This is a genomic window from Cellulomonas telluris (assembly GCF_004886325.1).
GTDB classification, from domain to species: Bacteria; Actinomycetota; Actinomycetes; order Actinomycetales; family Cellulomonadaceae; genus Cellulomonas; species Cellulomonas telluris.
Window position 1 is genome coordinate 1,028,339 of record NZ_QXFN01000001.1, and the last position, 55,331, is coordinate 1,083,669.

The window sequence follows — 55,331 nt, forward strand, 5'->3', positions numbered from 1 at the left end:
GAGGAGTCCGCGTTCTCCTCGGTCAGGTCCTCGAACGCGGTCAGGAGGTCCGTCAGGAAGCGCGAGACCGCGACGTGGGGGCGGACGGCGTCACCGTCCTCCTCGGTCAACCTGTAGTACGTCGCGAGAGCGGCGTCGTCCGACGGCGTCGGCCTCTCGTGCCAGAAGGCCAGCTCGAAGCTCACGATGCATCCCCTTCACTGCGCACCCACCGGGGCGCCGCCGTGTGCGGACCTCCTGGACGCGCCAGGGTGCCGGTTGCCGCCGCCCGAGCGCCGACGGGCGGGAGCAGGGGTCAGGCACCGGGCAGGAGCCAGGAACCCCTGACGTGCCCGTCGCCGTCAGGAACGACTGCCAGCCACTCCCAGGCTTCGGACTCGTTCACCGCGAACGGCCACCCGTGGCCCCGTAGGTCAGGGGGATTCTCGATGCCGAATGCGAACTCCTCGTGCACGAGCGGGTCGAACCCTCCGAGACGTCGGAGAGCGGTGAACCCACCGTCGAGGCACATGCGTCCCGGGTCGAGCTGAGGATCGAGCAGGACGCTGATCAGCGAGCGCGGCTCGACTGCAGGCCTCCGCCGCAGGAGGGTGTCGCCGCTGACGTCGTACCAGCGAGCTCCGAACTTCCCGTGAGCCCATCGCTCCCTCAGCAGCTTCACCTGTGCCGGAGCTGATGCGACGGCCGACCAGAACGCGTCATCGGCAGCCGCCGTGACGGGATCTCCCTCCGGACTGCCGGCCGGCGGTGCCTCTCGCACGCGGATGCGCAGGTGGGGCCAACCATCGAGATCCGGTGGAGACACCGTCGGGTCCAGCGTCAGGACGACCGCTCCGTCCCACGAGCACTCGACCCTCATCCCGGTCGCTCCGAGCGCGCAGAAGGGTCCGTGCCCCTCGCACATGCGGCGCACCAGCTCCACTGCGCGCCTCAGGGGGACCGACGAGCCGTTGCGGAGCTCCGCGGCATCGCCCGCGAGCGGTTCCGCGACGAAGAGCTCGGTTACCTCGAAGGTGTGCACGTGCGCACGCCGCGCCAGCTCGTGGAGGAACTGGGTCAGGCTCCGTAGGTACGGCGCCGGACGGGCCCCCTCGCGTCCGTCGAGCGTCGTCTCGGGGACGCTCGGGGACACGCTGACCTCGATCACTCTCCCACCGCCACCACGCCGCGCGGCCCATCCGGTTCATCGACCTCGACAGGGCTGTACAGCGAGGGCGCGTTGTCGATGCCCGACCAGTAGATCCAGAGGTGGCCGCTCCGGGGGCAGCGGAACATGAGCGTGGACCTCATGTACAGCTCGTCTGCGTCGACCGTGCCCGTGCTGGTGTCGAAGTCGCCGTCGGAGATGAGGTTCCACTGATAGGGGTGGGGGATCTCGCCGCTCGTCGACACCACGGATCCGCACACGCACAGGAATTTCGCCACTCGGGGATGACCGCCGCTTCTGTCGTTCCGGACCCGGGTCCGATGGTCGTCGACCTCACGTCGGATGTCGACGGGCTCGACCTCACAGCGGGAACTCGTTCCGCCAGGGGGACTCGAGGCCGGAGGGGTCACCGCCCAGGGCCACGACGATCGCGTCCACGTCGTCCACCCGGTCCACGAACGTCACGGACTCCGTCCGGACGTCGTCCTCCGCGAAGCACGCCCCCGAGTCGACGAGCTCGCGCGCTACGGCGACCGCGGCGACCCGGATCCGCCCGTCGGGCACCGGGAGGACCCAGATCCACGTCGCGCGCTCGGTGTCCGGGGTGGGCAACCGCTGGGTCACCGGTCGTCCGAGCCGGAGCAGGCGGTTGCGCACGCTCGTCTTCATCAGGAGCTCCCGTCGTGCCGGCCGCGTGACCGGCCTGGTGGTTCCGCTGGCGGGGTCTCCTCGCGGCCTCGGCGCGTGTCGCCCCGCCGTCCGTCGGCGCCGGCGCTGCCGGACGCGTCGGCACCGGGTCCGACGAGCTGCGTCAGCGCTGCCACGTGTCGAGGACCGTGGAGCGCGAGCCGCGACCTCATCCATCGGCGGCCGGACTCGCTCGTCGCGGACCACCTCCACCGCAGCGCGTGACGCGCCGCGCGCCCTCGCCTGAACGCACTCGCCCGAAGCACGTTCGCGAAGCCGTGGGTGACGTCGGCGAGCAGGTGCACCCGCGCGAGCGCGTCGACGTCTGCGGGCACGTGCGGGTCCAGCACCTCGTCCTCGACGTACAGCTCACCCGTCTCGGCCATGCGTCGGATCTCGATCAGGGAGCGTTCGGTGAGCACGGCGAGAAGATCCGCAGCGCCGGGACGCCCCCGACCGATGTCGCCGCTCGACGGTGCTGCCTCCACCGCCTCCCGCCTCTGCTCCACCGCGTCTCTCCTCTCGGTCGGTCCAGGAAGCCGCCCTGCTGCAGGTCGATCCGCCCGTGTGCGGCGGCCAGCCGCTTCACGCTCGCGCCCGACGGGCCCCCATGACCGCGTGCCCGACCGTGCGGTGGGACGTGCTATCTCTGCCGCTTCGCGAGAAGCGCGAGGATTCGGTCGAGCTCGGCCTCGTCGACCGGCTGGGCGTCTCCGGGGTCCCACCCGTGGACGAGCACACCGGTGGCCGTGCGTGTGACGGTCGAGCGTCGTCGTGCGTCCAGCCCCCCGTCGTCCGTGCCGCGGTCGGCGCCCTCGCGAGCCGGCAGGAACCACGTGGTCGGGCGAGGTGTGCGAGCCCCGACCACACTGCCGAGTGCGAGCGGTGACGGGAACGACACCTCGACGCCGACGGCACCATAGGGCGCCTCGATCACCTCGCACAACGAGACGAGCAACCGCTCCGCCCATCGCCACCGCCTCATCCCGTCACGTCTCTGCGCGGGGGTACGGAGCTCCAGCGGGAAGGAGAGTCCTCCGGCGTGCAGCGCCAGCTCGATCGGGTGCTCCTCACCCCAGGCGGACGTCGGCGCCGAGCCCAGCGGGACGACTCCCAGAGACCGGTGCCGGAAGGCGATCCTGAGCACCTGGTGATCCGTGAGGACCTGCTCCGGGCCGCCGGAGAGCGTCAGCACCTCCCGACCCGCGACGTCGCTCACGGACGTGTACGGCGTCCGGTCGGGTGCGACGAGGACCCGGCCCGTGAACCGGCACCCGACCGCCTCGACCGCGCTCCAGCACCTCACCATCGCCGCTCGCCAGGCGATGCCGGGGTGCGCGAAGACCGACAGGTGCGGTGGAGCCGGATGGGGGTCAGACCTGTGCGTCATGACTGCGGGCCGCTCCGACGACGGTGTCGTTCTGGGGGTCGTAGACGATGAGGCCGTGCTCCGACGCCATGCGTGCCAGTCGGGGCGCCACCTCTGTCGAGCGCGATCCCGAGATCGTGACGATGACGCACTCATCCGTCGCGTACACGGGGGAGGCCCAGGGCGAGGAGTCCGCGGTCGCGTCGTCCAGGTCGCCGAACGACTCGAGCACCGCCGCCCGGAACCGCTCGACCGCGAGATCGGCTCCGACGACGCCCGTCTCCCCCTCGGTCAGCCGGTCGTAGATGTGGAAGGCGGCATCGGGGGAGGGCGGAGGGTCCTGTCGCCAGAACGCCAGATCGAAGCTCACGAGAACTCCACCTCCACGACGAATCGAGCCTCCGCGACGCAGAGCGGGCCACTCGTCCAAGCCCTCACGAACCATCCGCATCGGGCCAGGATCCCTGGTGCGCGCCGTCTTCGGTGGAGCTTCCGGCGCTTCTGTCGAGGATCCGGCGTGCCCGGCGTGCCACGCGCACGTCGCTGTCAGCGGTCATGGACGACGCCACGGCGGCCACACGGTTCCGCTCCGGGTCGAGCGCGTCGACCAGGTCGAGGGCGCTCGACCGCACGGTCGGCGCCTCGTCGCCCAGCAGACCGTAGAAGAGCCACAGGCCGCAGCGGAGCTCGTCACGACACAGGTCTCCGAGTCGCGCGCTTCCCCCTGCGGCGATCTCGTCGCCGTCAGCCTCGCCGTAGCCGATCTCGACGAGCAGGTCCATGACGCGTTCGCGGACGAAGTCCGGCAGTGGACGCGTCAGCGCCGACACGAGCGGACCGACGACCCCCAGCGCGGACTCGAAGAGCTGGCCCTGCACCACGACGTGGTTGTCCAACCTCCAGTACGCCGCCTCGGCGGCCGGCGGCGTTGCCGCCGTCAGGAGGTCCGACAGCGCCGCCGGCACGGGCGCGGCCGTTCCCGTGAGGCTCCTGAGCGTCCGCCACGGCACCAGCGTGATGAGAGTGGCCTCGACGTTCATGGCGTCCCGCTTCTGCTCCGAGCGCCGTCGCGGCGGGGACGGCGCTTGTTCGAACGCACCGGTTCCCGATCGGGCACGAGCGGCGCATGTGAGTGGTGACTACTCGTACACCCTCGCGGCGAGGGCCATCTGGCCGATCAGGCGCCACGTCGGCTCGCTGGGCGCGTGGCTGCCGCGTGAGGCGAAGTAGCCGTCCATGTCGTCCAACCATGCGGCCATCGACTCCAGGAACGCCTCGAGCGAGTCGTTGGCCCACGACCCCGGATCGTCGACCCTGGACACGGCGAGCGCGCGCAGGAGGTGCGCGAGATCCGCTCGTGTGCGGATGTCAGGCTCATCAGTTGCTTCGGTCGTCATCGGTGTCCTCGGATTCGGACGGCAGCCCCGTCGCGGGGTGCGGTGCAGCTCGTAGGGAGAACTCCGCGCCGTCGACTCTTACATCAGGTCCCACGGTGGTGCGCCCGTACGCCGCGGGTCTCGCTCACCGCTTCGTCATCATGGCGATCCCGCCCGTCGCCAGCATGAACAGGTCCACCATCGCTGAGCGGACAGCGGGGTCGTCGTCGATCCGGTCGAGGAGCACCAGTGCGCCGGGTTCGACGTCCAACGTCGCCACCCCGCCCGCAGCGCCGTGGTTCTCGGTCGCGAACAGCAGCAGGCATCGGACGACCTCATCGCCGCCCGCTGCCCGTTGCCGTTGGAAGGTCTGCAGCAGGACCCAGTCGCTGATGACTTGCGATCGCATGGCGTCGACGGACGTCCAGCGCGTCGACCAGCCCCGGTCTTCGGTCGACTGCTGAAGGCGCACCAACGCGTCGAGGTCGATGCGGCAGATGCGGAAGTCGGCGTCCGTAGTCCCGATCAGGCTCATGACTCGACCAGGGTGACGGGGTCCGCACCATCTGCCCACCACTCGACGTACGCGTCCGACGCGCTCACCCGTCACCTCTCCGAGATCATGCGCACGACGTGCCGGGTCAGTACTCGCTGAACTCGAAGAGGTTCCCGAAGTTGTCGTCGACGACGCCGTCGAGTCCACGCACAGCGTGGTGGAGGATGGTTCGTAGGCACTCCTCTGAGGTGTGTTCGACGACGATTGCCGAGAGGTCCCTGAACCTCCTGCGCAATGTTGCGATCTCGCTTTCCTCGAACTCGGCGAGCACGTCGTTGCTGGCGTCGACACCAAGGATGCAGTCCCCGGTGATGAGCGTGTCGAAGAACTCCCGCTCGACGTACTCGCCCATGCTGCGCAGTCGAGCACGGACCTGGCTGATGGTTCGGTCTTCCCCGAGCAGCACGACTGTGCGCTTCATCGTCTCCCTCAGGGTCTCAGCACCTCGAGCAGGAGGGCCGTGTCTCTCATGACCGGCGTGCTGCCGGCCGATCATCCCGCGGCACGCGGCCCTTGCGCCGTCGTCGCGATCGCTGCGGAGGGGGGGTGGGTGCCGTTCCCAGGACATGGTCTGCGCTCTCGTGATTCGTCTCGTACTCGCGTCGTGCTGCGACTGCGGCATCACCTCGGCTGAACGTGATCCCCAGAACCGCGAAGTCCCGCGCGATCTCCCTGTCGACGAGGAGCAGGCTTCCGCGCACCGGAACCCTCGAGTCGTCCAGCACGACGACGGTCACTGCGTCTCCCGTCTGCACGAGCGCACCTGCGGCCTTGATCCGGTAGACCAGTACCTCGGTCCCGTCCTCCAGGTGAACGAGAGTCGCCCAAGGTCGAAGTTTCTCGACCGTGCCGGTGTACTCGCCGTGCAGCACCGCGGTCATGTGCCCTCGACCTCGGCACGACGAACCGGCACCATCGGCGGCCGGGTCGTGCTCCTCGATGGCCGGCTGTCGACCTCGGTCACGGCGACTGCTCGCAGCCGTCGGACACGGCACTCATGTCTGCCACCACAGCAGCGGTGTGACGCCATCGGTGTCGTCGACGTTGCCGTAGTACCACTCAGCGTCCGGGTGGCGTCGCAACGAAGTCCTCAAGAACCCGCTCGACGGCCGGAAATCCAGCGCTGACGGGCACGGTGTACACCGTGAGCTCCGCTGTCTGACCGTCGCGTACCCCGCCCAGTCTGCGCATCTGCGGGAGGAGGTCCTCCGCGTGCTCCGGGGGTGCGAAGACCTGGACTGCCAGGTTTCCGCCCCGGACCACGGGCCGCGCTCGACGCGCCTGGTCGACCTCGATCACGTCACCGGACGCCATTCCTTGAGCGAGGCCTGGTGACGCGAGGAGGCGCCACGTGTCGTTCCCGGCGGGTTCCACGAGGACCTCCTCGTCGACCCGCTCCCCGGACGACTTGTCGGCCGCCCAGATCCTCAGCGTCGTCGGTGTCATCAGTCGGTCCTTCCGCAGGGTGCCCCGCAGCTTCCTCGCCCGACACAAGACATGCCCGGACTCGGCCTCGTCCTCCGGGACTTGGCTTGCGCGCAGCGCCCTCGGGGCACGGTGGTCGCCTGCACCGCCGACCTGCGCGCGCATCACTCGGGCCCGCCGTACGGCGAGGTGCCGGCGGCTCGCCGGGTCCTGCGGTACCAGTTCGGCGGGTGCGGCTCCTGCTCGAGAGGCCATCCCCTCGAGCGGAGCCCCGCTGCAGGTACGTCCTGCACCCAGGACCCACCGAGCATCGCCGCCTCCGTTCCCGCTCGGGCCACCACCACGTCGACCTGCGGTACGTCGACCTGCCGGCCTCGTGCGAGAGGGAGCCAGTCGTAGGCTGCCGTGTCGTTCGACGCATCGAGGATGAACGCGCGCGTGGACTCCGGCGAGTCCGTGACCATCGACGCCATCACGTTGACGACGACGTCGAACTGAAATGGTGACAAGGCGTCGAGGTTCGCCGTCGTGCGGTGCAGCCCGCCGCCGTGCGTGACGATGGGCACACGCTCCACGACGAGGTCCTCGCTGTCGCTGAACCACAGCTGGAAAGCCACCGGTCTGCGCGAGCTACGCAGGAGCTCCTGGAACGCCTCCACCGACGTCGGGGTGCGATTCCCCTCGTCGTCGAGGACGTCGACGAGGCCAGGACGGGTGGTCGAGGACGTGCGCAAGCCCGCGGCCAGGAGCCGACCGACCACCATCTCCGGGTCGGCGCCCTCTTCCCACCACTCGACGTACGCGTCCGACGCGCTCACCGGTCACCCCGCCGGAGATCTGAAGACGTTCTCATCGCCGAACCATTTCTTCGCAAGATTCACGGCCGTAGCGGAGTGTGACTCCTTTCCCCCGTCCACCCGTGCGCTAGCCGTTCAATTGCTCGGTGATCGCGCGAGCCGCGTCCAGCGACTGAACCAACCCACGGCGACGCGCGACTGATTCAGCCAGCGTCACCGCTCGCTCGAGGATGTCCAGGACAACGGCGTCAGCGTCGGCCGTCGCCGGACCCCGCACTGCCGCCTTGATCACAAGTGTGCGAGCCTTCCGCGAGACCGCACCGAGCTGCACGCCGTCGAAGTCCACAGGCGTGATGCCGGCGCCGACGACATAGACGACCTGCACACCCCATGGTGTGAGCTCGCGGCCGCCCAAGGCTTCGATCTGCGCCCACAACCGGCTTACTGCCGCATCCCACTCCCTGGCCCGGGCGCTCGTGTCGACAACGGAACGAACGAGCAGGACAGCAGCGCCCTCGTCCGTCATCTGGCATACCTTCCCGCGTGCGGCTCAAAGTTCCTTCAACGGACCCGGGTCGCGCTGACCCTCCTTCTTGCCGGCCTTCTCAGCCAGAGCGGAGGAAGGACCACGGGCAGGGGGGGCGCAGGGCCGCCGCGAAATCAGGGCAGAGTGCTAGCCCACGCCATTCCCTCGCCGCTTGCACGCTCTCGAAGCAGCTCCCATCCGTCAGCCGCCGATGACTCAACGGTCGCAAGATCCGCCGCGAGCCCCGCCAGGGCTGTCTGCACCAGTGGGCTTGCGAGCAGCGCGTCCTCGATCCCCGGCGAACTCATGTCCGACTCGCCCGAGGCGTCTTGCGCCGCCAGGTCCGCGGCCTCGTACACCTGGCGGGCCGCCCAGACGGCCTCCTGCGGGTCGTCCGACAGCCAGGTCCGCACGGCGTACGCGACAGCCGCAACGGCGTTCTGTCCATAGCCCATCTCGAAGACCCAGTCGCCCTCGTCCGTGGGCACCATGTCCTCGGCGACCTCCTGCCGATCGGGAAGGTCCGAGACGGTGCCGCCGCCCGCGACGAGCCATGCAGCATCCAAGACCGATCGCAGGGCCTCCGAGTCTCCTTCGCCCGTCGTCGCGACGTACCGCTCGAAGAGTGGCCAGAGCCGCTCGGCGCACGCCGCGGCAAATGCGGTCCTCTGCGCACGATCCACCGCTGCGAGGCGGGCTGTCATCTCCGACTCGTCGTAAGCCACCACGTCGGCTCCTTCCGTCAGGGCCACCGGAATTCTAGATTGCGGAACACCGTGCGGGCATCCCGCCTACCGCTCCCTACTCGCATCGGTTCGGGTTTCACCCCAGCGCCCCTCAGTCGCGGTGATTCATCTTCTCCATGGGAGATCAGGGATGCGGCACCGTGGCTCGCGGCGGCCTCAGATGATGGGTCATCCTTCTTCCACGCGGGTTTCGATCGTGCGGCCACGCGCCACCAGCTTGTTTCCCTCATACAGATCGATGTTAATGAGTCGGCGAGCCGCAGCCTCGTAGAGGCTGCCGAAGATCAATTCGATGCGGACGTTCTGCTCCTCGCCGAGCGCGATCTCCTTGCGTGCGTCGCGCGTGTGGACGATGCAGGACGTCTTGACTTCACCGAGATCCAACTGAGATCGAACACCGTCGGCTGGTGCCCGCAGCCGCCCTCCCTCCTCAGTGCGCAGGAAGCGCATCTTCGCGTCGAGGACCACAGGGGCAGGCGTCTCAGAAGACATGGTTGACTGCCCTCAGCGCGTTGTGGAAAATATCGCTTTGCGTGCCTGGCTGCACCGTGTACACGCCTCCGCGGAAGACCGAGACATCGATGTCGCGGGAGAAGTCCAACGACTTGGGTGCGTCCTTCGACACGGTAACCCGAAGAATGGCGACCCTAGAGGTGTCCCAGTCCGCATACCGGAGCGCGTCGTCGAGCGTCGTCGCGAACTGCCGTCCCTCGAGGCCTTTCGCGCCTGGTTCGAAGCGTCCGCTCGACATCACCGAATCGTACTCGCGAACGCCAATCGAAGGTGGCCAGAACATCATCCAGGAAGCGCGACACTGCGACGTGCGGGTGAACAGCCCCGTCGCCCTCCTCTGTCAACCTGTAGTACGTCGCCAGCGCGGCATCGTCCGAAGGTGTCGGCTCCTCATGCCAGAACGCCAATTCGAAGCCCATACAGCGTGGCCCCGTTCTGGTGGCTGCGCCGTCGGGCTCCAGCTGACCTCATCAGGCCCATTCGTCGGCGGCTCCGTCCCCGGCGGGTCCCGCGAAAGGTGCTGATCATCCCGCGGCGTCCCGAGCAAAGGTGGCGATGTCGTCCAGCGCGTTCTCCGCGTTCTCCCGGGCATCCGGGTCCCGTAGCAGGCTGCGCAACGCAGGAACGAGCCGCGTCTGATCGATTGCATGATGGATTCTCGCGAGATGCCCGGCCGCCAGTGCGGCTACCGACCGAACGGAGCCCTCCGAGTCGTGCATCAGCGTCATCAGTTGATCTTCGACCCAGGCACGGTCCGGGTCGCGGAGCGCTACCGCGACGATCGCCTCGCGAAGGTTCGCGATGTCCCGCTCGACCAGTGAGCGTGCGAGGTCTGCGCGCCCGAGATCTCGCGGCTCCCGATAGGTGAGCCCGTTCATCGCATCCTGCCCTTCCTGCTCACCAAACCTGCCTGGTAGAGGGCGTTCTGCATCTGCTGGTTGAGTTCATGCCACTGTCGCACGTGCCCATGGAACTCTCCCTTGCCTGGGTGTGTCTCGTCGAAGATCACGAACTCCCCGTTCTCCTTGTCGACGCCGACGCGGCGCGTCGTGTTCGGCCCGATGCTCACCGACCGGTCGAGTACGCCCTGCCCGTCGGTAGGACCGGGTGCGGCGGTGCCCCGCTGCGTAGTCCCATGCTTGGGACTGGGGACGAAGCGGGCGCTCGGCGGGGAGGCGGGGCAGGCGTTCACGTCCTGCGCGCCGGCGATGGCGTCGCGTGCGCTCCTGCCGCGTCGCGGGTCGTCGTTGTGGGTGATGACGTCGGTGCCGTCGGTGGTGGTGACGGTGTAGGTGTGGTCGGTGTCGACGGTGAGGTTGTGGACCGTCGCGGTCTGCGACCGGTGGGTGGTGGCGGCGAGGGTGACGGGGGTGCCGTCGGGGTCGACGAGCTGGTCGCCGGTCTTCAGGTCGCCGGCCGGGACCCAGTCGCCGTCGGCGGTGAGGAACAGGTGCCCGTCGGTGGCGGTGATCGTGGTGTCGCCGGGCGGTCCGCCGCCGCCGGAGCCGACCAGGGTGAGGTCGACCAGGTCCTTGGCGCCGTGGCCGGTGATGGTGGCCACGACCTGACGGTGGGCGGTGGTGCCGTCGGCGGCGACCGCCAGGACGGTGTCGCCGACCCGCACGTCGGAGATCGCCTTACTGGTGCCGTCGGCCAGCACGACCCGGGTGGCCGGGGTGAAGGAGTTGCACTCCTTCTTCTGGTTCTCCGCCTGCTTGCGGGCCTGCTGGTTGGCCCTCTTTGCGGAGTCGACCTCCTTGGACGTGCGGGCGGCGACCTGGCGTGACTCGGTGGCCGCGTTCCTCGCCTGGGAGACCGCGGTGTTCGCCTTCTGCACCGCCGCGGTGTCCGGGACCACCTTCGCGGGGGACGCCTTCGGGATGTCGTCCAGCGCCTTGCGCGCGACCCGCAGGCGCGAGTACCCCTCGAGCCGTCAACTGCGCTCTGCGCCGGGTGTCGGCGACGTTCGTAGCCCAGTTGCGTGCCCCCCGCCGTGAACGCTCGCGAGCCGACCCGCCCCCTCACCTCCTCGGATGGTCCCGCTCGCCCTGCCCGCGGCGGGAGCGACTTGGGGTCGACGCTGCTGCCCGCCGTCGCACGGTCGCCTCGCTGGACCGGCCGTGCGCGTGCGTCACACGGAGAGGCGGAGGGCCGCGGCGCACGAAGGACTGACGAGGTCGAGGACCTCCAGACACGCGTCTCGCACGTTCCTGCTACCCCTGCTGCCGATGTGCACGAGGAGCCAGCCAGCCTCCTGTGCTTTGCCGAGGCATCGTCGCCCTAGACCGTCGTCCCGGTAGTGGGCCGCATGGACGATGTGGAACACCAGATCGAGCACGCTGACCGCAGTGCTTTCCTCCACCCCGTCTGCGAGAGCCGCAAAAAGTACTGCAAGTGTCGGTTCGGCTGCCGTGAAGATGTCGTCCTGTGCGAAGACGCGGTTCTCCATCCTCGCCCAGAGGGCATGCCGTTCGACCACAGGCGCGTCGGTGACAAAGGCGGTGAGGTCGTGCCCAAACCCCTCAGCTGTTCCCTCCATGAGTTCGTACCGGCCCCAGTCGATCGACCAGATGAGCCGTTCCGCGATGGCCATGCTTCTTCTCCCTTACCGGCCCCACGCGCCGCCCGGGTCGCCCACGGTACCCTGCGGAAAACGCGTCGGCGGGTACTTCGGCTGACACTTGATGCAGACGGGAATGTGCTGCCAGGTGATGTCGCCGCTGGCCGGGTCACGGCGCCATCCGAACGGTCTGCTGAGTTGGCCGCCCGGCTCGAGTGCATCGGCGGCGTCTTCCGCGTGCACGCCACCGGGCCGGGAGCCGACGGTCTCCACCGAGCCGTCAGCCCGCCGGACGTTGACGTACACCGCGCTACTCCTGTCCCGCGCACCTGACGCGGTGTACTGCGGATCAGGGTCCGGGACCGCGCGAGGACCTCCTGCAGCAGGCTCCGGTCCCCGCCGGGGGCAGGAGTTGATGTCCTGGGCGTCGTCGAAGCTGTCGCGGATGTCGTCGTTGTGGGTGACGACGTCGGTGCCGTCGGTGGTGGTGACGGTGTAGGTGTGGTCGGTGTCGACGGTGAGGTTGTGGACCGTCGCGGTCTGCGACCGGTGGGTGGTGGCGGCGAGGGTGACGGGGGTGCCGTCGGGGTCGACGAGCTGGTCGCCGGTCTTCAGGTCGCCGGCCGGGACCCAGTCGCCGTCGGCGGTGAGGAACAGGTGCCCGTCGGTGGCGGTGATCGTGGTGTCGCCGGGCGGTCCGCCGCCGCCGGAGCCGACCAGGGTGAGGTCGACCAGGTCCTTGGCGCCGTGGCCGGTGATGGTGGCCACGACCTGACGGTGGGCGGTGGTGCCGTCGGCGGCGACCGCCAGGACGGTGTCGCCGACCCGCACGTCGGAGATCGCCTTACTGGTGCCGTCGGCCAGCACGACCCGGGTGGCCGGGGTGAAGGAGTTGCACTCCTTCTTCTGGTTCTCCGCCTGCTTGCGGGCCTGCTGGTTGGCCCTCTTTGCGGAGTCGACCTCCTTGGACGTGCGGGCGGCGACCTGGCGTGACTCGGTGGCCGCGTTCCTCGCCTGGGAGACCGCGGTGTTCGCCTTCTGCACCGCCGCGGTGTCCGGGACCACCTTCGCGGGGGACGCCTTCGGGATCTCCGACAGCGCCCGGCGGGCGGTCTTCAGCCGGGAGTACCCCTCGACCAGGCGCTTGCCCACGCCGACCGCCTTGATGGCGACCTTCGCGGCCTTGAACATCTTGCCCCAGGGCACCGCGTTCAGGGCCGTGCTGATGCAGGCCCCGACGTCGCCCTTGGTGATGCAGTTCTTGGCGTCGGTGTACCCGATCAGGTCCATGACCAGGCCGATGATCTCGTCGCCGATCTGCGCGACGAACTTCTCCGCCTCCGCGACGGCCTTCTTCGCCGCCTCGCGCTGCGACGCGAACGGGTCGTCCGCGGTCGGCAGGGTCGCGCCGCTGGCGGCGCCGTCGTCGGGACGCATGCCGGACGGGTCGGTCAGCGCCGTGGGGCGGTTGGACGCGTAGGCGTACGGCGAGATCCCCGTCGCCTGCCCTGAACCGGCCACCGGGTCGACCGAGTCGAACCGGCCCGACGACGTGTCGTAGTTGCGCGCCCGCAGCTGGTACCGGTCCGACTGCGTCTCGTCGCGGTACCCGCCGGTGAACTGCAGCGGGTTGACCGGTGCGTCGTCCGCCAGGCGCTTCCCGCCGGAGACGAGGTCGGTGCCCCGGACCCCGCCGAACGGGTCGTAGTCGTACGCCCACTGCGCGTCGCCCGTGGGCGAGACGACGGCCGACGTGCTGCCCAGCCAGTCGCGGACGTAGGAGGAGTAGTCGTCCCCGCCCTCCGCCAGGCCGAGCGGCGAGCCGTCGGGGGCGTACAGGAACGACGTCGTCTCCGTCCCGGCCGGGCCCGTGCGCGTCTCGCCGGCGATGGTCGGCAGCGGGCCGTTGACGTCCCACGTCCACGCCGTCGACTCCAGGGCGCCCTCGGCGGCCGTCGTCGCCGACGACAGGCGCAGGCCCGCCGCGTCGTACGCGTACCGCGTCTGCTCGCCATCCACCGTCGCCGTCGCCAGCGTCCGGTCGAGGTTGTACGTGTACGCCTCGTCGCCGGCCTTCGTCTGGTTGCCCTCGGCGTCGTACGCGTACTCCCGCGTGCCGGCCTGCACGTCCGGCAGGTCGGGCAGCTGCCCGGCCACGGTCGTCGTCTCGCGCGTGAGCTGGTCGCCCGCGTCGAACGTCGCCGCCGTCGTCGCCGTGCCCGTCGCCGTGGTGACCTTCTGCGACGTGCGGTTGCCGACGAGGTCGTAGCCGTAGTCGAACCGCTGCGCCGCCGGTGCACCCGGTGCGCACGAGGCGGCGCCGTAGCAGGCGGACGTCAGGCGGTGAGCCTTGTCGTACGCGTACGACGTCGCCTCGACGACCTGCGGACCGCCGGCGGTGCGGGTCGCGGTGATCCGCGTCGGGTTGCCCACCGCGTCCCGCACCACGTCGTGCGCCGAGACGACCTCGCCCCCTGCGCGGGTCGTCGCGACGCGCGTCAGGCGGCCCGCCGCGTCGTACGTGCGGCCCTCCGTCAGCCCGGTCGCCTCGGGGAACGTGATCGACGTGAGCTGGTCGGCCACGTCCCACCCGAAGCGGTACGTCGCGGCGGACCGGTCGGCGCCCTCGGCCGTGAGCGACGTCAGGCGGTCGGCGACGTCGTACGTCGCGGACACCGTCGTGCCGTCCGGGTACGTGCGCGACGTCAGGTTGTCCTGCGCGTCGTAGCCGTACGAGAACGCCTGGACGTTCCCCGCGGTGTCGGTGCGGGTGACCTTCGACAGCCGGCCCGTCGCGTCGTACGCGTGCTCGCGGACGCCGCGCGGGTCGGCCATCGACACCAGGCGGTTCTTGGCGTCGTAGCCGAACGTGAACAGCTCGCCGCGCGTGCCGAGCTGGCGCGAGACCGGCCGGTCGAGCGTGTCGTACGCCATGCGGACCGTGCGGACCTCGCGGTTCGGGTCGATCCGCGGGTCGCCCTCGACGACGCGCGCCGTGACGAGCTCCACGAGGTTGGAGTTCGCGTCGTACACGTACTCGCGGCGGCGGCCCAGCGGGTCGGTCGAGGCGACCGTCCGCCCGGCGCGGTCGTACTCGAGCTTCGTCTCGTGGCCGCGTGGGTCGCGCCGACCCGTCACCTGACCGTTCGCGTCGTAGGTGTACCGCAGCGCCTGCTGGTCGCTCGTCGCGTCCGGGCCCTGCACGCTGACGAGGCGGTCGGCGAGGTCGTACGCGTACCGGACGACCGAGCCCGCGGCGTCCGTGGTCGACGCCAGCCGGCCGACCGGGTCGTACGCCGAGCGCGTCACGTTGCCCAGCGGGTCGCGCACCTCGGTCGGGTTGCCGGCCGGGTCGTACGCGTAGCGCGTCGTGAACGCCGCCGGGTCCGCGCCCGGCAGGTGGCCGCGCGGCTCGGTGATGGCCACCGGTCGGCCGTCGTCGTCGTACTGCCACGTGATGACGCCGCCCGCGGCCGTGACCTGGCGGGTCGGGTTGCCGAGCTGGTCGTACTCGATCTGCGCGGGGGAGTCGACGCCCGTGCCGCCGGTGCGGCGGTTCGCGCGGTCGTAGGTGAGGCCGAGCGCGTCGCCGTTCTCGTCCGTCATGCCCGTGACGTTCCCGGCGTTGTCGTACGACATCCCGGTCGTCGCGCCGAGCTCGTCGACCTGCTGCACCGGGCGGCCCAGCTCGTCGAACGTCGAGTCCACCTGGACCAGCCGGCCCTGCGCGTCGGGGCGCTCGGCCCGCACGAGGTTGCCGCGGAAGTCGTAGCGGAACGTCGTCGTGTACGCGGCGCGGCGCTTCTCGAGGTCGGCGTCGGACTCGCCCGAACGGCGGGCCGCGTTGCCGAGCGGCAGCCGCTCCGTGGCGACCCGGCCCTGCGCGTCGTACGTCCACGTGGTCCGGTTGCCCTCGCCGTCGGTCACCGACGCCGTGCGCCCGGCCTTCGTGTACGTGTACTCGGTGACGTTCCCGACCGGGTCCTTGAGCGTGACCAGGCGGCTCGTGTCGTCGTAGGTGTAGCGGGACGAGTTCGCGATCTGGTCGGTGACGACGACGACGTTGCCGAGCTCGTCGTACGTCGTCCTGACCGGCTCGTTCTTGCCCGGGTCACGGCGCTCCACGAGGCGGTCCTGCGCGTCGTAGGCGTAGCGCGTGCGGTACTGGTCCTTGTTCGCGCCGGCGACCGTGCCGCGCGGGTCGACGACCGAGACGAGCCGTCCCGTGCCGTCGTACGTGAACTCGGTGCGCCGCCCGGTCGGCGTGACCTCCGCCGTCCGGTTGCCGGCTGCGTCGTACTCGTAGCGCGTGACCTTGCCGCGCGGGTCGGTGCGGGTCGCCAGCAAGCCGCGCGCGTCGTAGGAGTACCGGTAGCCGTCGGTCTGCTCCGGGTCCTTCTGGCTCGTCATCTCGTTGTGCTGGTCGTACGCGTACGACCACGTGTTGCCGCGCCCGTCGGTGTGCGAGGTGAGGTTGTTGCCCGCGTCGAACGCGTTGCGCTCGACGTAGTCGAACGGCGCGGGCGCGTGGCGCTCCACCGGGTTGCCGTTCGCGTCGTGCAGCGCGCCCGACTGGTTGCCCTCGGGGTCGACGACGAGGGACTCGTTGAGCCGCTCGTCGTAGCGGTAGGTGACGGTGTCGCCGTTGCCGTTGCGGCTCCAGAGCAGGACGTTCTCGCGGTAGCCGTCGCGCGAGACGACGCCGTCGGCGTCGGTCGTCGTCGCGACCTCCTTCTCGGCGTCCCACGCGAAGGTGGTGACCGCGCCGGTCGCGTCGGCCTGCTGCGCGACGCGGCCGTCCGCGCCGTACGTGTTCGTGACGTCGCGCTTGCCGCGGGCGTCCGTGACGTGGTCCAGGCGGCCCTGCGCGTCGTAGTGGTACTGCCAGGTGTAGCTCCGCGCGTCCTGGACCTTCGCCAGGCGGCCGGCCTCGTAGTCGAACTGGACGCTGCGGCCGTCCGGCAGGGTGAGCTTGCTGATGGCCCGGACGTCCTGGCGGTGCTCGACCCGGACGACGCGCCCGGCGGCGTCGGTGAGCTGCGACAGCAGGCCGTTGCTCGCGTACGTCAGCGTCAGGCCGTGGCCGCGCGCGTCCTTCACCGACAGCAGACGGCCCTGGGCGTCGAACTCCAGCCGGCGCTGGTCGGGCGGGGTGAGGGCCCAGCCGCCGCCCGGTCGGTCGGTGAGGACGGCGCGTACGCCCGGGGGCCGCGTCCACGAGCCGTCCGCCGCGCGGCGGTAGACGGCCTCCGCGCCGTCCTCGGCCCGCACGCGGATCGCGTCCGCACCGGCCTCGGGTGCGATCACGCGGGCGTCGTACGTCCAGGTCCAGCCCGCGCCGAACATGCCGGTGCCCGTGTTGGCGGAGGAGTAGAAGCGGACCGCCTCGAACGGGATGCCGAACGACGTCATCGTCAGGTCGCGCTCGGTACGGTTGAACGCGCCCGTGCCGGTGTTGACGAGCGCGCCGCGCAGCTCCTGGCCGTCGACCGTGCGCCCCAGGACGGTGGAGCACGCGCAGCCGGCGGCCTGGGCCGCGGGAAGCTCGGGCGGGGTGACGGTCGTGCGGGGGTGCGCGGGGGCGGAGGGGACGGAGTCCGCGGTCGTGCCGTCCTCGGCGACGAGGCTGATCGTCACCGTGTACCGCCGAGCCGGGTCGAGGGTCCACCCGTCCGCGGCACCGAAGCTGCGGCAGAACTCGCGCGGCGCGCCGCAGCGGGACAGGTCCGTGCGGCCGAGGTCGGCGGACACCTGCTGCGCGCCGCTCTCGGCGTCCGTCACGGTCGCGCGCCATGTCGCCCAGGACGTCGGGTCGCCGTCCGCGACGTCCGCGTCGAAGTAGACGACCAGCGACGTGTCGCCGAGCAGGTACCCCGGGCGGACGACGAGGTCGCGGGCGGCGTCGGCCGCGAGGGCTGCCGGGTCCGCCGCGGGGGACGTCGCCGCGCCGAGACCGGCCGCGGCCCCGAGGGCCAGGCCCGGGCGGGCGAGGCCGGGGAGCATCGGCGCCGCGACGGGAGCCTCGTCGGCGACGGGCACGGCGGGCGGTTCGACCGGGACGTCGTCGGGGTCGCCCGTCCGCACCGCGTTGCGGGGCAGGGGGCGCTCGACGGGAGCGGCGCCGTCCCGCGCGACCGGGGGCGGCGCGTCGGCGGCGGATGCCACCGTCGGTGGTCCCCACACCACGCCCGTGACGGCGACGGCGAGGACGACGACGCGCCCGACGAGTGACGTGAGCGCACGCGAGCGCGGGCGACCGGACATGCGGACCTCCGTCCGTGCGCCGCATCGCTGCCCACGCACCGTCGCGGCCGCCCCCTGCAGCGGCCGAGCCGTGCGTCACCCAAGGGGGTCGCGGCACGGGGTGACCAGCGCAGGACCGGATCGCGAGACGGCCACGGGCGGACCTGGACGGTGCCCCGGTTCGGGCACGGACGTGCCCCGGAGGAGCGTCAGCGCAGGTGGCGCCGCGTGCCCGAGTTGCGCCGTTCTGTCCGTTCCTCGGTTCCCACGGTGGCTCCCATGAGAGAACTCTCACTCGCCCAGGTCGCGCCGCGGCACGGGACGTGCTCGGTACGGTGCCCGCATGCTGCGCACCGCGGGCGGCCTCGTGCTGCCGCCGACCCTCGCGCTGCTGCTCGCGCTCGCGGGGTGCTCCCCGGCGCCCGCGACGCCCCCGGCCGCGTCGGGAACGGCCGCCCCGGCGACGCCCGCGCCCGACGCGACGGCCGTCGTGACCGCGGCCCCGGACGGCGGGGTCGCACCCGCGCCGGCCCCGAGGACGCCCGGGGCGGAGCGCGTGCGCGCCGACGGTGCGGCCGTCCCCGGCGGGGACGGCGTCGTCGCCTGGGTGCTGCCCACGGACCCCGCGGCGGAGGTCGCGGTCGAGCCCCAGGGCGACGGGTCGGCGCGCGTCACCCTGCGTACCGCGCAGGCGGCCGTGACCGGCGCCTCGCTCGCGCCCGCCGAGGGCGTCACGGCGACCGTGCTGGAGGACGGGTCGGCCGTGCTGCGCCATGGTGACGTCGTCGTCGCTGCGGTCGGCACCCCGGACGCCGCGGAGACGCCCGCGCGGTGGCTCGAGGTCGAGGGCGTGCTCGTGCTGCGCGGGCGGCCCGCAGCCGTGGTGGAGGTGCTCGTCGGCACGTCGGCGCTCGCGTCGGCCACCTGGGGCGAGGCGGAGGGCGGACGGTCGCTGGCCGTCGCGCCCGCGGCGTGGGTGCGCGGTGGCTCGCTCGCCGCCCAGGAGGCGCTCGCCGCCCAGCTCGCCGTCGCGCAACCCGAGGCGGCGACCGCGACCATGCGGGCGCAGCTCTGGTGCCACGCGCTCGGTGCCCCGGACAAGGAGACGTGGAACCTCGAGCCGTGGCGCTCCGAGGTCGGGACGGGCACGTTGCTCGCGACCCGCTGCAACCCCATCGACGACGACGTCTGACGGGGCGCCGCCGGGTGGCGTGTCAGCCCTCCTGGGCGGACCGCCGGCTCAGCACGAGCACGGTCCCGGCCACGACGGCGGCGAGCCCCAGTGCGAGGACCGGCACCGCCGAGGTGCCGGTCGCGGACAGGGCGTCCGTGCGCGCCGGGACGTCCCAGTCGAGGGCGAACGACGCGTCGGTGTCCGCGTCCTCGTGGGCCGCCAGGACCTCGGCGGTCTCGCTCGGGGCCGGGGAGGGCGCGACCGTCGGCGTCGGCGCCGCCGCCACCTCGGCTCCGGGTGCGGGAGGTGCCGCCGGCGCGGGCGACGCCGGCTCCGGAGCGGGAGCCGGGGCCGCAGGGGCGGGTGCGGGCGCCGGGGCGTCCGCCGGCGGCGCGGGGGCCGGGACCGGTGCGGGCGCGGGGACCGGCTGGGCCGCGCGGCACACCGGCGCCTGCCCGCCCTCGCCGAAGTGCTCGTCGAAACCCGCCACCTGGACCCAGTGCACGCACGCGTCGACCGGCAGCCCGAGCCGGTCCCACGTCACCGCGGAGGCGCCCACCAGGTCGTGGTAGCGCGTGCCGGGCCCCTCCAGGTGGACGTTGCGGGCGCCGGCGCCGGCCGGGGACGTCCACAGGACGTTGAGGTGGGCGTGCTCCGTGAGGACGTGGCCCTCCGGCAGCTCGACGCCCGTGCCGGTGACGCGGTACGGCGTGGGTGCGTCGGAGCCCGCGGCGGCGCCGGTGGCGGTGAGGGTGACGGCGGCGACGGACGCGGCGAGTGCCAGCGCGGCGGTGCGGGGGTGCATCGGGGTGCCTCGGTTCGGACGCGGGCGGGCGGGGGGCCCCGCGGCCCGGCGGCGGGCGGACCAGCGGCGGATCGGGGGCGTCGCGGCGGCGTACCGGGCGACGGCGGCAGCGTAACGGGAGGGAACGCGCGAACGGGGCGAAACGTGCATGACGGTTCTCTCATGCAGAACCGCTGGTCAGCGAGGGTGAGCCCTGCGCGGCCGTGTCGGACCCGCGCGCTAGCGTCCCTCGGGTGACAGGTGCAGCCAGGACGGTGACGGCGGACGAGCGGCGGGCGCGGCTCGGCCGCCGGCACGCGCTCGCCCCGGGCCACGGCGCCGCCGACCCGCTCGGCGCGGCGCGCGCGGTCGTCGCGCTGCACAGCACGGACCCGGCCTCCACCGTGCTGTCCGCGCTCGCCCGCACCCCCGGCGCGGGCCCGGCCGACGTCGAGCGCGTGCTCTACGAGGACCGCGACCTGGTGCGCGTCCTGGCGATGCGGCGCACGATCTTCGCGGTCCCGCACGACCTCGCGGCCACGGTGCTGGCGGCGGCCGGGGACACCGTGGCGGCGCGGCAGCGCCGGCTCCTGCACCAGATGCTCGTCGCCTCCGGGATCACGGAGGAGCCCGAGGCGTGGGTCGCCCGCGCCGAGCGCGCCCTGCTCGACGCCCTGGCGGCGGCCGGCCAGGCCACCGCGCCCGAGCTCGCCGCGGCCGACCCGTTGCTCGCGGCGCGGGTCGTCCTCGACCCCCGCGAGCTCGGGGCCACGCAGAGCGTCGCGAGCCGCCTGCTCACCACGCTGTCCGCCGAGGGCCGCGTGCTGCGCGGCCGGCAGGTGGGGGGCTGGGCGGCGCCGCAGTTCCGGTGGACGACGCCCGGGCACTGGCGCGAGCTCGGGCCGGTGCCCGCGACGGCGGATGCGGCGGCCCGGCTCGCCCGCCTCTGGCTGCACGCGTACGGGCCCGCCCGGCCCGCAGACCTGCAGTGGTGGGCCGGGTGGACCGTCGCCCGCACGAAGGCCGCGCTCGCCGCGCTCGACACGGTCGCCGTCGTCCTCGAGGACGGGGCGCCGGGCGTCCTGCTCGCGGAGGACGCGGACGAGGTCCCGCCTGCGGATCCGTGGGTCGCGCTGCTGCCGGCCCTCGACCCGGCCGCGATGGGCTGGCGGCACCGCGACCCGTTCGTGGGGGAGCACCGCGAGCAGGTGTACGACCGCAACGGCAACGCCGGGCCGACCGTCTGGGTCGACGGGCGCGTCGTCGGGGGGTGGGTGCAGCGCGCGGACGGCGAGGTGGCCGTGGAGCTGTTCGAGGACGTGGGGCGTGCGGCGGCCGACGCCGTGGCGGAGCGCGCCGCCGCGCTCACGGCCCAGCTCGCCGACGTGCGCCTGACGGCACGCGCGCGCGGCTGGACGCCGGTGGAGAAGCGCCTGCGCGGCTGATCCGCGGGTGCCGTGCCCCTCGGGGTCGGGCGCACGGGACGGGCCCGTGCCGAGGACCGGCGTGTGTCACCCGTGCGCGCACGAATCGATTCGGGCGACGTCCCGGGGCCCGTCGCCCTGGCGGGCGACCCGCCCGCGGCGCACCCTCGACTCCCGACGCGGCGACCGCCGTGCGTCCCCGCGACGGAGCGGGGCGCGGCGCCGCGCGCTCACCATCGAGGAGATGCATGTCCCAGCGCACCAGGGCGTTCGCCCTGCTGGCCGCGGCCCTGCTCGCGACGACGGGGATCGGCGCGACCGCCGCGCCGTCCGCGCAGGCGGCCGCCGGCTGCAGGGTCGACTACGCCGTCACGAACCAGTGGCAGGGCGGTTTCGGCGCCAACGTCACGGTGACGAACCTCGGCGACCCGCTGAACGGCTGGACCGTCGGCTGGACCTTCGCGTCCGGCCAGCGGATCACGCAGGCGTGGAACGGGACCGCGACCCAGTCGGGCGGCACGGTGACCGTGCGCGACGCCGGCTGGAACGGCTCGGTCCGCACGGGCGGCACCGCGAGCTTCGGCTTCAACGGCTCGTGGAGCGGCTCGAACCCGGTCCCCACGCAGTTCACGGTGAACGGCGTCGCGTGCACCGGCTCGGTCACGACGACGCCCACGCCGACGCCCACCCGCACGCCCACCCCCACACCCACCCCGACGACGACGCCTCCGCCGCCCACCGGGACCACCCCGGTCGCCGTGAACGGCCAGCTCCGGGTCTGCGGCGTGAACCTGTGCAACCAGTACGGCCGGCCGATCCAGCTGCGCGGCATCAGCTCGCACGGGCTGCAGTGGTTCCCCGGCTGCTACAACGCGACGTCGTTGGACGTGCTCGCGAACGACTGGAAGGCGGACGTCTTCCGCATCGCGATGTACGTCAACGAGAACGGCTACGTCACCGACCCGCCGGGCTTCACGGCACGCGTGAACTCCCTGGTGGACGAGGCCGAGAAGCGCGGCATGTACGCCATCGTCGACTTCCACACGCTCACGCCGGGCGACCCGAACGTGAACCTCGAGAACGCGAAGACGTTCTTCCGCGACGTCGCCACGCGCAACGCGGCGAAGAAGAACGTGATCTACGAGATCGCGAACGAGCCGAACGGCGTGACGTGGGAGCAGATCCGCACCTACGCGAACCAGGTGATCCCGATCATCAAGGCCGCCGACCCCGACGCCGTCATCCTCGTCGGCACGCGCGGCTGGTCGTCCCTCGGCGTCTCCAACGGCTCGAGCTCGGCGGAGATCGTGGCGAACCCGCTGGCGTTCGACAACATCATGTACACCTTCCACTTCTACGCGGCGTCGCACCTGGACAACTACCGCGCCGAGGTGCGCAGCGCGGCGCAGCGGCTCCCGCTGTTCGTCTCCGAGTGGGGCACGACCAGCGCGACCGGCGGCGGCACGGTCGACCTGGCGAGCTCCACGGCGTGGCTCGACCTGCTCGACTCCCTGAAGATCAGCCACGTCAACTGGACGTACTCCGACGCGAACGAGAGCAGTGCCGCCTTCCGGCCGGGGACCTGCTCCGGCTCGAGCTACGGCACGTCGCAGCTGACGCAGTCCGGCCAGTTCGTCCGCAGCCGGATCATGACGCCGGACAGCTTCCCGACGAGCTGACGCCGCGCGCCGCACCTGACGCTCGCCCCGGTGGGTCCCGCACCCGCCGGGGCGGGCGTCGCGCCCACGGGGCGGGACGGCGCGGTCGGGGTCGCGGTGCGCGCCGGTAGGCTGGGGGCGTCTGCCGACCCGCGGCGCGGGACTGGTGAGCGGACCCCGGTGAGGGCGACCGCCCCCGGTGCCCGGGCCCCCACCGAGGGAACCGATGACCACCGCACCTGTGCGCCACGCCGACGCGCCCACCCCGCAGCACGCGTCCGACACGGTCGAGAACGCCGCCGCGACCCCGGACCAGGTCCAGCCGTTCGCCGAGCTCGGCCTCAAGCCCGACGAGTACCAGCGCATCCGCGACATCCTCGGCCGGCGCCCCACCGCCGCCGAGCTCGCCATGTACTCGGTCATGTGGTCGGAGCACTGCTCCTACAAGTCGTCGAAGACGCACCTGCGCCAGTTCGGCGAGAAGACGACGCCGGCGATGAAGGAGCACCTGCTCGTCGGCATCGGCGAGAACGCGGGCGTCGTCGACATCGGCGACGGCTGGGCGGTCACGTTCAAGGTCGAGTCGCACAACCACCCGTCGTACGTGGAGCCGTACCAGGGCGCCGCGACGGGTGTCGGCGGCATCGTCCGCGACATCATCTCGATGGGCGCGCGGCCGGTCGCCGTGATGGACCAGCTCCGCTTCGGCGCGGTCGACCACCCGGACACGGCGCGCGTCGTGCACGGCGTCGTGTCCGGCGTCGGCGGGTACGGCAACAGCCTCGGCCTGCCGAACATCGGCGGCGAGCTCGTCTTCGACGCCTGCTACCAGGGCAACCCGCTCGTCAACGCGCTGTGCCTCGGCGTGCTGCGCCACGAGGACATCCACCTGGCCAACGCGTCGGGCGTCGGCAACAAGGTCGTGCTGTTCGGTGCGCGCACCGGCGGCGACGGCATCGGCGGAGCGTCGATCCTCGCGTCCGAGACCTTCGACGACACCAAGCCGAGCAAGCGCCCGAGCGTGCAGGTCGGCGACCCCTTCATGGAGAAGGTGCTCATCGAGTGCTGCCTCGAGCTGTACGCGGCGAAGGTCGTCGAGGGCATCCAGGACCTCGGTGCCGCGGGGATCTCGTGCGCGACGAGCGAGCTCGCGTCCAACGGTGACGGCGGCATGCACGTCGACCTCGAGAACGTGCTGCTGCGCGACCCGACGCTGACCGCCGGCGAGATCCTCATGTCGGAGTCGCAGGAGCGGATGATGGCCGTCGTCCGGCCGGAGAAGCTCGACGAGTTCCTCGCGATCACGGCGAGGTGGGACGTCGAGACGGCCGTCATCGGCGAGGTCACCGGCACGGGCCGCCTCACGATCGACCACCACGGCCAGCGCATCGTCGACGTGGACCCCCGGACGGTGGCCCACGAGGGACCGGTCTACGACCGCCCGTACGCGCGGCCCGCGTGGCAGGACGCCCTCGTCGCCGACTCCGTGAGCACCCCGGAGGGGCAGCAGCGCTACGCGCGTCCCTCCACCCCCGAGGAGCTGCGCGAGACGGTCCTGCGGCTGCTCGGCTCGCCGAACCTCGCCTCGCCGGCGTGGGTGACGGACCAGTACGACCGGTTCGTGCAGGGCAACACCGCGCTGGCGCAGCCCGACGACGCGGGCGTGGTGCGGGTCGACGAGACGACCGGCCTCGGCGTCGCGCTCGCGACGGACGCCAACGGCCGGTTCGGCAAGCTCGACCCGTACACGGGGGCGCAGCTCGCGCTCGCGGAGGCGTACCGCAACGTCGCCACGGCGGGGGCGCGCCCGCTCGCCGTCACCGACTGCCTGAACTTCGGCAGCCCCGAGCACCCGGACTCGATGTGGCAGCTCGTCGAGGCGATCCGCGGCCTCGCCGACGCCTGCCAGACCCTCGAGGTCCCGGTCACCGGCGGCAACGTGTCGCTCTACAACGGCACGGGCGAGCCGGGCCAGGTCGACTCGTCGATCCACCCGACGCCGGTCGTCGGCGTGCTCGGCGTCCTGGACGACGTCGCGAACGCCGTGCGCTCCGGCTGGACGACGCCCGGCCAGGCCGTCTACCTGCTCGGCACGACGCGCGACGAGCTCGACGGCTCCGCGTGGGCCGACGTCGTGCACCACCACCTGGGCGGGACCCCGCCGCGCGTCGACCTCGACGCCGAGCGCCGCCTCGCCCAGGTGCTCGCGACGGCCGCGCGCGACCACCTCGTCGACGCCGCGCACGACCTCTCCGAGGGCGGCCTCGCGCAGGCCCTCGTGGAGTCGAGCCTGCGGCACGGGGTCGGCGTGCAGGTCGACCTGGACGGGCTGTGCGCCCGCGACGGGATCACCCCGTTCGTGGCGCTGTTCTCGGAGTCCACGGCGCGCGCGGTCGTCGCGGTGCCGCGCTCGGAGGAGGTCCGGTTCGCCGACCTGTGCACCGCCCGGGGCGTCCCCGCGATCCGCCTCGGCGAGACCGCGGAGACCTGCTCGCCCGGTGCGGGCACGCCCGGTGCCGGTCCGGAGCACGCGCACGAGGCGGCGGTCGAGGTCGCCGGCCTGTTCACGCTGCCGCTGTCCGAGGCCCGCGAGGTCTGGGAGGGCACGCTGCCGCGCCTGTTCGGCTGACGCCGCCGGCGTCGGCACGCGACGCGACCACCAGGGGCCGCCGGGATCTCCGGCGGCCCCTGTCGTCCTCTCGGGCTGCGTGCGGCGGGTCGCGGGGCCGGAAACGCCCCCGGCCGGGCGACGCCCGCACGGGTGACGGACCGTGGACGTCCACGCACCGCCACCGGAGGGACCACCATGAAGACCACCCGCACCGTCGCGGCCCTCGTGGCCGCGGCCGCCTGCCTCGCGCTGGCCGCCACCCCCGCTGCCGCCGCACCCAACGCGCAGGACCAGCAGTTCCTCGTGGGCGCGCACCAAGCCAACCTCGCGGAGATCGCGTCGGGCCAGGCCGCGCTCGCCGAGGCGACGACGCCGGGCGTCCGCGAGATGGGGCAGCAGCTCATCACGGACCACCAGGCGCTCGACGCGCAGGTCACCGCCGTGGCGCAGCAGCTCGGCGTCACCCTGCCCGACGCCCCGACGCCCGAGCAGCAGGCCGCACTCGCGGAGGTCCAGGCCGAGGAGGGCCAGGACTTCGACACCGCCTGGCTGTACCTGCAGATCGAGTCGCACCGCGCGACGCTCGCCCTCGGCGAGCAGGAGCTCGCCGGCGGTGCCGAGCAGGCCGTCAAGGACCTCGCCACGGCGTCCGCGCCGGTGGTCCAGCGGCACCTCGACCACGCGCTGGCGCTCGCACAGGAGCTCGGCGTCGACTCCGTCCCCGCCGGGACGGGCGGGCAGGCGGCCGCGTCCGAGCGACCGCTGGGCCTGGCCCTGTCGCTCGTGGGCGGCCTGCTCCTGGCCGGGGCGGCCGGGCTCGTCGTCCGCTCCCGCCGCACCGTCGGGGCGACCACCCGACGATGAGCACGGCACCGCGGCGCCCGGCGCGGCGGCTCGCCCTCGTGGCGACCGCCGCGCTGGGTGCCGTCTGCCTCACGGCGGGCGTGCGGCTGGCGACGGCACCGCCGCGGCTCGACGTGGCGCCGGCCTCCCTGACGGGCGTCGTCCCCGACGCGCCGGGGCGGACGGGCACCGGCACGCCCGCGTCGACGCCACCCGCACCGGCCCCGCCGGACCCGGCCCCGCCCGCGGCGGCCCCACCCGTGCCCGCCCCGCCGGCACCGACCCCGCCCCCCGCCCCGGCGCCCCCCGTGCCGCCGCTGGTCCCCGCCCCCGACCGGTTGCGGGTGCCCGACGCCGCGGTGGACGTCGCCGTCGTCCCGGTCGGCGTCGGCAGAGGCGGCGCCCTCGAGCTCCCGGAGGCGCCCGACGCCGTCGGCTGGTGGCTCGCCGGCGCCACCCCCGGTGCACCCGCCGGCTCCCTCGTGCTCGCCGGCCACGTCGACACCGTCACCGGTCCCGGCGTGATGGCCGACGTCCTGGACGCACCCCTGGGCGCGGTCGTCGAGGTCGGCGACGGGCGCGGCGGCACGGTGGCGTACCGGCTCGTCGAACGCCGCGTGCTGCCCAAGTCGGCCCCGCTGCCGGACGAGCTGTTCGCCGCCGCGGGCCCGCACCGGCTCGTCCTCGTCACGTGCGGCGGCGCGTTCGACCGGCGCACGCGGCACTACAGCGAGAACGTGGTGCTCCTCGCCGACCCGGTCGGCTGAGGCGGACCCCCGGTCGCGGCCCCCCGCCGCCGCGACCGGCGGACCCGGACGACGGCGCCTAGAGTCGGCGCGTGCCCGGCCGCCCCGTCCGTCTCGCCGCCGCCCCCGCCGACGCCGCGGAGGTCGCGGCCGGCCTCGACGCCCTGCGCGCGGAGGTGGGCGTCGACGCGGCCTGGCCGGCGCCGGCGCTCGCCGAGGCCGAGCACGCCGCCCGCGCCGGTGCGGCGCCGGACGCGGCCGACCGGCCCGAGCTCGCGCAGCGGGTCGACCGGACCGACCTCCCGCTCCTGACCGTCGACCCGGCCGGCTCGACCGACCTCGACCAGGCCGTCCACGTCGCCCGGCACGGCCGCGGCTGGCGCGTGCACTACGCCATCGCGGACGTCGCCTCGTTCGTCCGGCCCGGCGGAGCGCTCGACGCCGAGACGCGCCGCCGCGGCTCCACGCTCTACGCACCCGACGGCCGCGTCCCGCTGCACCCCGAGGTGCTGTCCGAGGCCGCCGCGAGCCTCCTGCCGGACCAGGTGCGCCCGGCGGCCCTGTGGCGGGTCGACCTCGACGCGGACGGGGAGCCGACCGACGTGCACGTGGAGCGCGCCCTCGTGCGCAGCCGCGCGCAGCTGTCCTACGACGAGGCCCAGCGCGCGCTGGACGACGGCACGGCCGACGACGTCCTCGCGGGGGTGCGCGCCGTGGGCCTGCTGCGCGAGGAGCGTGAGCGCGCCCGGGGCGGGGTGTCCCTCGACGTGCCGGAGCAGGAGGTCGTGCGCGAGGGCGACGGCTGGGCCCTGCGGTTCCGCCGGACCCTGCCGGTCGAGGGCTGGAACGCGCAGGTGTCGCTGCTCACGGGAGCCGTGGCGGCCCGGATCATGCTGGAGGCGGGCGTCGGCGTGGTGCGCACGCTGCCCCCGGCGGACCCGCACGACGTGGCCCGGCTGCGGCGGACCGCCGCCGCCCTCGACATCGCCTGGGGCGAGGACGAGCCGTACGCCGCGGTGCTCGCGCGCGTCGACTCCGCGCGGCCGGCGCACGCGGCGTTCCTGCACGAGGCGACGTCGTTGTTCCGCGGCGCCGGGTACGCGACATTCGGCGGAGCCGACGGTGCGCCCGTGCCGACCGGCGACGCCGCCGAGCACGCCGCCATGCGGCTGCCGTACGCCCACGTCACCGCCCCGCTGCGCCGCCTCGTCGACCGGTACGGGACCGAGGTGTGCCTCGCCGTCGTGGCGGGCCGCGACGTGCCGCCGTGGGTGCGCGACGCGCTGCCCGCGCTGCCGGCCGTGATGGCGGAGACCGGACGGCGGGCCGGCGCGTTCGACCGCGGGGCGCTCGACCTGGTCGAGGCCGTGGTCCTCGCACCGGCGGTCGGCCGCACGTTCCGCGGCGCCGTGGTCGACGTCGACGAGCGGGGTGACGGCAGCACCCGGGGGCAGCTGCAGGTGCGTGAGCCGGCGGTCCGCGCGCGCGTCACCGCGGACGGTCCGCTGCCGCTCGGCCGCCTGGTGGACGCCCGCCTCGTGGAGGCATCGGTGCCACACCGTCGGGTGGCCTTCTCGGTCGAGCGTCCGGTTCGTCCCGGATCGCCCCTAGCATCGCCCGCGTGAACCGTCACCGTGCACGCCGGACCGTGGTGACCGCCGTCCTGGCGTCGCTCGCGGTGCTCGCCGCCGTCGTCGGCGTCGCCTGGCCGCGCGTGCACACGGCCCTGAGCGTCGGCACCGCTCTCGAGCGCACCCAGGAGCCGCGGCCCTGGTCGGCAGCGGTGGTCCCGGCGCCGGTGCCGGCGCGCACCGACGCGGCGAGCCCCACGCCGACGCCGGCCTTCGACCTGACGCGGTACTCCACGAGCGACCCGTCCTCGCCGTGGGTGGTCGTGAACAAGCAGCACCCCCTGCCGGCGGAGCACGTGCCGCCGGACCTCGTGGACGTGGAGGGCGTGCAGCTCCGTCAGGTCGCCGCCGCGGACGTCGCGGCGATGCTCGCCGCGGCCCGGGCGGAGGGTGTCGCGCTCGAGCTGCGCAGCGGCTACCGCTCCTACTCCGACCAGGCGGCGGCCCGGGCGGCGATCGAGGCGCGTCGCGGCTTCGCGCACGCGGAGCGGTACAGCGCACGTCCGGGCCACTCGGAGCACCAGACGGGCCTGGCGGTCGACGTGGACAGCGGGTCGACCCCGTCGTGCAACCTGCAGACGTGCTTCGCGACGACCCCGGAGGGGGTGTGGGTCGCGCAGCGGGCCGCCGAGTTCGGGCTGCTCGTGCGGTACACGGAGGAGAACACGGCGGTGACCGGGTACGCGCCGGAGGGGTGGCACCTGCGCTGGGTCGGCCGCGAGCTGACGGGGTGGATGACGGCGAACGGCGTGACGTCGCTCGAGGACGCGTTCGGCGTCACCGGCGGACCGGAGTACGCGGGCGGCTAACGGCCCGGGCGGCCGGCGGCCCCCGGCGGCGGGCCGGGGACAAATGCCGTGGCCGGGGCACCGGGCCCCGGCCTAGCGTCGGCCGCATGTCCTCCGACCCGTCCCGCGACGCACCGGCCGCCCCGGCCGGTGCCTGCCGCGTCGTGCGCGCGGACCGGGGCGCGGTCCTGGTCGTCCCCGCGGACGCCCCGGAGGCGCAGGCCCACCGCGTCCCGCTCGACCGCGACGGCCTCGCGCCCACCGGCGACGGCGTCCGCGTCCCGCCGACGGTCGGGGACGTCGTCGACGTCGCACCCGGGCACGACGGAGCGCCCCCGCACGTGAGCCTGCTGCACGAGCGGCGGACGGCGCTCGTCCGCGACACGGCCGGACGGACCTCGCTCGCCCAGGTGATGGCCGCGAACATCGACGTGGTGCTGGTGGTCGAGCACCTCGACCCCGACCCGGAGCCGGGCCGTGTCGAGCGGCTGCTCACGCTCGCCTGGCGCTCCGGCGCGACCCCCGTCGTCGTGCTCACGAAGGCCGACCTGGTGCCCGACCCGGCCGGGATGGCAGCCGAGATCGCCGGTGCGGCGCTCGGCGTCGACGTGCACGTCGTGAGCGTCCCCGACGGCACGGGGCTCGACCCGCTGCGCGCGCTGCTGGCCCCGGGGGTGACGCTCGTGGCCGTCGGCCCGTCGGGCGCGGGCAAGTCGACGCTCGTCAACGCGCTCGCTGGCCGCGAGGTCATGGCGACGGGGGAGCGGCGGGCCGACGGCCGCGGTCGGCACACGACCACGCACCGCGAGCTCGTGCCGCTCGGGGGCGGCGCGCTGCTCATCGACACGCCCGGCATCCGGGGCGTCGGCCTGGTGGCCGACGAGGACGCGCTCGACGCCACGTTCGCCGACGTGGTCGAGCTCGCGGCGCGCTGCCGGTTCCGCGACTGCGCGCACGCGGCGGAGCCGGGGTGCGCGGTCCGCGCGGCCGTCGAGTCGGGGGAGCTGCCGCAGCGCCGCTACGACAGCTGGCTGCGCCTCGCGCGCGAGGCGGCGTGGCAGGCACGCCGGTCCGATGCGCGGCTGGCGGCCGAGGAGCGCGCGCGCTGGCGGCGCGAGACGCGCGCCTACCACCGCGACGTGCGTCCCCGCGCCTGAGCGTCCGGGACGCCCGTCGGCGTGCCGCTTCGTGACAAAACGATTAGGGATCCGCCGTGCGCTCGCCTCGGCAGGAGCCCGTCGGGTTTGCTCAGGGGCGATCGCACGCGCCCGCCGGTCCTCGAGGACGAGGCCGGCACCGCGTGCCGCCCCCTCACCGCGCACCGCGCGGAGCCCACCTGACGGACCAGAGGAGCGCACATGTCCCCCCGCACGACGACGGGCACGACCGTCCGCCGGAGGCTGGCCGCCGCGGTCGCCGCCGCCGCGGTCGTGACCGCGGGCGTCACCGCCCTGACCACCACCGCGGCCCAGGCCGCACCCGGCTGCCGCGTCAGCTACCAGATCAGCAGCCAGTGGCCGGGCGGCTTCGGCGCCAACGTCACGATCACCAACCTCGGCGACCCGCTCAACGGCTGGGACCTGCGCTGGAACCTCGCGTCCGGCCAGCAGATCACCCAGCTCTGGAACGGCTCGCTGACCACGTCCGGCGGCCAGGCCTCCGTCCGCAACATCGGCTGGAACGGCTCGGTCCCGACGAACGGCACGGTCGCCTTCGGCTTCAACGGCACCTGGTCGGGCAGCAACCCGGTGCCGTCGCAGTTCACGCTGAACGGCACCGTCTGCACCGGCACGGTGACGCAGCCGACGGCCACGCCGAGCCCGACGCCGACCACGCCGCGTCCCACGCAGACGGCCACCCCGACGCCCACGCCCACCCCGACGCAGACCACCCCGGCCCCGCAGCCCGCCGGCTCGCTGTACGTCGACCCGACCACGCAGGCCTACCGCGCCTGGCAGGCGGCGTCCGGCACGGACAAGGCCCTGCTCGAGAAGATCGCCCTCACGCCGCAGGCGTACTGGGTCGGCAACTGGGCCGACGCGAGCCACGCCCAGCAGGAGGTCCGCGACTACACCGGACGGGCCGTCGCGGCCGGCAGGACCCCGATGCTCGTCGTGTACGCCATCCCGGGCCGTGACTGCGGCTCGCACTCCGGCGGCGGCGTCGGGGAGTCCGAGTACGCGCGCTGGATCGACACGGTCGCCCAGGGCATCCAGGGCCGCCCGATCGTCGTCCTCGAGCCCGACGCGCTCGCCCAGCTCGGCGACTGCTCCGGCCAGGGCGACCGCGTCGGCTTCCTGCGGTACGCCGCGAAGTCCCTGACCGCGGCCGGTGCCCGCGTCTACATCGACGCCGGTCACTCGGCGTGGCTGTCGGCCTCCGAGGCGGCCCGCCGCCTGCAGCTGGTCGGGTTCTCCGACGCGGTCGGCTTCTCGCTCAACGTCTCGAACTACCGCACGACGGCCGAGACGGCGGCGTACGGCCAGGAGATCTCGCGGCTGACCGGCGGGAAGACGTTCGTCATCGACACGTCGCGCAACGGCAACGGGTCCAACGGCGAGTGGTGCAACCCGCGCGGCCGCGCGCTCGGCGAGCGTCCGACCACCAGCACGGGCATCCAGGGCGCGGACGCGCTGCTGTGGATCAAGCTGCCCGGCGAGTCCGACGGCGCCTGCAACGGCGGCCCGGCGGCCGGCCAGTGGTGGCAGGAGATCGCCCTGGAGCTCGCCCGCAACGCCAGGTGGTGAGCTGACGGGCCCGGTCCCGCAGCACCGACGAGGCCGCGGACGTCCTGCGTGACGTCCGCGGCCTCGCCGCGTCCGTGCGCGCACGGCGGCCGGGCGCGGACGCGTGTCGGCGGCCGGGTCTAGCGTCACGGTCGTGCACGAGACCCCGGAGGAGATCGCCGCGCTCGACGCCCTGATGACGGCGTCCCACGCCGGCGGCACGGCGCACCTGCGCGAGATCGTCAGCGGCGAGCGCCGCATGGACGCGGCCCAGGTGGTCGCCGCGCTCACGGGCATGAAGGTGCTCACCCTCGCCACCGTCACGGCGCGCGGGGAGCCGCGCGTGAGCGCCGTCGACGGACACTTCCTGCACGGCCGCTGGACGTTCGGCACCGACGGGCGCTCGGCGAAGGCGCGGCACCTGGCGCGACGCCCCGCGGTGAGCGTCGCGCACGTGGACGGTGAGCGCCTGGGCGTCTTCTGCCACGGCACGGCCGTGCGCCTCGACCCCCAGGACCCGACCTGGGACGAGACGATCGCGCACTGGGCGCAGCACTACGGGTCCGACCCGACGACCTGGGGCGACGACGTGCGCATGTACCGGGTCGAGCCGACGTGGTTCGTCGGGTACCGGGGGTCCCCCGCGGACTGAGCCGCCTCGGCCCCGGGCAGCGCCGCGGTGCGGGCCCGTCGCGCGGCCGGGGATGATCGGGACATGCCACCGCGCCGCCGCACCGACCCCGCCGACGGCCGGGCCGCGCTCGCCGCCTGGCGGGCCGACCCCGACGCCGTCTCCGTCCGCGACCGCCGCACCGCCGTGCGGTTCACCCTCGAGGAGCTCGCCGACGTCGCCCCCGGCAACTCGGTCGAGGTGCGCGTCCCGCCGGACGGTGCCGTGCAGGCCGTCGAGGGGCCGCGGCACACGCGCGGCACGCCGCCGAACGTCGTCGAGACCGACCCCGCGACGTGGCTCGCGCTCGCCGCCGGGCGCACCACCTGGGACGAGGCGCTCGGCTCCGGTCGCGTCCGCGCCTCCGGGGAACGGGCCGACCTCTCCGAGCTCCTGCCGCTGCAGGCGGCGCGCGAGCGCTGACCTAGGATCACCGGGTGCCCGAGGCCCACGCAGACGACGACCGGCCCGCCGCGCCCACCCCCGAGCCCGGCGCCGCGCCCGTCCCCGGACCCGCCGAGCGGCCCGTGCCGGCGTCGGCCGACGAGGCGGCGTCCGAGGGCGCGGACGCGCCGCCGGCGGTGCCGTCGGAGGAGGAGCTGGTCCGGACCGCCACCCCGGCGACCGTGCGCCGCGCCCCCCGGTACCGGGCGTTCGCCACCGCGGGCGCCCTGCTCGGTGCGCTGCTCGGGCTCGTCCTCGCGCTCGTGCTCGGTCCCGACCGCGGCACGGCGGGGACGGACGTCGGCGTGCTGCCGTTCCTGGACGGGCAGAACACGGTGCGGCTCCTCGCGGCGCTCGCGGGCGCCGTGCTCGGGCTGCTCGTCGGGGCCGTGCTCGCGCTGGCGGCGGACCGCCGCAGCACCCGCGGGAGACGGTGAGCGGGCGCGGCCGCCGCCGGTGAGGTGTGCCACCATGGTGGTGTGGCTCCCCGCGCAGACGGCCGTCTGAACCACGACCTCCTCCCGAACGAGAAGGGCCCGCAGGACGCCTGTGGCGTCTTCGGCGTCTGGGCCCCGGGCGAGGAGGTCGCCAAGCTCACCTACTTCGGGCTGTACGCGTTGCAGCACCGCGGGCAGGAGTCCGCGGGCATCGCGACGTCCAACGGCCAGCAGCTGCTGGTCTACAAGGACATGGGCCTGGTCTCCCAGGTCTTCGACGAGACCGCGCTGAACGCCCTGCAGGGGCACATCGCCATCGGGCACGCGCGCTACTCGACGACCGGCAAGTCGACCTGGGAGAACGCGCAGCCGACGCTCGGCGCCACCGCGGCCGGCACCGTCGCCCTGGGCCACAACGGCAACCTGACGAACTCGGCGGAGCTGGTGCAGCTCGTCGAGGAGCGGTACGGGCCGCAGCGCCGCGGGGAGCTCGCGCGCGGCAACACGACCGACACGGCGCTCATCACGGCGCTGTTCGCCGGCGACCCGGACCACACGCTCGAGTCGACGGCCATGGAGGTGCTCCCGCGCCTGCGTGGCGCGTTCAGCCTCGTGTTCATGGACGAGCGCACGCTGTACGCCGCGCGCGACCCGCAGGGCGTGCGCCCGCTCGTGCTCGGCCGGCTCGAGCGCGGCTGGGTCGTCGCGTCCGAGATGCCGGCGCTCGACATCGTCGGGGCGTCGTTCGTGCGCGAGGTCGAGCCGGGCGAGTTCATCGCCATCGACGCGGACGGCCTGCGCTCCCAGCGGTTCGCGCCCGTCGACCGTGCCGGGTGCGTCTTCGAGTACGTCTACCTCGCGCGCCCGGACACCTCCATCAACGGCCGCTCGGTGCACGCCGCGCGTGTCGCGATGGGCCGCCGGCTCGCGCAGGAGCACCCCGTGGAGGCGGACCTCGTCATCCCCGTGCCCGAGTCCGGCACGCCCGCCGCGGTCGGCTACGCGACCGAGTCCGGCATCCCGTTCGGGCAGGGCCTGACGAAGAACGCCTACGTGGGCCGCACCTTCATCCAGCCGTCGCAGACGCTGCGCCAGCTCGGCATCCGGCTCAAGCTCAACCCGCTGCGCGACGTCATCCGCGGCAAGCGGCTCGTCGTCGTCGACGACTCGATCGTGCGCGGCAACACCCAGCGCGCGCTCGTGCGGATGCTCCGCGAGGCCGGTGCGGCCGAGGTGCACGTGCGCATCAGCTCGCCACCGGTGAAGTGGCCCTGCTTCTACGGCATCGACTTCGCCTCGCGGGCCGAGCTCATCGCCAACGGCCTCGCCGTCGAGGAGATCGGGCAGTCCCTCGGCGCCGACTCGCTCGGCTACATCTCCGAGGAGGGGCTGATCGAGGCGACCGAGCAGCCCGCCACGCAGCTGTGCACGGCCTGCTTCAGCGGCCGGTACCCGATCGAGCTGCCGTCCGCGGACCGGCTCGGCAAGAACCTCCTCGAGCAGAACGAGCTGCCCCTCGGCGCGCCCGAGGACGGCCTGCTCTCGATCGTCCCGACGTCCGGTGGCGCGACCGCGCTCGAGCACCCGTGAACGCCACCACGCAGCCCGTGACGTACGCGTCCGCGGGCGTCGACACCGAGGCCGGGGACCGCGCCGTCGAGCTCATGAAGGACGCCGTGCGGGCGACGCACGGCCCGCAGGTGCTCGGGGGCGTCGGCGGCTTCGCGGGCCTCTTCGACGCGAGCGCCCTCACCGCGTACCGGCGTCCGCTGCTGGCCACCTCGACCGACGGCGTCGGTACGAAGGTGGCGGTCGCCCAGGCCCTGGACGTGCACGACACGATCGGGTTCGACCTCGTCGGCATGGTGGTCGACGACATCGTCGTCGTGGGCGCCAGGCCCCTGTTCATGACCGACTACATCGCGTGCGGCCGCGTCGTGCCCGAGCGGATCGCGGACGTGGTGCGCGGCATCGCCGCGGCGTGCTCCGTCGCGGGCACCGCGCTGGTCGGCGGCGAGACGGCGGAGCACCCCGGCCTGCTCGGCCCGGACGAGTACGACGTCGCCGGTGCCGCCACGGGCGTCGTCGAGGCGGACGGGCTGCTCGGCCCCGAGCGGGTGCGCAGCGGGGACGTGCTCGTCGCGCTCGGCTCGTCGGGCCTGCACTCGAACGGCTACTCGCTGGTGCGGCGCGTCGTCCAGGTCGCCGGCTGGGGCCTGGAGCGGCACGTGGACGTCCTCGGCCGCACGCTGGGCGAGGAGCTGCTCGAGCCGACGCGCGTCTACGCCGCGGACTGCCTCGCGCTCGTCGAGGAGTTCGGCGCCGACCGTGTGCATGCGTTCAGCCACGTGACGGGCGGCGGCCTCGCCGCGAACGTCGCGCGGGTGCTGCCCGCGGGGCTCGTCGCGGACGTGGACCGGGCCTCCTGGGAGCTGCCGCCGGTGTTCGGCCTCGTGCAGCAGCTCGGGCAGGTGCCGTGGGGTGACCTCGAGGGGACGCTCAACCTCGGCGTCGGCATGGTCGCGATCGTCGCGCCCGACGTCGCGGACGCCGTCCAGACGGCCGCCCGCGACCGCGGTCTGCCCGCGTGGGTGCTGGGGACCGTGCGCACGCCGGGCGACGACGACGCGTCCTCGGGCGATCTCGTCGCCGGGACGAAGGGCGTCCAGGGCGGCGCCGTGCGGCTGCACGGCGCGTACCGGGCGGGCTGAGCACCGGGAGGTCGCACGCCGGGGCGACCGGCGTGCCGGCGTCCCCCGGGCACGTGCAGGACCCCGCGCGACGGGCCCGCACGGCGGCAGCCGCGCCACGTTGGCGGCGCACCCGGCAGCGCGCCGCGGCAGGCCGGCTCGACGCCCGGCGACGGCTAGGGACCCCACCGTCGGCCCCTGTCAGGGCGCGAGGACGGTCGCAGTGCCCGGACGTCGCGAGGTCGTCGGGCGCACGACACGACCGTGCGCCGTCCCGCGACGTGCGGGACGGCGCACGGAGGCAGCATCGTGTGACGCCGCCGAGCACGCTGCTCGTGACCCGGCGGTCGACCCGGGCGAGGGCCTACGGGACCGGCACCGGGGTGCCGACCGCGTCAGCGCTCGTCGTCCCCCGTGGACCAGCGGTCCCACGTGGTGGGGTCGTCGTCGTCCGTGTCCACCGCGCTGCGGCGGCTTTCCGTGACGACATCGTTGCGGCTGCGCGACGTGAGCTCCTGCTCGAGAGCCCGGTAGTTGGTGTCCGGGCTGAAGTACTTCAGCTCCCGAGCCACCTTCGTCTGCTTTGCCTTCTGACGGCCGCGCCCCATGGCATCGACCCCCTCTAACGTGGAAGCGGGGCGGCTCCGTGCTGACACGAGCGGCCCCGGGTGCTGTTGAGTCTCTTCGTGAGGCAACGGTACATGCTCGCGATCCATTCCAGCCACCTGCGGGGGCGGAGGGGGCGCACGTCACGTCGGGCGTGCCGTCCGGGGCCCGGTGGCCGCCTCGGCGCCGGCGGTGCCGGGCCGGGCGGGGTGGGCCGGCCGTGGGATGGGGAGGCGGTGCGCAGCGCCAGCGACGTGCGAGCGGCACGGGTCGCGGCGCACCGGTCTGTGACTCGCCCCCGCGGCTGGCGTGACGCGGCCTCGGCGGTCCGCTGCCACCGGGCGCTCCGTCCCACTTACTGATACGCATAAGTCGGATGTGGCGCAGCCGACTGGGTGAAAACGGTCGCACCACTGACTCGTTCGAGTGAACGATGCGCGGACCCACCTGTCCGCCTCCCCGCTGCGCCGCGTCGCCGCTGGTCAGGGGCATGAGCGGACCCGCGGACCGCCGGCCCCGGCGGCCTCCTCGCCCCGTGTGCGCAGGCGCGTCGGCGGTTCGTGCCGTGCTGGCTGGCTGTCCGGATTCGGGAGGTTTACGCTGATCTGGACAGCGCTCACCCGTGCCCGCCGCGGTGAGCGACGGGGGCGGAGCGGGCCGGCACGGGCCTCGGCGTTGTGTCCGGGAGTGCCGCATGTGTCAGATTCGTTCATGCTGAGGTGGCGCAACGACGCGACCTCACCCCAGGTCCGGATCGACGGGATCACCCGTCGTCGGGCTGCACCGACAAGGAGGGATCCATGTCCGCCGCACACTCGCCAGAGTCGGAGACCCTGCTGACCCCGTCCGAGGTGGCGACCCTGTTCCGGGTCGACCCGAAGACGGTCACGCGTTGGGCCAAGTCCGGCAAGCTCTCGTCCATCCGGACGCTCGGCGGCCACCGCCGGTACCGCGAGTCGGAGGTCCGTGACCTCCTCAACGGGGTTCCGCAGCCGCGCCAGACGGCCTGACCACCACGGGCATCGGCCACCGGCGCCGGAGCGCGCGCACCGCGGGGGAGTGCGCGACCGGGCGCCGTGGAGGGGTCTGCCCGTGACGAGGACCTGAGGCGTCGCGGGGACGCTGCGCACGCGAGAGCCGTGAGGGCCGCGTCGGCACCAGCCGACGCGGCCCTCCGTCGTTCGCGGGCGCGCCCCGCGCGCCGTGCGTGGTCCTGGCCGCTCGCCGGTCCGTGGGCAGGCAGGTCCAGGGGCACGCACAGGGGCCGCCGACCGGCGGTCGGCGGCCCCTCGTGGTCGTTGCACCGTGCCGGGCCGGCGGCGGGCGCCCGGCCGGTCGGCTAGCGGGTGACCTTGCGGACGATCCCGACGAGGACCAGCGCGGCGACCGCACCCGCCACCGCCAGGACCTTGCGCGCCCGGGCCCGGTCCTCGGGCAGGGCGGCCTCGTCGGTCGCGTCGAAGACGAGGCGCTTGCCGTCGGCGACGAGCCGGTCCTTCTGCACGCGAGGGTCCAGCCGCTCGGCGAGGGCGTCGACCGTCGAGGCCAGCTGGCCGCGGGTCAGCGTGACCTCGGCCTCGAGCTCACTGATCTTCGGCGTGGTGATCTTCGTCGCCTCGTCGTCGCTCATCCTCCGAACCCCTTCTTCACGGCCTCGACGTCCTCGTGCACGTTCTCGACGGCCCGCTCGGGCGTCGGCGGGACGCCCTTCTGCAGGCGCTTGACGCCGAGCAGCGCCAGCACGCCCGTGACCGCCAGCAGCACCACGGTCACGATGAGCGCGGCCAACCAGGCGGGCATCGCGTTCGCGAGCGCGATGATGATCGTCGCGAGGAGCGTGCCGAACGCGTACAGGCCCAGCACGCCTGCGCCGGCGAGGAGGCCCGCGCCGATGCCCGCCTGCTTCGCCTTCGCCGCCATCTCGGCCTTCGCCAGGTCGATCTCGGCGCGGACGAGGCGTGAGGCCTGCTCGCTGAGGTCGCTGACGAGCTGACCCAGCGACCTGTGGTCCTGAGGTGCGTCGGGGCGTGCGTCGCTCGCCCACCCGGAGTGCGTGACCATCACCACGACCTTCCTGCGATCTGCCCCGCTCGGGGCGGGTGCCGGAGGACTCAGTCTGCCGGTGCCTCCGCCGTCGCGCGAGGTCAGCGCCCCGCAGGGGGTGCGGGGGCGGCGCGGAGCCGGGCGGTCAGTCGACCCAGGGGTGGACGAGGTCGCCCGCGGGGTGCGTGGTGGGCGGCACGGGGATGACGGGGCCGGTGAGGCCGGTCTCGTGCCACGGGGTGCCGGGGGTGCGCGGGTCCTGCGGGCGCGGCTGCGGACGCTCGGTGGTGGTCGTCGTCACGGGACGGTCCTTCGTGGGGGGTGTGCGGTGCGCACCACGCTAGGGGCGCCGGGAGCCGTGGGGCCGGGACGTGGGTCCCGAACCGGACGTCCTGCGCGCGGTGGGGGGGTGCTCGCACTGCCGCGGCCGTGGAGGGTCTGCGGGCGGGCGGCGCCGGGGAGGGCTCTGGTGAGGGCTCGTGGCGTCCCGGGTCCGGACAGAGCGACGGCCCCGGCGGGCGTCCCGCGGGGCCGTCTGGTGTGGCTCCGACCGGCGTCGATCCGGTGACCTTTCGATTTTCAGTCGAACGCTCTACCAACTGAGCTACAGAGCCTCGAAGCGAGAGCGCCGGTCCGAAGACCGGCCCTCGCAGCGACCCCGACGGGACTTGAACCCGCGACCTCCGCCGTGACAGGGCGGCGCGCTAACCAACTGCGCTACGGGGCCTTGAAGCGGCCGTGACCGCTCCAAACCTACTGCCTACTGCTGATCCTGCTCTCGCAGGGTCCGTACCCCCAACGGGATTCGAACCCGTGCTACCGCCGTGAAAGGGCGGGGTCCTAGGCCGCTAGACGATGAGGGCGTTGTCCGCCCCGGACGTCGAGGCGTCGGAAGACCGGTGATAACCATACGGGGTGGGTGCCCGGAACTCCAAAGCGAGCCGCTGTGGTCCGCGCCACCTGCGAGGACGCGGCGCCCGGCGGGCCCGCGAGAGGATGGTCCCCGTGGTCGACATGACGCGCGAGGAGTTCGAGGACGCCGTCCGGGACGCCCTGGACGAGATCCCCCCGGAGCTGGCGGCGATGATGGACAACGTCGTCGTGCTCGTCGAGGACGACGCCCCGGCCGACGACCCCGAGCTGCTGGGCCTGTACGAGGGCACGCCGCTGACGGAGCGCGGGGAGTTCTGGGCGGCGGGTTCGCTGCCCGACCGCATCACGATCTACCGCAACCCCACGCTCGCCCTGTGCGAGGACCGCGACGACGTCGTCGAGGAGGTGGCGGTCACCGTGGTGCACGAGGTCGCCCACCACTTCGGCATCGACGACGACCGCCTGCACGCGCTCGGCTGGGGCTGACCCGGCGTGACCTGCCGACGCACGCGCGCCCCGGGACGCACGCGCGCCCCGGGGACGCGGGAGGCGTCCCGGGGCGCGGTGCGGGCGGCCGGTCAGCCCAGGACGAGCCGCAGGCCGTAGGCCTGGAGGATCTCGTTCACCGGCTGGAAGTACGTCGTGCCCCCGGTGCGGCAGTTGCCGCTGCCGCCGGACGTGACGCCCTGCGCCTGGTTGCCGGCGAGCAGCGAGCCGCCGGAGTCACCGGGCTCCGCGCAGACCGTCGTGCGGATGAGGCCGCTGACGGTGCCCTCGGCGTACCGGACCGAGGTGTTGTAGGCCTGGACGGTGCCGCAGCGCCACCCTGTCGTGCTGCCCGAGCGGCACACGTAGGCGCCGACGGCGGCCTGCTGGGAGCCGCGGACCGCGACCCGCCCGCCGGAGTAGTTGTTGACGGCGCCGATCGTCGCGTTGCCGGCGGCGACCTGGACCCACGCGTAGTCGTTGCCGGGGAAGGACGAGCCGCGGAACGTGCCGGACGGGTTGGTGGTCGTCGCACCGGTGCGGCCGCAGTGGCCGGCCGTCACGAATCCGCCCTGCACGGCGAAGCCGACGGAGCAGCGCGAGGCGTTGTTGATGTAGTACGCGTTGCCGCCGACCACGTCGAGGAACGTGCGCGGCGCCGCCGGGGTGGACTCCACGCGGACCGCGTCCGCGGGGACGCCCGCGGCCGCGACCAGGTCCGCCGCGGCCGTCGTGGCGGAGCCCACGGCCTCGACGACGACCTCGTTGGCCGGCACGTCGACGTACCAGGTGGCGACGTCCGCGGGCAGGCCCGCGGCGTCGAGGCGCGCGCCGATCGACTCGAGCTCGGCGAGGGAGCGCTCGGCCGGCACGGCGGTGACGCCCTGCGCGACGGGCCCGCGCACGCGCTGCGGCGCCGTGGACGCGACGTGCACGGTGCCCCGGGCCGGGTCCACCCACGCGCCGGCGTAGGTGTCGCCGAGGGCCTGGGACAGGGTGCGGACGCGGGTGGCGGCGTCGGACTGGAACGACAGGCGCTGCAGCGCCTTCTCGCGCGGGACGCCGAGGTCGCGCTCGAGGGCGTCGAGCATCGCGGCGGGGACGTCGGCGGCAGGGACGGCGGCGGTGCCGGCCGGGCCGCTCGACGCGGGGGCCGCGGCGCCGCTGCCGGCGGCGAGCGGGCCGAGCAGCAGGGCGAGCGCGGCGGCGCCGGAGAGCGCCGCGCGCCGGGTGCGGGTGAGGGTCATGGTGAGGGCTGCCTCTCGTGGGGGACGACCGTGCTGTGACGGTACGGAGTGACAGCCGTCAAGCGGGCATACCGATCGGGTCATACGACGCCGTCCGGGGGTCCCGCACGCCGCCCGCCGCCTCGAGCCCGTCGGCCCGCGCCGTCCGCGCCGCCGTCAGCAGGGCCGCGCGCAGCGCCTCGGGGACGCCCTCGTGCACGGCGAGCCAGGTGGACCACGCGAGCGGACGTCCGCGCAGCGCGACGGCCCGCACGCCTTCCGGTCGCGACCCGAAGGGCTGCGCCAGCCCGACGCCCGCACCGGCACGCACGAGCTCGAGCCCGGCGGACCGTTCGCACTCGCTGGGGGCCCGCGGCGTGAACCCCGCCCGGGTGCAGGAGGCCGCGAAGCACGCGGCGAAGCAGCTGTCGCCCGGCGCGGTGAACCAGCGCTCGTCCGCGAAGGTCGTCAGGTCCGCCTCGTCCGGGCTGGGGTGACCGGCCGGCACGAGCACCTGGACCGCGTCCGTCCCGACGAGGCGCCAGTGCACGCCCGGGGCCGACGGCGGGAGCGCGTCGGCGCACATGCCGGCGAGCAGGGCGTCGTGCGTCCCGGAGGCGAGCTCGGCGGTCGCGGCCGCGGCCGACCAGGCGGTGCGCAGCACGGTGCGTCCCGGGCAGGCGCCGTCGACGCGGCGCGCGAACGCCGCCGCGAGCGCGGAGCCGACGACCGCCACGCGCAGGCCGTCCGGCCCGTCGTCGCCGCGCGCCAGGCGGTGCGCGTCGAGGACGAGCGCGTCCATGGCGGGCAGCAGGGTCCGGGCGCGCTCGAGCACGAGCGTGCCCAGCGGCGTCGGGCGCACGCCGCGGTGGTCGCGGACGAACACCGCGCCGCCGAGCGTGCGGTCGATCCGGGAGAGCTGGGCGCTGAGCGCCGGTTGGGCCAGCCCCAGGGCCGCCGCCGCCTTCGTCACGCTGCCGTGCTCGGCCACCGTGGCGACCATCCGCAGGTGTCGCACCTCGAGGTCCATCCCGTCGAGGGTAGGTCGGCCGGGCGGCGGTGTCACGACCCGAGAGCACTCCGGTGCTGTGGCGCGTGACACGCGCTCCGCTAGCGTGCGGGGCGTGGTGAGGATCGGGATCGTGCTGCTGCCGCAGGAGCGCTGGTCGCGGGCGCGCGAGCGCTGGCGGCGCGCCGAGGGGCTCGGGTTCGACCATGCGTGGACCTACGACCACCTGGCCTGGCGCGACCTCGCGGACGAGCCGTGGTTCGCGACCGTGCCGCTGCTGGCCGCGGCCGCCGCCGTCACCGAGCGCATCGGGCTGGGCACCTGGGTCGCGTCCCCGAACTTCCGGCACCCCGTGCCCTTCGCCAAGGACGTGATGGGTCTCGACGACGTGTCGGGCGGCCGCTTCGTGCTCGGTGTGGGCGCGGGCGGCGAGGGGTGGGACGCGGGGGTGCTGGGACCGGCGCCGGCCCGCGGGGAGCGGACGCGGCGCTTCGCGGAGTTCGTCGAGGTCCTGGACGCCCTGCTGACACAGCCGGTGACCGACCACGCGGGGGAGTTCTACGAGGCGCACGCCGCCCGCATGGTGCCGGGCACGCTGGCACGGCCGCGGACGCCCTTCGTCGTCGCCGCGAACGGCCCGCGGGGCATGGCGCTCGCCGCGCGGCACGGGCAGGGGTGGGCGACCTACGGTCCCGGCACGGGCGTGGGTGCGGGCGACGAGGCGGACGCCCAGGAGGCGTGGTGGCAGGGGCTGGCCCGCATGGCGGAGGCGTTCGACGAGGTCGAGCGGGCGGCCGGCGTGCGGGTGCCCCGCTGGCTGAGCCTGGACGGTGCGCCCGTGTTCTCGCTGCGGGACGCCGGTCTCGCGGCCGAGGGCGTGGAGCGCGCGGCGGCGCTCGGGTTCGGCGACGTCGTCGTGCACTGGCCGCGCGAGCGCGGGGTCTACGCGGGGTCCGAGCGGGAGCTGGAGCGGTTCGCCGCGATGCTGCCCCGCCTGCAGGCGCTGGAGCCGGCGGCGCGCTGACCGCGAGGCCCGCACGGGGGCGGACCTCGCGGCCGGTCGCGTCAGGCGGCGCCGCGCCGGTGCGCCTCCCAGGCGCTCGCGACCATGTCGGCTGCGGAGTGGCGCATGCGCCACTCGAGGTCGCGCGCGGCCGCCTCGCCGGACGCGACGATCCGGGCAGGGTCGCCCGGGCGGCGCGGGGCGACCTCGGGCTCGAACGCGATGCCCGTCACCTCGGCCACCGTCGTCATGACCTGCCGCACCGAGAGCCCGTCCCCGGAGCCGAGGTTGTAGACGTGGTCCAGCGGGCGCCCCGCCGCGAGCGCGCGTGCCGCGGCGACGTGCGAGACGGCGAGGTCCGCGACGTGGACGTAGTCGCGCACGCACGTGCCGTCGGGCGTCGGGTAGTCGTCGCCGTTGATGCGCGGCGTGCGGCCGGCCGTCAGGGCGGCCAGCACCAGCGGGAACAGGTTGTGCGGGCTCGAGTCGTACAGGTCCGGGTACCCGGAGCCGACGACGTTGAAGTAGCGCAGCGACGTGTGGCGCAGGCCGGTGGCGCGGCCCTGGTCGCGCAGCAGCCACTCGCCGATGAGCTTGGACTCGCCGTACGGCGACTCGGGAGCGGTGGGCGTCTCCTCCGTCACCACGTCGACGTCGGGCGTGCCGTAGACCGCGGCGGACGACGAGAACACGATGCTCTCGACGTCCGCGTCCGCCATCGCGGCCAGCAGGTGCGCCGTGCCGGTGACGTTCTGCTCGTAGGTGTGCAGGGGGCGCTCGACGGACACCCCCGCGTACTTGAACCCCGCGAGGTGCACGACACCGCTCACGCCGTGCTCGACCAGGGCCGCGCGCACGGCCGCGGTGTCGACGACGGAGGCCTCGACGAGGGGCACACCGTCCGGCACGAAGCCGCGGTGCCCGCTCGAGAGGTCGTCGAGGACGACCGGTGCGAGCGTGGTGTCACCGGTCCGCTCCGCCGCGTCGAGGAACGCCCGCACCACGTGCGCCCCGATGTACCCCGCCCCGCCCGTCACCATCCACGTCATGCGTCGAGGGTACCGCGACCGCGGCCTATCTCAACAGGTTCAAACACTTTTCAACACTTCCCGACACGACGCATCCGGCGGCCGGGCCCGCGGGGAAGTCGGGTCGCGGCGACGCAGATGCTCAGTACGCTGAGGGATTCCGGCGGGAGGGGTGGGGGATGGACGAGCACGACGTGCAGGACGTCGGCACGGGCGTACGTCCCGGCGCACCCGGACGGGCCGTCGCGGACGGGCGCGTCGCGCTCGCGCACGCCGTCGAGCACGCCACCGCCGTGGCCGAGCGCCTGCTCGCCGAGGTCGTCGCCGACCGCGTGCAGCACGGCCGCGCCCTCGCCGCGGACCACGCGCAGCTGTGGACGGACCTCGGTGCCGGGCTGGGCGGCAAGCTCATGCGCCCGCGGCTCACCGTGACCGCGTACCTCGGGCTGGGCGGCACCGACGTCGCCGCCGTCGCCCCCGTCGCCGCCGCCCAGGAGATGCTGCACACCGCGATGCTCGTGCACGACGACCTGCTGGACCGCGACGAGGTCCGCCGCGGACGGCCCAACGTCGCCGGGGCCACGCGTGCGCGCCTCGCCGCCGAGGGCGTCGCCGGTGCCCGGCAGGACGAGCAGGTGGCCGCCGCGGCCCTGCTGGCCGGGGACACCGCGCTCGCGCAGGCGTTCGGGCTCGTCGCACGGGCCGACGTGCCGGCGCCCGTCGTCGCCGAGCTGGTCCGGCTCCTCGCCGGCGGCGTCGACACGACGGTCGCGGGCGAGCTGCTCGACGTGCGCGGGGAGGTCCGCGCGCTCGCGGACGTCGACACGCTCCTCGTCGCCGAGCTCAAGACCGCCGCCTACTCGTTCCGCGTGCCGCTCGAGTCCGGCGCCGTCGTCGCGGGCGGGACCGACGGGCAGCGCACCGCGCTCGCGCTCGTCGGCACCGCGCTCGGGATGGCCTACCAGCTGACCGACGACGAGCTCGGCGTGTTCGGCGACCCCGCCGCGACCGGCAAGTCGGTCCTGTCCGACCTGCGCTCCGGCAAGCGCACGGAGCTGCTCCGGCTCACCTGGGAGCGGGCGGACGGGGCGGGGCGGGACGTGCTGCGCGCGCACGTCGGCCGCGGCGACCTCGACGACGACGGCGCCGCCCGTGTCCGGGACGTCATGCGCGGGTCCGGGGCGCTTGACGAGGTGCGCCTGGTGACCCGACGGGCCGCCGACATCGCGCGTACCCTCGCGACGACGACGTTGCCCGAGCCGCTCGCCGGGTACCTGGCGGGCGTCGTGGACGACCTCGTCGCACGCGGGCACTGACCGGTGCACGGGCAGCAGCTGCACGCCGGGCGGACCGGCGTCGACCACGACCGCGGCGCCGGGCGCCGCGCGGCACGGAGGGACGTCACCGCGACGATGCAGGGACCCGACCAGGACACGGCCGGCGCGCGTCTGTACGACGCGACGGCCGCACGCGCGAGCGCCGTCGTGCTGCGCGCCTACTCCACGTCGTTCGGGCTGGGCACGCGCCTGCTCGGCGGGCCCCCGCGGCACGACATCGAGGCGGTGTACGCGCTCGTGCGGCTCGCCGACGAGGTCGTCGACACCTACCGCGGTCCCGACGCCGCCGCCGAGCTCGACGAGCTCGAGGCGCAGACGGCACGGGCGCTCGTGACCGGCTACTCGACCAACGTCGTGGTGCACGCGTTCGCCCGGACGGCCCGCCGCACCGGCATCGGGCACGCGGAGGTCGACCCGTTCTTCGCCTCGATGCGCGCCGACCTGACCGTGCGCACGCACGACCGGGAGAGCTACGAGCGGTACGTGTACGGGTCGGCCGAGGTCGTCGGCGTCATGTGCCTGCGCGTCTTCCTCGCCGCCGAGCGCGGTCCGGGCGACCCGCCCGTCGAGCCGTCCGCCCGCGCCGTCGCCGGTGCGCGCGCCCTGGGCGCCGCGTTCCAGAAGATCAACTTCCTGCGCGACCTCGGCGCCGACCGCGGCGACCTGGGCCGCAGCTACTTCCCGGACGTCGACCCGGAGCACCTCACCGACGCCGACGTGCGCGCGGTCCTGGACGAGGTGGCGGGCGACCTCGCGGTCGCGCGCGCCGCCCTGCCCGAGCTGCCGCCGCGGGCGCGGTGCGCCGTGGAGGCGACGCTCGCGCTGTACGCGCGGCTGCTCGACCGGCTGGCGGCCACCCCGGCCGAGGACCTCGCCGCCCGGCGCGTCCGCGTGCCCGGCCCGGAGAAGGCCGCCGTCGTCGGCGGCGTCGTGGGCCGCGCGCTCGCGGGGGCTGCCGTGCGGCGCGGACGGCCCTGGGCCGAGCGGGCCGCGGCGGTCGTGCGCGAGCGGGTGGGAGGGCGCGCGTGAGCGGGACGGGACCCGTGCGGGTCGTGGTGGTCGGCGGCGGCGTCGGCGGGCTGGCGACGGCGGCGCTGCTCGCGCGCGGCGGCGCGCACGTGACGCTGCTCGAGCGGCACGAGCGCGTCGGCGGACGCGCCGGGACGTGGGAGGTGGACGGCTTCCGGTTCGACACCGGCCCGTCCTGGTGGTTCATGCCCGAGGTCATCGAGCACACGTTCGCGCTGCTCGGGCGCCGCCTCGCGGACGAGGTCGACCTCGTGCGGCTCGACCCCGCGTACCGGCTGTTCCCGGAGCCGGGGGCGGGGGTCGAGCCGTTCGACGTCGTCGCCGACTGGGCGGCGAACGCCGACCGGTTCGACGCGCTCGAGCCGGGGGCGGGTGCGTCGATGCGGCGGTTCGTCGACGAGGCGTCGGACGCGTACCGCGTCGCGCTCGACCACTTCCTCTACACGACCTTCGAGCGGCCGGACCGGCTGCTGTCGCGCGACCTCGCGGGCCGCGGCGGCACGCTGGCGCGGCTCATGGCGCAGTCCCTCGCGGACAAGGTCGCGGCGACCGTGCAGCACCCCGTGCTGCGGCAGGTGCTCAGCTACCACGCGGTGTTCCTCGGCTCCTCGCCGTACCGGGTGCCCGCGCTGTACAGCCTCATGTCGCACCTCGACCTCGCCGACGGCGTCCACTACCCGCGCGGCGGCGTGTACCGGCTGGTCGAGGCGCTGGAGAAGGCCGCGGTCGAGGAGGGCGTCGACGTCCGCACCGGTGCGGACGTGGTGGCGATCGAGGTCGACGACGTCCCGCGGTCGCTGCGCCACCCGCGCCGCACCGGCCGGGCGCGCGGCGTGCGCCTCGCCGACGGGACGCTCGTCCCCGCGGACGTCGTCGTCTCCGGCGCCGACCGGCACCACACCGAGACCGCGCTGCTCGACCCCGCGCACGCGGACCTGCCGGCCGACGCGTGGGACGGCCGGGGGCCGGGCATCTCCGCGCTGCTGGTCATGGCGGGCGTCCGGGGCGAGCTGCCGCAGCTGCGGCACCACTCGCTGTTCTTCACGAGCGACTGGACGGCGAACTTCGACGCGATCCTCGGCACCGGCCCCTCGTCGCGTCCGCAGGACCTGCGCGTGCCGGAGGTCGCCTCGGCGTACGTCTCGCGCACGACCGCGTCCGACCCGACCGCGGCGCCGCCCGGGCACGAGAACCTGTTCGTCCTCGTGCCGTTCCCGGCGGACCCGTCGATCGGGTCGCGCCCCGGCGAGCTCGACGCGTACGCGGACCGCTACCTCGACCAGGTCGGGGCGTGGGCCGGTGTGCCGGACCTGCGCTCGCGGGTCGTGGTCCGGCGGGTCGTCGGACCGGCGGACTTCGCGCGGGACCTGCACGCGTGGCGCGGCACGGCCCTGGGGATGGAGCACACGCTGCGCCAGTCGGCGCTGTTCCGGCCGGGCGTCGCGTCGCGGCACGTGCCGAACCTGCTGCACGTCGGCGGCGGCACCGTGCCCGGCGTCGGGCTGCCGATGGTGCTCATCGGCGCGGAGCTCGTGGCCAAGCGGCTGCTGGGGGAGACGTCGGCCCGCCCGCTGCCGGCGCCGCTGCGGCCCGGGTACCTGGCGTCGGCGCTGCCGCGCGGCCTGTGGAGCGACGTCGTGCGGGGCCGCGGGTGATCGCGTTCGCGTACCTGGCGGCGCTGCTGGTCTCGCTCGGCTGCCTCGCGCTCTGCGACCACCGCTGGCGCCTGGCGTTCTGGGACGACCCGCGCCGGGCGGCGTGGACGGTGGGGATCGGCGTCGTCGCGTTCCTGCTGTGGGACGTGGCCGGGCTGCTGCTCGGCATCTTCGCCCGGGGCGACTCCCCGCACATGACGGGCCTGCTGCTCGCGCCCGAGCTGCCGGTCGAGGAGGCGTTCTTCCTCACCCTGCTCTGCTACGTCGCGCTGCTCGCGTGGCGGGGGCTGGAGCGGGTCGTCGAGGCGCGGGCGTCGCGGCGGACCGAGGGGGCGGCGCGGTGACGAACATCGTGCTCAACGTGCTCGTGCTGGCCGCGCTGCTCCTCGTCTCGTGGCCCGTGCTGCGGCGCATGCGCGGCGGGCCGGTGCTCGGCGCCGTCGCGTTCGTGTGCCTGCTCACGCTCGTGTTCGACACGCTGATGATCGACGTCGGCCTCTACGTCTTCGACCCCGACAAGATCCTCGGCGTGTATCTCTGGGGCGCGCCGCTGGAGGACTTCGCGTACGCGATCGCGGCCGCCGTCGGCATGCCGGTGCTGTGGACCGCGCTCGGGCGGACCCGGTGGGGCCGCTCGCGCCGGGCCGTCGAGACGGAGGAGGACGCGCCCCGTGCGTGAGGTGCTCGCGGCGTCGCGGCCGTTCTCGTGGATCAACACCGCCTACCCGTTCGCCGCCGGCTGGCTGCTGGCCACCGACGGGCGCGTCGACACGGCGTTCGTCGTCGGCACGCTGTTCTTCCTCGTCCCGTACAACCTGCTGATGTACGGGATCAACGACGTCTTCGACTACGCCTCCGACCTGCGCAACCCGCGCAAGGGCGGCATCGAGGGCGGGCTGGTCGACCCCGCGCGGGCACGGGCGGTGCACCGGCGGATCCTCGTCGCCTGCGTCGTGACGACCGTGCCGTTCGTCGTATGGCTGCTCGCGCTCGGCTCGGTCGCCGCCGGCGTCGTGCTCGCGGTCGTGCTCTTCGCCGTCGTCGCGTACTCGGCGCCCGGGCTGCGGTTCAAGGAGCGGCCGGTCCTCGACTCGTTCACGTCGGCGACGCACTTCGTGGGCCCGCTGCTGTACGCGCTCGTGCTCGCCGGCGCCGAGCTCGGCACGCGCACGACCTGGCCCGTGCTCGTCGCGTTCGTGCTGTGGGGCATGGCGTCGCACGCGTTCGGCGCGGTGCAGGACGTGCGCGCGGACCGCGAGGGCGGGATCGCGTCGGTGGCGACCGTGCTGGGGGCCCGGCCCACCGTCCGGGTGGCGACCGCGGCCTACGTGCTCGCGGCCCTCGTGCTGCTGGCCCTGCCGTGGCCCGGCGTGCTCGCCGCCGCGCTGCCGCTGCCGTACGCCGTGAGCACGTGGCGGTTCCGCGGCGTGACCGACGCGGACTGCGAGCGTGCGAACGCCGGGTGGCGCACGTTCCTGTGGCTCAACCTCGTCACGGGGTTCCTCGTGACGATGCTGCTGATCGCGGTCGCGCTGGGCTGACCGGCGGGCGCCCGCAGGGTCAGGCCAGCGGGCCCAGCTCCGGCAGCTCGACGTCGAGGTCCGCCACCGGTGCGCGCAGCTGCGAGACCGTCGCCCACCCCTGCGCCACCAGTCCCGCGTCGCTGTCGGGGTCCTCGTCGAGCTCGACGTCGCCGTACGTGACCGTGAGGAACCCCTCGTCCTCGTGCTGCACCTGCGCCTGCACGGCACCGATGCGCGCCAGGTGCGCGGGGCGCAGGCCCTTGACCTCGGCCAGCGGCAGGTCCGGCACGTTGACGTTGAGGACGCGCTGCTCCCCGGAGCGCACCAGCCAGTCCAGCACCGGCCGCGCGTAGGCGGCGGCGGACGCGAAGTGCGTGGGCCGGTGCCCCGTCAGGGAGACCGCGAGCGCGGGGATGTCGTGCGTCGACGCGGTCAGGCACGCGCCCACGGTGCCGGAGTGCAGCACGGCGTGACCGGTGTTCGGGCCGCGGTTGATCCCCGAGAGCACGAGGTCCGGCTTGGGCCCGAAGCCGTCGTACGCGGCGACGAACGCGATGAGACCCGGGGCGGCGCCCACGGCCCAGGCCTCCACGTCCTCGAGGTCGGGCAGCGTGCGGCGGTCCACCACGAGGCGTCCCTCCTCCTGCGCACCGAGCAGGGACGCGCTCGCACCGGAGAACTCCGAGGCGGGCGCCGCGACGACCACGTCGTGCCCGGCCTCGACCGCCACGCGTGCGAGGGCCGCGAGGCCCGGGGAGTCGATGCCGTCGTCGTTGGTCACCAGCACGCGCACAGGGGGCCTCCTCGGCGGTCGGGCCCGGGGCGCGGGCCGCGGTTCGGGGGTCCTGACCATCCGACATGGTCGCGTCCGTTCCCGCGACCCCAGGCGGGCCGCCGACGGTCGCCGCCGGCGGTGAGACCGGCGCCCCGGGGCCCTCACGTCCCCGGGACGCCGGTCTCACGCGTCGTCCGACGCGCTGCCGTCCGTTCCCAGGTCGCGGACCTCGACGCGGTCGACGAAGCGCTCGATGTGGTCGCGGTGCCCCGTGCCCAGGCCGCGGCGGGTCACGTTGAGCGCGCCCGCGGACGCGCCGAGCCGCACCGCCGCGACCAGGTCCAGGCCGCGGGCGAGGCCGACGGCGATGCCCGCCGTCATGGAGTCGCCCGCGCCCCGGTGGTCGGCCACCGTGGTCTGCGGCGCGCGGACCTCGTGCACGCCCTCGCGGGTCACCACGAGCACGCCCTCGCCCGCCCGTGAGACGACCACGGCGTCGAGCCCGTCGTCCTCGGCCGCGTCGAGCAGCCCGCGCGCGCCGCGCACCAGGGCCGGGACGTCCTCGCCGTCCGCGAAGCCGCCCTCGGCCATCTCCTCGTGACTGATCTTCAGCACGCCGCCGCCGGCCTCCGCGTACGCGCGGGCGGCGTCGCCCGACAGGTCCGCGACGAGGGTGCGACCCGCCGCGCGCAGGTCGCGAACCAGCCGGGTGAGCACCTCCGGGGGCAGCACGTGCGCCGGGTCGGCGCCCGTGAGCACCGTGACGTCGGCCTCCAGGCCCTCGACCAGGACGGTGCCGTACAGGTCGTCGAGCTCGTGCCGGTCGAGCGGGGCCGCCGGGCGCTCCGCGACGACGTCGCGCTCCCCGTCCCGCCGGTCGTGCACGTACACGCCGTTGCCGCCGCCGTACGGCACGGCCCGCAGCTCCATGCCCTCGGCCTCGGCCAGCGCGCGCAGCGCGATGCCCGCCTCCCCGCCGAACGGCCCGCAGACGACCGCGTCCGCACCGAGCGACTCGGCCATCCGCGCCACCCACAGCCCCTGGCCGCCCGGGTGGACGTGCACCTCCGGGGGAGCGGGCTGCTCGTCCCCGTCGACGGTGACCACGTGCGTCGTCGGCGCCTCGACGGTCACCGTCAGCCACGGCGTCGTCGCCATGACGCAGACCCGCTCCGCCGCGGGACGGCGGGTCGGCGTCGGGTCGTCGGTCGGGTGCGTGGGCGTGTCCTGGGCCGGCGTGCTGTCCGTGGGCTCGGGCATGGCCCGAGTGTGGCGAAGGCCGCCCGTCCGCGCGCGTCGGGCACGGGCGGGCGGCCCGGCGTCAGACCTCGCGCACCGCCTCGCCCGCGATCTCGACGCGCACCCGCTTGCCGACCAGCCATCCGCCGGTCTCGAGCGTGACGTTCCACACCAGGCCGTAGTCCTCGCGGTCGAAGTCCGTGGTGGCGGAGAAGCCGAAGATGTCGCGGCCGTAGGGGTCGCGCTTCGCGCCGCCGAAGTGCATGTCCAGCGCCACCTCGTGGGTGACGTCCCGGATGGTCAGGTCCCCGACGACCGTGAACCGGCCCCCGACGCCCACCGTCCGCTCGACGATCTCCGTCGCGACGCGCGATCGCTCCGGCAGGTGGTTGCGCAGGCGGGCCCACTGCGCGATCGCGTCGTCGGCGAGCCGCCGCTCGACCCGCCGGCTGCGGAACTCGATCGTCGGCCACCGCTCGACGTCGAGGAAGTCCGAGCTGCGCAGGTGCGTGTCCCGGTCCTCGTTCTGCGTGCTGAGCGTCGCCGTGCGGATCGTCGCCGTCACGGCCGAGTCGAGCGGGTCCTCCCCGACCCGGATCGTCGCGGCCGCGGCGGTGAACTCGCCCCGCACCTGGCTGACCATCATGTGGTGGGCGACGAAGCCCACCCGCTTGTGGGCGGCGTCGAGCACGTACGTGCCCGCCGCGGGGATCGTCATCCCCTTCCACCGCCTGGTCGCCTCCTGGCTGCCGTCGGTCATGCGTCTCCCCGCTCTCGTCGCCTCGTGCGGCCGGCCGGCGGCCCGGGTCGCCGGCCGTCCGCGGGCACGCCGGAGGTGCTGACGCTCGCGTGCGCGGGGGGACGTGCGACCCACGGAGCCCGACGGTGCCGGTGCCTCCGCGAGGCACCATCGTCGCGTCACCCGGACGCTCCTGCCAGAACGCCCGAAAGGCGGACAGAACGATACGAGCGGGGCGGGGCGGACCGGCGGCCCCGGGCCGGACAGGTGCCCGGGGCCGCCGTGGTCGTCCGCCGGGTCAGAGCGTCCAGCGCTGGTTCGCGGCGCCCGTGCAGTCCCAGACGTGCACACGCTGCCCGTCGAACACCGGGGTGCCGCCGACCGCGTCGAGGCAGCGACCCGCCTGCGGGTTGCGCAGCGCGCGCGTCGCCGCGTCGTACGTCCAGCGCTGCGCCGCCGTGCCGTTGCACGTCCACAGCTGCACGACCGTGCCGTTGGCGGTGCCGCCGCCGCTCACGTCGAGGCACTTGCCGAGCGCCCGGACCGTGCCGTCGGCGCCGCGGGTCCACTGCTGGGCCGCGTTGCCGTTGCACGTGACGACCTGGACCGGGTTGCCGTCGCGCGGGTCGGCCCACGGCACGTCGAGGCAGAGCCGGTCGTCGACCCGGATCGTGCCCGTGCCGGTGGGCAGGGACCCGCTGCCGGTGCCCCCGCCGGTGCCGCCCCCCGTCGCGCCGTTGTCGTAGACGCGGACGTAGTCGACCTTCATCTGCTGCGGGAGCTGGGTGGTGGCGTCGGGGTAGCCGGGCCACTGCCCGCCGACCGCGACGTTGAGGATGAGGAAGAACGGCTTGTCGAACACCCACGCGCGGCCGCCGAGGCTGGCGGGCGTGACGCGGTGGTAGACGTTCCCGTCGACGGACCAGGTGATCTCGCCGGGCCTCCAGTCCACCGCGAACGTGTGGAACGTGTCCGCGAAGGACCAGCCCTGCGGGTGCTGGTACGTGCCGAGCAGCCCGGCCCCGCCGGAGTAGCCGGGGCCGTGGATCGTGCCGTGCACCAGGTGCGGCTCGCGGCCGATGTTCTCCATGACGTCGATCTCGCCGCTGTTCGGCCACGCGTTCTGCGGGAAGTCGGCGCCGAGCATCCAGAACGCCGGCCAGATCCCCTGGCCGCGCGGGATCTGGATGCGCGCCTCGACGCGCCCGTACCGGATCTCGACCTTGTCGTTCGTCTGCAGGCGGGCGGACGTGTACCGGCCGTCGGCCTCGCGGCGGGCCGTGATGACGAGGTTGCCGGCACCGTCGAGCGCCGAGTTGGCGCGCGACGACGTGTACTCCTGCAGCTCGGCGTTGCCCCAGCCGCCGGCGCCCAGGTCGTAGTTCCACACCCGGCTGTCGGGGGCCGCGCCGGCCGGACCGTCGAACTCCTGCTGCCAGACGACGTCGCCCGGTGCGGCGGCGGCGGGCGGGGCGGTCACGGCCGCCACGATCGCACCGGTCGCCGCGGTGAGCACGGCGGTGAGGGCGGCGGCGAGGGGCGACGGGCGTCCGCGCCGACGCGGGGCGGAGCGGGCCGGGCCGGGTGGGACGGCGGGGGCGGGGTGGCCGGACGGTGCGGGGGCGGGGGCTGGGCGCACGGTTCCTCCTGGACGGTTCGCGGGTCGTCGTCGACCCGGCGTGCGCACCGTAAACCGGACCTGTGACGGCCGACAAGAGACCCGTGACGCGACATCGTTATCCGCTCGCCCGAGCGATCGTCGCCGTGCGCCTGGGGCGGGGACGGGGGTACGGCGGCGCGTCGGGGCGGGGGTGCGGTGGCGGGCGGGCGGCGCGTCGGGCGGGTGGATGTCGGTGGTCGGGGAGAGAGTGTCCGCATGGTCGTCGTCTCGTGCTCCTGCGGTGAGGTCTCCTACCCGTCCGGCAACCCCGTCCGCGCGCTGCCGCTCGCGCAGCGCGTCCGCCTCGCGGCCACGGCCGGCGAGCGCGGCACCGTCGTCGTCGACCTGGACGCCGACTGGCACCCCGGCGGGGAGAGCCTGCACGTCGCGTGCGTGTGGCTCGTCGCCGAGGTGACGCTCGACGCCCTCGTCGCCGGGCTCGACGCCGCCGACGCGGCCGTCGTGCGCACCGCGTGGGTGCTGCCGCGCGAGGACGCGCTCGAGGTCGCCACGCCCGCCCCCGCCGAGG

58 protein-coding genes and 3 tRNA genes (2 of these 61 running past the window's edge) are annotated in these 55,331 nt (G+C 74.4%); 25 read left to right on the forward strand and 36 right to left on the reverse strand.

Annotated elements, in window-relative coordinates; genetic code table 11:
* From FB586_RS04895 to FB586_RS04995, 21 genes are all read right to left on the reverse strand, one after another.
* Window positions 1-185, reverse strand: the 5' end (the start) of a protein-coding gene (locus FB586_RS04895; RefSeq protein ID WP_136518139.1) for a hypothetical protein. 226 nt of this gene lie to the left of the window's left edge; the window shows 185 of its 411 coding nt (coding positions 1-185); its start codon is at window positions 183-185; its stop codon lies off the left edge, out of view.
* A gap of 110 nt (window positions 186-295) precedes the next feature.
* Window positions 296-1,147 (reverse strand): hypothetical protein, encoded by an 852-nt coding sequence (locus FB586_RS04900; RefSeq protein WP_136518140.1) that lies wholly within the window; start codon window positions 1,145-1,147, stop codon window positions 296-298.
* Window positions 1,144-1,425: a DUF8617 domain-containing protein gene (locus tag FB586_RS04905; protein WP_136518141.1), complete on the reverse strand. Its 282-nt coding sequence runs from the start codon at window positions 1,423-1,425 to the stop codon at window positions 1,144-1,146. The genes FB586_RS04900 and FB586_RS04905 overlap by 4 nt, the downstream gene beginning before the upstream one ends.
* An 82-nt stretch (window positions 1,426-1,507) precedes the next feature.
* Entirely contained in the window at window positions 1,508-1,816 is a 309-nt protein-coding gene (locus FB586_RS04910) for a hypothetical protein (protein ID WP_136518142.1), read from the reverse strand.
* Between the two features lie 661 nt (window positions 1,817-2,477).
* The gene (locus FB586_RS04915; RefSeq protein ID WP_136518143.1) at window positions 2,478-3,143 is read right to left on the reverse strand and encodes a hypothetical protein; all 666 of its coding nucleotides are present in this window, start codon (window positions 3,141-3,143) and stop codon (window positions 2,478-2,480) included.
* 64 nt (window positions 3,144-3,207) lie between these two features.
* Entirely contained in the window at window positions 3,208-3,573 is a 366-nt protein-coding gene (locus tag FB586_RS04920; protein ID WP_136518144.1) for a hypothetical protein, read from the reverse strand.
* A gap of 64 nt (window positions 3,574-3,637) precedes the next feature.
* Window positions 3,638-4,243, reverse strand: a complete 606-nt coding sequence (locus tag FB586_RS04925) for a hypothetical protein (RefSeq protein WP_136518145.1) — start codon at window positions 4,241-4,243, stop codon at window positions 3,638-3,640.
* Window positions 4,244-4,342: 99 nt separating this feature from the next.
* Window positions 4,343-4,600: a DUF7660 family protein gene (locus FB586_RS04930; RefSeq protein WP_442319893.1), complete on the reverse strand. Its 258-nt coding sequence runs from the start codon at window positions 4,598-4,600 to the stop codon at window positions 4,343-4,345.
* A 124-nt stretch (window positions 4,601-4,724) separates the two neighbouring features.
* Window positions 4,725-5,114 (reverse strand): hypothetical protein, encoded by a 390-nt coding sequence (locus FB586_RS04935; RefSeq protein ID WP_136518147.1) that lies wholly within the window; start codon window positions 5,112-5,114, stop codon window positions 4,725-4,727.
* Window positions 5,115-5,220: 106 nt separating this feature from the next.
* Entirely contained in the window at window positions 5,221-5,487 is a 267-nt protein-coding gene (locus FB586_RS04940) for a hypothetical protein (RefSeq protein WP_136518148.1), read from the reverse strand.
* A 115-nt stretch (window positions 5,488-5,602) separates the two neighbouring features.
* Window positions 5,603-6,016, reverse strand: coding sequence for a hypothetical protein (locus tag FB586_RS04945; protein WP_136518149.1), 414 nt, complete (start codon window positions 6,014-6,016; stop codon window positions 5,603-5,605).
* Window positions 6,017-6,194: 178 nt separating this feature from the next.
* Complete coding sequence (locus FB586_RS19305) at window positions 6,195-6,581, reverse strand: DUF4265 domain-containing protein (RefSeq protein WP_168800452.1); 387 nt, start codon at window positions 6,579-6,581, stop codon at window positions 6,195-6,197.
* Between the two features lie 143 nt (window positions 6,582-6,724).
* A complete protein-coding gene (locus FB586_RS04955; RefSeq protein WP_136518151.1) occupies window positions 6,725-7,378 on the reverse strand; it encodes a hypothetical protein in 654 nt (217 codons plus the stop codon).
* A gap of 106 nt (window positions 7,379-7,484) precedes the next feature.
* Window positions 7,485-7,883 carry a hypothetical protein gene (locus FB586_RS04960; RefSeq protein ID WP_136518152.1) on the reverse strand — a complete coding sequence of 133 codons (399 nt, stop codon included), beginning with the start codon at window positions 7,881-7,883 and terminating at the stop codon, window positions 7,485-7,487.
* Between the two features lie 134 nt (window positions 7,884-8,017).
* Window positions 8,018-8,611, reverse strand: coding sequence for a DUF416 family protein (locus FB586_RS04965; protein ID WP_136518153.1), 594 nt, complete (start codon window positions 8,609-8,611; stop codon window positions 8,018-8,020).
* A 186-nt stretch (window positions 8,612-8,797) separates the two neighbouring features.
* Window positions 8,798-9,121: a hypothetical protein gene (locus FB586_RS04970; RefSeq protein ID WP_136518154.1), complete on the reverse strand. Its 324-nt coding sequence runs from the start codon at window positions 9,119-9,121 to the stop codon at window positions 8,798-8,800.
* Window positions 9,111-9,380, reverse strand: coding sequence for a hypothetical protein (locus FB586_RS04975; RefSeq protein WP_136518155.1), 270 nt, complete (start codon window positions 9,378-9,380; stop codon window positions 9,111-9,113). The genes FB586_RS04970 and FB586_RS04975 overlap by 11 nt, the downstream gene beginning before the upstream one ends.
* 286 nt (window positions 9,381-9,666) lie before the next feature.
* Window positions 9,667-10,020 (reverse strand): hypothetical protein, encoded by a 354-nt coding sequence (locus FB586_RS04980; protein WP_136518156.1) that lies wholly within the window; start codon window positions 10,018-10,020, stop codon window positions 9,667-9,669.
* Window positions 10,017-11,000, reverse strand: a complete 984-nt coding sequence (locus FB586_RS04985; protein ID WP_246036451.1) for a polymorphic toxin-type HINT domain-containing protein — start codon at window positions 10,998-11,000, stop codon at window positions 10,017-10,019. The genes FB586_RS04980 and FB586_RS04985 overlap by 4 nt, the downstream gene beginning before the upstream one ends.
* Window positions 11,001-11,273: 273 nt before the next feature.
* The gene (locus tag FB586_RS04990; RefSeq protein WP_136518158.1) at window positions 11,274-11,735 is read right to left on the reverse strand and encodes a hypothetical protein; all 462 of its coding nucleotides are present in this window, start codon (window positions 11,733-11,735) and stop codon (window positions 11,274-11,276) included.
* Window positions 11,736-11,747: 12 nt separating this feature from the next.
* Window positions 11,748-17,966 carry a polymorphic toxin-type HINT domain-containing protein gene (locus FB586_RS04995; RefSeq protein ID WP_246036453.1) on the reverse strand — a complete coding sequence of 2,073 codons (6,219 nt, stop codon included), beginning with the start codon at window positions 17,964-17,966 and terminating at the stop codon, window positions 11,748-11,750.
* A 322-nt stretch (window positions 17,967-18,288) separates the two neighbouring features.
* Here FB586_RS04995 and FB586_RS05000 point away from each other — a divergent pair, with 322 nt between their 5' ends.
* Window positions 18,289-19,137, forward strand: coding sequence for a DUF2599 domain-containing protein (locus FB586_RS05000; RefSeq protein WP_136518159.1), 849 nt, complete (start codon window positions 18,289-18,291; stop codon window positions 19,135-19,137).
* Window positions 19,138-19,159: 22 nt separating this feature from the next.
* Here FB586_RS05000 and FB586_RS19700 read toward each other — a convergent pair whose 3' ends face one another.
* Window positions 19,160-19,924, reverse strand: coding sequence for a hypothetical protein (locus FB586_RS19700; RefSeq protein ID WP_187697842.1), 765 nt, complete (start codon window positions 19,922-19,924; stop codon window positions 19,160-19,162).
* Window positions 19,925-20,157: 233 nt separating this feature from the next.
* Between FB586_RS19700 and FB586_RS05010 the strand changes: the two genes are divergently transcribed.
* From FB586_RS05010 to purM, 14 genes are all read left to right on the forward strand, one after another.
* Complete coding sequence (locus FB586_RS05010; protein WP_222928274.1) at window positions 20,158-21,348, forward strand: winged helix DNA-binding domain-containing protein; 1,191 nt, start codon at window positions 20,158-20,160, stop codon at window positions 21,346-21,348.
* A 227-nt stretch (window positions 21,349-21,575) separates the two neighbouring features.
* Entirely contained in the window at window positions 21,576-23,006 is a 1,431-nt protein-coding gene (locus FB586_RS05015) for a cellulase family glycosylhydrolase (RefSeq protein ID WP_136518160.1), read from the forward strand.
* Window positions 23,007-23,211: 205 nt separating this feature from the next.
* Window positions 23,212-25,614: a phosphoribosylformylglycinamidine synthase subunit PurL gene (purL, locus tag FB586_RS05020; RefSeq protein WP_136518161.1), complete on the forward strand. Its 2,403-nt coding sequence runs from the start codon at window positions 23,212-23,214 to the stop codon at window positions 25,612-25,614.
* Between the two features lie 177 nt (window positions 25,615-25,791).
* The gene (locus FB586_RS05025) at window positions 25,792-26,460 is read left to right on the forward strand and encodes a DUF4142 domain-containing protein (protein WP_136518162.1); all 669 of its coding nucleotides are present in this window, start codon (window positions 25,792-25,794) and stop codon (window positions 26,458-26,460) included.
* Window positions 26,457-27,206 (forward strand): class F sortase, encoded by a 750-nt coding sequence (locus tag FB586_RS05030; protein ID WP_136518163.1) that lies wholly within the window; start codon window positions 26,457-26,459, stop codon window positions 27,204-27,206. The genes FB586_RS05025 and FB586_RS05030 overlap by 4 nt, the downstream gene beginning before the upstream one ends.
* Window positions 27,207-27,277: 71 nt before the next feature.
* Window positions 27,278-28,810: an RNB domain-containing ribonuclease gene (locus FB586_RS05035; protein ID WP_136518164.1), complete on the forward strand. Its 1,533-nt coding sequence runs from the start codon at window positions 27,278-27,280 to the stop codon at window positions 28,808-28,810.
* Complete coding sequence (locus tag FB586_RS05040; protein ID WP_136518165.1) at window positions 28,807-29,625, forward strand: M15 family metallopeptidase; 819 nt, start codon at window positions 28,807-28,809, stop codon at window positions 29,623-29,625. Before FB586_RS05035 ends, FB586_RS05040 begins: the two co-directional genes overlap by 4 nt.
* Before the next feature lie 86 nt (window positions 29,626-29,711).
* Window positions 29,712-30,761, forward strand: a complete 1,050-nt coding sequence (gene rsgA / locus FB586_RS05045; RefSeq protein WP_136518166.1) for a ribosome small subunit-dependent GTPase A — start codon at window positions 29,712-29,714, stop codon at window positions 30,759-30,761.
* 201 nt (window positions 30,762-30,962) lie between these two features.
* Window positions 30,963-32,351 carry a glycoside hydrolase family 6 protein gene (locus tag FB586_RS05050; RefSeq protein WP_136518167.1) on the forward strand — a complete coding sequence of 463 codons (1,389 nt, stop codon included), beginning with the start codon at window positions 30,963-30,965 and terminating at the stop codon, window positions 32,349-32,351.
* A 133-nt stretch (window positions 32,352-32,484) separates the two neighbouring features.
* Window positions 32,485-32,982, forward strand: coding sequence for a pyridoxamine 5'-phosphate oxidase family protein (locus FB586_RS05055; RefSeq protein WP_136518168.1), 498 nt, complete (start codon window positions 32,485-32,487; stop codon window positions 32,980-32,982).
* Window positions 32,983-33,045: 63 nt separating this feature from the next.
* Complete coding sequence (locus tag FB586_RS05060) at window positions 33,046-33,423, forward strand: sterol carrier family protein (RefSeq protein WP_136518169.1); 378 nt, start codon at window positions 33,046-33,048, stop codon at window positions 33,421-33,423.
* Between the two features lie 14 nt (window positions 33,424-33,437).
* A complete protein-coding gene (locus tag FB586_RS05065; RefSeq protein ID WP_246036455.1) occupies window positions 33,438-33,881 on the forward strand; it encodes a histidine kinase in 444 nt (147 codons plus the stop codon).
* Window positions 33,882-33,923: 42 nt separating this feature from the next.
* Window positions 33,924-35,471, forward strand: coding sequence for an amidophosphoribosyltransferase (gene purF / locus FB586_RS05070; protein WP_136518170.1), 1,548 nt, complete (start codon window positions 33,924-33,926; stop codon window positions 35,469-35,471).
* On the forward strand, window positions 35,468-36,592 hold the full coding sequence (gene purM / locus FB586_RS05075; RefSeq protein ID WP_136518171.1) for a phosphoribosylformylglycinamidine cyclo-ligase: 1,125 nt from the start codon (window positions 35,468-35,470) through the stop codon (window positions 36,590-36,592). The genes purF and purM overlap by 4 nt, the downstream gene beginning before the upstream one ends.
* A 374-nt stretch (window positions 36,593-36,966) precedes the next feature.
* On the opposite strand, the gene FB586_RS05080 is transcribed toward purM, so the two are convergent.
* Window positions 36,967-37,179 (reverse strand): DUF3073 domain-containing protein, encoded by a 213-nt coding sequence (locus FB586_RS05080; protein ID WP_136518172.1) that lies wholly within the window; start codon window positions 37,177-37,179, stop codon window positions 36,967-36,969.
* A gap of 798 nt (window positions 37,180-37,977) precedes the next feature.
* Here FB586_RS05080 and FB586_RS05085 point away from each other — a divergent pair.
* On the forward strand, window positions 37,978-38,187 hold the full coding sequence (locus FB586_RS05085; protein ID WP_136518173.1) for a BldC family transcriptional regulator: 210 nt from the start codon (window positions 37,978-37,980) through the stop codon (window positions 38,185-38,187).
* A gap of 329 nt (window positions 38,188-38,516) precedes the next feature.
* Here the strand turns inward: FB586_RS05085 and FB586_RS05090 are convergent, their stop codons facing one another.
* The 6 genes from FB586_RS05090 to FB586_RS05110 all read right to left on the reverse strand — a co-directional run bounded on the left by FB586_RS05090 (window position 38,517) and on the right by FB586_RS05110 (window position 40,083).
* Window positions 38,517-38,807, reverse strand: coding sequence for a DUF3618 domain-containing protein (locus FB586_RS05090; RefSeq protein WP_136518174.1), 291 nt, complete (start codon window positions 38,805-38,807; stop codon window positions 38,517-38,519).
* Window positions 38,804-39,238 (reverse strand): phage holin family protein, encoded by a 435-nt coding sequence (locus tag FB586_RS05095; RefSeq protein ID WP_136518175.1) that lies wholly within the window; start codon window positions 39,236-39,238, stop codon window positions 38,804-38,806. Before FB586_RS05095 ends, FB586_RS05090 begins: the two co-directional genes overlap by 4 nt.
* Window positions 39,239-39,365: 127 nt before the next feature.
* Window positions 39,366-39,521 (reverse strand): hypothetical protein, encoded by a 156-nt coding sequence (locus tag FB586_RS19310; protein ID WP_168800453.1) that lies wholly within the window; start codon window positions 39,519-39,521, stop codon window positions 39,366-39,368.
* Window positions 39,522-39,761: 240 nt separating this feature from the next.
* Window positions 39,762-39,834 (reverse strand) — tRNA-Phe (locus FB586_RS05100).
* 39 nt (window positions 39,835-39,873) lie between these two features.
* Window positions 39,874-39,947 (reverse strand) — tRNA-Asp (locus tag FB586_RS05105).
* Between the two features lie 63 nt (window positions 39,948-40,010).
* A tRNA-Glu gene (locus FB586_RS05110) sits at window positions 40,011-40,083 on the reverse strand.
* A 133-nt stretch (window positions 40,084-40,216) separates the two neighbouring features.
* Here FB586_RS05110 and FB586_RS05115 point away from each other — a divergent pair.
* On the forward strand, window positions 40,217-40,579 hold the full coding sequence (locus FB586_RS05115) for a metallopeptidase family protein (protein WP_136518176.1): 363 nt from the start codon (window positions 40,217-40,219) through the stop codon (window positions 40,577-40,579).
* A gap of 92 nt (window positions 40,580-40,671) precedes the next feature.
* Here FB586_RS05115 and FB586_RS05120 read toward each other — a convergent pair whose 3' ends face one another.
* Both FB586_RS05120 and FB586_RS05125 read right to left on the reverse strand, forming a co-directional pair.
* A complete protein-coding gene (locus FB586_RS05120; protein WP_136518177.1) occupies window positions 40,672-41,826 on the reverse strand; it encodes a S1 family peptidase in 1,155 nt (384 codons plus the stop codon).
* A gap of 58 nt (window positions 41,827-41,884) precedes the next feature.
* Window positions 41,885-42,835 (reverse strand): LysR family transcriptional regulator, encoded by a 951-nt coding sequence (locus FB586_RS05125; protein WP_136518178.1) that lies wholly within the window; start codon window positions 42,833-42,835, stop codon window positions 41,885-41,887.
* Between the two features lie 94 nt (window positions 42,836-42,929).
* Between FB586_RS05125 and FB586_RS05130 the strand changes: the two genes are divergently transcribed.
* Window positions 42,930-43,838 carry an LLM class flavin-dependent oxidoreductase gene (locus FB586_RS05130; protein WP_136518179.1) on the forward strand — a complete coding sequence of 303 codons (909 nt, stop codon included), beginning with the start codon at window positions 42,930-42,932 and terminating at the stop codon, window positions 43,836-43,838.
* 41 nt (window positions 43,839-43,879) lie between these two features.
* On the opposite strand, the gene galE is transcribed toward FB586_RS05130, so the two are convergent.
* Window positions 43,880-44,866 carry a UDP-glucose 4-epimerase GalE gene (gene galE, locus FB586_RS05135; RefSeq protein ID WP_136518180.1) on the reverse strand — a complete coding sequence of 329 codons (987 nt, stop codon included), beginning with the start codon at window positions 44,864-44,866 and terminating at the stop codon, window positions 43,880-43,882.
* Between the two features lie 158 nt (window positions 44,867-45,024).
* Here galE and FB586_RS05140 point away from each other — a divergent pair, with 158 nt between their 5' ends.
* The 6 genes from FB586_RS05140 (at window position 45,025) to FB586_RS05165 (ending at window position 50,407) form a co-directional block, all read left to right on the forward strand.
* Complete coding sequence (locus FB586_RS05140; RefSeq protein ID WP_136518181.1) at window positions 45,025-46,161, forward strand: polyprenyl synthetase family protein; 1,137 nt, start codon at window positions 45,025-45,027, stop codon at window positions 46,159-46,161.
* A 96-nt stretch (window positions 46,162-46,257) separates the two neighbouring features.
* Window positions 46,258-47,211, forward strand: coding sequence for a phytoene/squalene synthase family protein (locus FB586_RS05145; protein WP_136518320.1), 954 nt, complete (start codon window positions 46,258-46,260; stop codon window positions 47,209-47,211).
* The gene (gene crtI, locus FB586_RS05150; protein ID WP_136518182.1) at window positions 47,208-48,866 is read left to right on the forward strand and encodes a phytoene desaturase family protein; all 1,659 of its coding nucleotides are present in this window, start codon (window positions 47,208-47,210) and stop codon (window positions 48,864-48,866) included. Before FB586_RS05145 ends, crtI begins: the two co-directional genes overlap by 4 nt.
* Window positions 48,863-49,210 (forward strand): lycopene cyclase domain-containing protein, encoded by a 348-nt coding sequence (locus tag FB586_RS05155; RefSeq protein ID WP_306419145.1) that lies wholly within the window; start codon window positions 48,863-48,865, stop codon window positions 49,208-49,210. The genes crtI and FB586_RS05155 overlap by 4 nt, the downstream gene beginning before the upstream one ends.
* Window positions 49,207-49,545 (forward strand): lycopene cyclase domain-containing protein, encoded by a 339-nt coding sequence (locus FB586_RS05160; RefSeq protein ID WP_136518183.1) that lies wholly within the window; start codon window positions 49,207-49,209, stop codon window positions 49,543-49,545. The genes FB586_RS05155 and FB586_RS05160 overlap by 4 nt, the downstream gene beginning before the upstream one ends.
* Window positions 49,538-50,407, forward strand: a complete 870-nt coding sequence (locus tag FB586_RS05165; protein WP_136518184.1) for a prenyltransferase — start codon at window positions 49,538-49,540, stop codon at window positions 50,405-50,407. The genes FB586_RS05160 and FB586_RS05165 overlap by 8 nt, the downstream gene beginning before the upstream one ends.
* A 19-nt stretch (window positions 50,408-50,426) precedes the next feature.
* On the opposite strand, the gene surE is transcribed toward FB586_RS05165, so the two are convergent.
* From surE to FB586_RS05185, 4 genes are all read right to left on the reverse strand, one after another.
* Entirely contained in the window at window positions 50,427-51,182 is a 756-nt protein-coding gene (gene surE, locus FB586_RS05170; RefSeq protein ID WP_136518185.1) for a 5'/3'-nucleotidase SurE, read from the reverse strand.
* 165 nt (window positions 51,183-51,347) lie between these two features.
* The gene (locus tag FB586_RS05175; protein WP_136518186.1) at window positions 51,348-52,424 is read right to left on the reverse strand and encodes a 1-phosphofructokinase family hexose kinase; all 1,077 of its coding nucleotides are present in this window, start codon (window positions 52,422-52,424) and stop codon (window positions 51,348-51,350) included.
* 61 nt (window positions 52,425-52,485) lie between these two features.
* A complete protein-coding gene (locus FB586_RS05180) occupies window positions 52,486-53,163 on the reverse strand; it encodes a YceI family protein (RefSeq protein WP_136518187.1) in 678 nt (225 codons plus the stop codon).
* A 277-nt stretch (window positions 53,164-53,440) separates the two neighbouring features.
* On the reverse strand, window positions 53,441-54,781 hold the full coding sequence (locus tag FB586_RS05185; protein ID WP_136518188.1) for a glycoside hydrolase family 16 protein: 1,341 nt from the start codon (window positions 54,779-54,781) through the stop codon (window positions 53,441-53,443).
* 237 nt (window positions 54,782-55,018) lie between these two features.
* On the opposite strand from FB586_RS05185, the gene FB586_RS05190 reads away from it, so the two are divergent.
* Window positions 55,019-55,331, forward strand: partial view of a hypothetical protein gene (locus FB586_RS05190; protein ID WP_136518189.1) — the 5' portion only. 20 nt of this gene lie beyond the right edge of the window; only the first 313 of its 333 coding nucleotides appear in the window; the start codon lies at window positions 55,019-55,021; the stop codon falls past the right edge of the window.

What these genes read in the sequence shown, in the direction of transcription:
- FB586_RS05145 (WP_136518320.1), top strand. Translation starts at nt 46,258, where the DNA reads ATGCAGGGACCCGACCAGGACACGGCCGGCGCGCGTCTGTACGACGCG.
- FB586_RS05180 (WP_136518187.1), bottom strand. Translation starts at nt 53,163, where the DNA reads ATGACCGACGGCAGCCAGGAGGCGACCAGGCGGTGGAAGGGGATGACG.
- FB586_RS05085 (WP_136518173.1), top strand. Translation starts at nt 37,978, where the DNA reads ATGTCCGCCGCACACTCGCCAGAGTCGGAGACCCTGCTGACCCCGTCC.
- galE (WP_136518180.1), bottom strand. Translation starts at nt 44,866, where the DNA reads ATGACGTGGATGGTGACGGGCGGGGCGGGGTACATCGGGGCGCACGTG.
- FB586_RS04995 (WP_246036453.1), bottom strand. Translation starts at nt 17,966, where the DNA reads ATGTCCGGTCGCCCGCGCTCGCGTGCGCTCACGTCACTCGTCGGGCGC.
- FB586_RS19700 (WP_187697842.1), bottom strand. Translation starts at nt 19,924, where the DNA reads ATGCACCCCCGCACCGCCGCGCTGGCACTCGCCGCGTCCGTCGCCGCC.
- FB586_RS19305 (WP_168800452.1), bottom strand. Translation starts at nt 6,581, where the DNA reads ATGACACCGACGACGCTGAGGATCTGGGCGGCCGACAAGTCGTCCGGG.
- FB586_RS05140 (WP_136518181.1), top strand. Translation starts at nt 45,025, where the DNA reads ATGGACGAGCACGACGTGCAGGACGTCGGCACGGGCGTACGTCCCGGC.
- FB586_RS04930 (WP_442319893.1), bottom strand. Translation starts at nt 4,600, where the DNA reads ATGACGACCGAAGCAACTGATGAGCCTGACATCCGCACACGAGCGGAT.
- FB586_RS05125 (WP_136518178.1), bottom strand. Translation starts at nt 42,835, where the DNA reads ATGGACCTCGAGGTGCGACACCTGCGGATGGTCGCCACGGTGGCCGAG.
- FB586_RS05015 (WP_136518160.1), top strand. Translation starts at nt 21,576, where the DNA reads ATGTCCCAGCGCACCAGGGCGTTCGCCCTGCTGGCCGCGGCCCTGCTC.
- FB586_RS05090 (WP_136518174.1), bottom strand. Translation starts at nt 38,807, where the DNA reads ATGAGCGACGACGAGGCGACGAAGATCACCACGCCGAAGATCAGTGAG.
- FB586_RS04945 (WP_136518149.1), bottom strand. Translation starts at nt 6,016, where the DNA reads ATGACCGCGGTGCTGCACGGCGAGTACACCGGCACGGTCGAGAAACTT.
- FB586_RS04910 (WP_136518142.1), bottom strand. Translation starts at nt 1,816, where the DNA reads ATGAAGACGAGCGTGCGCAACCGCCTGCTCCGGCTCGGACGACCGGTG.
- FB586_RS04925 (WP_136518145.1), bottom strand. Translation starts at nt 4,243, where the DNA reads ATGAACGTCGAGGCCACTCTCATCACGCTGGTGCCGTGGCGGACGCTC.
- FB586_RS04970 (WP_136518154.1), bottom strand. Translation starts at nt 9,121, where the DNA reads ATGTCTTCTGAGACGCCTGCCCCTGTGGTCCTCGACGCGAAGATGCGC.
- FB586_RS05025 (WP_136518162.1), top strand. Translation starts at nt 25,792, where the DNA reads ATGAAGACCACCCGCACCGTCGCGGCCCTCGTGGCCGCGGCCGCCTGC.
- FB586_RS05050 (WP_136518167.1), top strand. Translation starts at nt 30,963, where the DNA reads ATGTCCCCCCGCACGACGACGGGCACGACCGTCCGCCGGAGGCTGGCC.
- FB586_RS04990 (WP_136518158.1), bottom strand. Translation starts at nt 11,735, where the DNA reads ATGGCCATCGCGGAACGGCTCATCTGGTCGATCGACTGGGGCCGGTAC.
- FB586_RS05030 (WP_136518163.1), top strand. Translation starts at nt 26,457, where the DNA reads ATGAGCACGGCACCGCGGCGCCCGGCGCGGCGGCTCGCCCTCGTGGCG.
- FB586_RS05120 (WP_136518177.1), bottom strand. Translation starts at nt 41,826, where the DNA reads ATGACCCTCACCCGCACCCGGCGCGCGGCGCTCTCCGGCGCCGCCGCG.
- FB586_RS05115 (WP_136518176.1), top strand. Translation starts at nt 40,217, where the DNA reads ATGGTCCCCGTGGTCGACATGACGCGCGAGGAGTTCGAGGACGCCGTC.
- FB586_RS04940 (WP_136518148.1), bottom strand. Translation starts at nt 5,487, where the DNA reads ATGGGCGAGTACGTCGAGCGGGAGTTCTTCGACACGCTCATCACCGGG.
- FB586_RS04975 (WP_136518155.1), bottom strand. Translation starts at nt 9,380, where the DNA reads ATGTCGAGCGGACGCTTCGAACCAGGCGCGAAAGGCCTCGAGGGACGG.
- FB586_RS04915 (WP_136518143.1), bottom strand. Translation starts at nt 3,143, where the DNA reads ATGGTGAGGTGCTGGAGCGCGGTCGAGGCGGTCGGGTGCCGGTTCACG.
- FB586_RS04960 (WP_136518152.1), bottom strand. Translation starts at nt 7,883, where the DNA reads ATGACGGACGAGGGCGCTGCTGTCCTGCTCGTTCGTTCCGTTGTCGAC.
- rsgA (WP_136518166.1), top strand. Translation starts at nt 29,712, where the DNA reads ATGTCCTCCGACCCGTCCCGCGACGCACCGGCCGCCCCGGCCGGTGCC.
- FB586_RS05000 (WP_136518159.1), top strand. Translation starts at nt 18,289, where the DNA reads ATGCTGCGCACCGCGGGCGGCCTCGTGCTGCCGCCGACCCTCGCGCTG.
- FB586_RS05095 (WP_136518175.1), bottom strand. Translation starts at nt 39,238, where the DNA reads ATGGTCACGCACTCCGGGTGGGCGAGCGACGCACGCCCCGACGCACCT.
- FB586_RS05060 (WP_136518169.1), top strand. Translation starts at nt 33,046, where the DNA reads ATGCCACCGCGCCGCCGCACCGACCCCGCCGACGGCCGGGCCGCGCTC.
- FB586_RS04935 (WP_136518147.1), bottom strand. Translation starts at nt 5,114, where the DNA reads ATGAGCCTGATCGGGACTACGGACGCCGACTTCCGCATCTGCCGCATC.
- FB586_RS04980 (WP_136518156.1), bottom strand. Translation starts at nt 10,020, where the DNA reads ATGAACGGGCTCACCTATCGGGAGCCGCGAGATCTCGGGCGCGCAGAC.
- FB586_RS05080 (WP_136518172.1), bottom strand. Translation starts at nt 37,179, where the DNA reads ATGGGGCGCGGCCGTCAGAAGGCAAAGCAGACGAAGGTGGCTCGGGAG.
- purL (WP_136518161.1), top strand. Translation starts at nt 23,212, where the DNA reads ATGACCACCGCACCTGTGCGCCACGCCGACGCGCCCACCCCGCAGCAC.
- FB586_RS05175 (WP_136518186.1), bottom strand. Translation starts at nt 52,424, where the DNA reads ATGCCCGAGCCCACGGACAGCACGCCGGCCCAGGACACGCCCACGCAC.